Source organism: Legionella antarctica, assembly GCF_011764505.1.
GTDB classification, from domain to species: Bacteria; Pseudomonadota; Gammaproteobacteria; order Legionellales; family Legionellaceae; genus Legionella; species Legionella antarctica.
Genome location: NZ_AP022839.1, coordinates 3,558,015 through 3,615,685 on the forward strand (window position 1 = coordinate 3,558,015; position 57,671 = coordinate 3,615,685).

The following is a 57,671-nucleotide window of genomic DNA, read 5'->3' on the forward strand; positions in this document are numbered from 1 at the left end:
GGTGCCTGCTTTGTTTTTGACGATCGAGTAGCAGTGGATCACCAGTTAGAGCGCGTTTATCCTCAATTACCTCAGGATTATAAAGACGAGCGGTTTCCGAAATAACGTTCCTTTCTCTATCACTGACCGGTTATAAACGTATTGTTCACTCTAACGATACGTTTATCCTTTACATCAAGACATCTTGACCGGATAAAGAGGGGGTTAGAAGAAAAACTAAAAGTCCTCAATTTTCTGTACATCAGTTATAATATCTTTTTTCTATAGTTCAGGTGTCTCATGGCTACCAAAAAAAATTCAGATTCAAGTATCGCGCTGAATAGAAAAGCCGGGTTTGATTATTTCATTGAGGAACAGTTTGAAGCAGGTCTTGTTCTTGATGGATGGGAAGTAAAAAGCTTACGTGCAGGAAAAATTAATTTATCTGATGCTCATGTGATAATCAAATATGGAGAGGCTTTTTTATTGGGAGCACAAATCCAACCACTTTCTACGGCATCTACTCACTCCATTCCGGATCCAATTCGCACCCGTAAATTATTACTGAATAGAAAGGAGTTAAATCATCTGATTGGTAGTGTTGAACGTCAAGGATATACTATTATTCCACTCTCTTTATATTGGAAAAAAAATAAAATTAAAATTAAAGTGGCTTTGGCTAAAGGTAAAAAAGAACATGATAAACGGGATACTATCAAAGATAGAGAATGGCAAAGAGATAAATCACGAATAATGAAAAAAAATAATTAAAACAGGAGATACTCAATGAATATGGATCAAACGGCACCTGATTTTGAATTTAATGCCACCAACAATCTGAAAGCTCATCTCAGTGATTATAACGGAGAAAATGTAATCCTCTATTTTTATCCTAAAGACGCTACACCAGGATGCACTACTGAAGGACAAGATTTCAGGGATGCATATCCTCAATTCAGAGCCTTAAATGCGCAAATATTCGGTATTTCCAGAGACAGCTTAAAGTCACACGAAAATTTTAAAGCCAAACAAAATTTCCCTTTTGAATTAATCAGTGATAGTGAAGAGCATTTATGCCAATTATTCGATGTGATCAAAATGAAATCAATGTATGGGAAACAGGTCCGCGGCATTGAGCGCAGTACGTTTTTAATCGATGCAAAAGGAGTCTTAAAAAATGAATGGCGTAAAGTAAATGTCAAAGGACACGTAGACGAGGTATTAGCTGCTTTGAGATCATAAGCTTAACCGGCTTTAATTCATTTCCACCTGTTTAAACCCGTAGCCTCAGGCTACTGGTTTCTCCTGGTCTGCTGGCTACAGAATGGCGCACCAAGGACAGATGAAAATGGCTCAAATAGAATAAACCTAAATCAAACCACCTCTCATCGCCTTGGGACAACTGAATGACCGGTAGCACGAAATATATTGTTGAGCTAAAAAAAATACTTTTCATAGAATAATTAGTATCCTGTCAGAATCGCCGGGTAAGTGTCTGCCACTGAGTCCGGATTAATCCGAGCCGCGCGCGTCAGCAAGCGGAATTCTTTAAAAATATTCAAAATACCTATTGACACGGTTTTTCTGTAAAACTGATGTTTTTCCATATCAAACGTAAGTCATGCAATATGCATGCCCTAAGATCCCCAAGATCACAATGTAGCCCCTTTCACTAATAAAACATCTCCCTCCTGAGGTCAGATTTTTTCTTAGCCCTTAGTGGCGTTAAAACTCGAAAAATGCGTTCAAAAAAAGTCATGTTATGATTGCCGTATCAGCATTAGTAACGCAGTGGTAGATGATGAAACGCCAAGAAATCAAACAAGTTTTAGATGAGTTAACAAAAGATATCGATAGTCTTGCCGACAAAAAGGCCGTGACTATCATTAAGGTATTGGTTAATTTGGTCGAAATGCTTGCCGAAGAAAATGCTTTGCTCAGAGAGGAAAACCAAGTATTACGTGATGAGATAAACCGCCTTAAGGGTGAACAGGGCAAACCTAATATTCGCGGTCAATCCAAAGGTAGCAATGGCGATAATACAGGCAATTCCAATCATTCATCTGAAGGAGATCGCAATAAACGTGGTAAAGGGAACAATAAAAACACAGGCAAAGACAAAAAAAACGTACGTATTGATAGACGTGTTACGATTGCTCTGGACAAAGCAACGCTGCCAGATGACGCCAAGTTCAAGGGTTTTGAGATTCGAATCATCCAGGATCTAAAAATCATCACGGATAATGTTGAATTCAAGCTGGAAACGTATTACTCACCATCTTTGAAAAAAACCTTTATTGCGCCGATTCCTGGCGAATATAAGGGCAGTGAATTTGGTCCTGGGGTTAAAGCGCTGGTCATCACATTATACCGTGATGCAGGGATGACGGAGAGCGCCATTGAGCGCTTTTTAAAAACATGTGGTATTCAAATATCACATGGTAAAATTGCTTCCATGCTGACAGAAGGCAATGATATTTTTCATCAGGAAAAAGAAGATATTGTCGATGCCGGTAGCAACGCAGGCTTGTACCAGCAGATGGATGACACAGGCAGTCGTGTTAACGGCAAAAATCACTACACCCATGTTTTATGTAATGACTTTTTTACAGCATACTTCACTCGTCGTAAAAAAGATCGCTTGACCTTATTGGAGTTGCTGTGTCGAGACCAATTAAAGTTTATGTTTAATCAGGAGGCTTATGAGTTAATGGATGAGTTTGGTCTCGCAAAAAAATGGTTGGATCAAATTAAACCAATGCTGCATGCACAACCCCTCACACGTGAATCAATCGATAGTTTGATGGGAACACTTTTTCCAAATCCAAAAAAACACAGCACGAATCGACGCATAATTCTTGAGTCAGCAGCTCTTGCCTATTATCAGCACTCGAAATACTTCATCCATTATTTAATGACAGATGATGCGCCTCAGTTTAATAAATTGGCCCTACATCATGCGCTGTGCTGGATCCATGAAGGTCGTCATTATAAAAAACTCACTCCATTCTCAGATATGAATCAGAATATATTGGCTGTATTTCTTGAGCAATTATGGGATTTCTACCATGCATTATTGACTTACAAGACGGCTCCATCTCAATCAATGGCCCAACAACTATCAATGCAATTTGATACTTTGTTCGCAACCACGACAGGCTATGATGTTTTAGATCAACGCATTGCAAAGACACGTGCTAAAAAACAAGCGTTATTATTGGTGTTAGACCATCCATTTCTGCCATTGCACAACAATGCCTCTGAATTAGGGACACGGTTTCAAGCAAGGATACGCGACATCAATCTCCAAACGGTCTCCCAAAATGGCACCAAATCAAAGGATACGTTTGCCACGATTGTACAGACGGCCAGAAAACTGAAAGTTAACGTTTATCAGTATATTTACGATAGGGTGACTAAAAAATTTGAAATGCCATCATTGGCTGAATTAATCTTACTTAAAGTGCGGCAGGTTCCATGCACCACATAAGCATCTCGAGATAATTCCGCTTGCTGACGCGCGCGGCTCGGATTAGTCCGGGCTCAGTGGCAGACACTTACCCGGCGATTCTGACAGGATACAATAATTAATTAAATATTGTTACAATCAGTACTATTCTTTGCCTAAAAATTCCATCTTTAACAAGAGTGAACTATGTTTAACCGCAATATTCAGCTAATCATTGTGATTGCCAGCTGTGTACTGACCTTGATTTCCACGGATATTCTGTTGCCCAGTATGCCGCAAATCGCTCATTATTTCGCTGTTCCTCCAAGCGATGTCAAAATGCTTATTTCTATTTTTATGACAGGACAATTTGCTACAGTCCTTTTTTGGGGAGTTATTGCGGATCAATTAGGCAGAAGCAGAACCTTGCTAATAGGCATGCTGATTTTTTTTATTGGCTCTGTTCTTAGCGTTATCGCTCCTACGATTAATCTTCTTTTGGCCTGTCGTTTCATCCAGGGCGCGGGGGCAGTTGTGGTTCCGGTAGCAGGATGGGCCTTGATACAAGATCTTTTTCCCAAAGATGATGGCGCACGTATTATGTCCTGGGTTGGAACTCTCACGGCCGTTATTCCATTGTTCGCACCTGCAATTGGTGGAAAAATTGATGTTTTATACGGCTGGCATACTAATCTGTATTGCATTACCGTGTTTTCTGCGTTTGTATGCGTGACTATGATGTGTTCACCAAAACAACAAACCGCTCCAAACGCTGTAATTCCTACCCTAAAAGAACGAATGGGTATCTACAGTCGTATAATGAAGAATAAAACGTTTGTCTCTTATATCGCTCTTTTTGGCCTGTTAAACTGTGGGGAATGGTGTTTTCTCACCATGGCACCATTTTATTATGCCCATAAACAGATTGCTGCCGATCAGATGGGGCTTTTGTTAATGCTTACCTCCATGGGTTTCGTCTTCGGTTCATTATTAGCATCTCACTTGTTCAAACGAATAGGAATAGATAAAACCATTAATACAGGCATTCAGTTAGCAATAATCAGTAGTTTGCTTCTTATTACAGGTGAATACATGCAATGGAATGGGCACCAAATTTATAATGCGGTTGGTATTGGTATCTATATACTCAGTTCAGCACTTCTTTGGGGGGGTACCACCTCCAGAGCCTTGCAATGTTTTGATGATTATAGAGGTTCTGCCTCTGCTATTCGCAGTCTTATTTTACTTTGTTTTGCAGCTTTTGGTACTTACTCAGGCCGATTGGTCAGCCACGAAAAAATTTATCACGTAGGCTTCTTTCTATTTTTTATGGCCTTGAGTGCCTTGATTGTTTTTCATAACAAGGAGCTTAAAGGGGAACGTCTTGAAGTCGATGCAGTCTTTTAATTATAGGTCATAAAAGCTCTAATCAATCCATTCTATTAAAAAATATAATTCTTGACGTAACACCATATCCCTAAGCACAATGAAGATAGATCTTGAGGCTCAAGAGATCAATAACCAGCTCCCTTGAAAAACAAAAATATCAAGGCGGAGCAGAGCAACTTGAATCTTAAGAAATATTATTTTTAGATGATGGGGTGACTTATGGATACTGGCAAAACTGGACTTAAGCTGTTCGTGCTTGATACAAATATTTTAATGCATGATCCCACGGCTATCTATCATTTTGACGAGCACGATATTTATTTACCCATGGTGGTTCTGGAAGAATTAGATAGCCATAAAACAGGTACTTCAGAGGTAGCCCGTAACGTGAGGCAAACCAACAGGATGTTGGTGGAGCTAATGAGTAATTCATCTCATGAACAAGTAGTGTCGGGGCTTCCAATACCCAGTTTCGTTAATTCCCACAAAGAAAACAGCAGCGGCAGACTATTTTTTCAAACTGATGAGTTCGATCAAGTAATTCCCTCTACACTTCCTGGACATAAAGTAGATAATACAATCCTTGCTACTGCTTTAGGACTGCAGAAAAAATTCATGGGCAAAAAGCAAGTTGTGATCATTTCTAAAGATATTAACTTACGTATAAAAGCAGGGATACTTGGAATTCCTGCGGAAGATTATTACAACGATCAGGTGTTGGATGATGTTAATCTTCTTCATCGCGGACTACATATACTGGATAACAATTTTTGGGATACTCACGCCCAGGATATGGGTTCATGGCAGGAGAGTGGTAAAACTTTTTATCGTGTTTCAGGACCATTAGTACATCAATGGAATCCCAATGATTGCATTAGCACCGAAGATAATGAATTCCAGGCATTAGTAAAAAAACTGGATGGAGACAATGCAGTCGTTCAACTCGTTCGTGATTATACTCAGGCAAAACATTCCGTCTGGGGGATTAACGCCAGAAATCGAGAACAAAATTTTTCTTTAAATTTACTCCTCGATCCGGAGATTGATTTTGTTACCTTGCAAGGGTCAGCTGGAACAGGTAAAACTTTATTAACCATCGCTGCAGGTTTAACTCAGGTTCTGGATCAAAACCGTTACAACGAAATTTTAATGACTCGCGTTACTATACCCGTGGGTGAGGATATTGGCTTCTTACCTGGTACTGAAGAAGAAAAAATGACTCCTTGGATGGGTGCACTGATGGATAACCTGGAGGTATTGCATGGATCACAGGTAGGCGGAAGTTTTGGTCGAGGAGCCACACAGGATCTGTTACAAAACAAAATTAAAATTCGCTCATTAAATTTCATGCGAGGGCGTACCTTTTTAAATCGATATATCATTATTGATGAAGCTCAAAATCTGACCTCCAAGCAAATTAAAACTTTAGTTACCCGGGCAGGGCCGGGAAGTAAAATCGTTTGTCTGGGAGATATAAAACAGATAGATACCCCATATTTGACTGAAACCACCTCAGGTTTAACTTTTGCAGTAGATCGGTTTAAAAACTGGGAGCATAGTGCGCATATGACGTTAACTCGCGGTGAGCGCTCAAGACTTGCATTTTATGCCGCTGAGCATTTATAGTACGCGTTTTATGAGGATTAAAAATGACCGACCAAGCCATCACTTTTGATGACGTGCTACTTGTGCCTTCATACAACCACCATGAGTCAAGAAGGGTAGTTGAAACGACAAGCATCGACAGGTTAAGTAAATTGAGCCTGGATCTTCCAGTAATCAGTTCCAATATGGATACCATTACCGAAAGTACTATGGCTAACTTCATGAACAGTAAAGGAGCTATGGGGGCTTTACACCGTTTTATGAGTATTGAGGAAAATATTCAGGACTTTAAAAAATGTAAGGGGAGTGTTTTTGTATCGATTGGATGTACTGATACAGAATTACAAAGAGCCGAGGCATTACGTGACGCCGGAGCTGATTTTTTTTGTGTTGATGTGGCTCATGCCCATGCCAAGTATGTGGGTAAGACCTTAAAAAATTTACGCCGCATACTCGGTGACCGTTGTATCATGGCAGGGAATGTAGCCACATATGCCGGTGCAGATTATCTTGCTTCTTGCGGTGCTGACATTATTAAGGCAGGTATTGGAGGAGGCTCGGTGTGCAGTACTCGCATTAAAACCGGTTTTGGTGTACCTATGCTCACGTGCATCCAGGATTGCTCGCGCGCCGATCGTTCTATTGTAGCAGATGGAGGAATAAAAACCTCGGGCGATATAGTAAAAGCCTTAGCTTTTGGAGCAGACTTTGTCATGATAGGCGGCATGTTAGCGGGTACTGCTCCAACCCCAGGTGAAGTAATCCAAAAAGAAGATGGATCTAAAGTGAAGCGTTATCGTGGTATGGCATCCAGAGAAGCACAAGAAGCATTTCTCGGTCAAATTCATGAATGGAAAACAGCTGAAGGTGTAGCTGCAGAGGTTCCTTTTAAAGAGAACGCCGATGCAATCATTGCAGATATAGTTGGTGGATTAAGATCCGGACTAACGTATGCAGGAGCCGATACAATAAGCGAATTACAGCGTAAGTTAAATTACCTTGTTGTGACCCAAGCCGGGCGTATTGAAAGCATGCCGCATAAACTATTGGAACGGTAATTTTTTTTTCCTGTGTCGTATCTCTGAGGCGATGTCGTCCATCACTCAGAGATAAACTGCAAGGATAATCAACATCATGGACCGCTTGGACCAATATCACTTTCAAGACTCTCAGAGGGCTCTGGAGTTGTCTGTGTTTGCTCTGGTTTACTCTCTGGGAACTCTTCCTTACCTGTTGATTGCAGAGGTTCTTTCGGATCTGTTTCCGTATTAGGTAAAGCACTCATCGGAGTTGTAGGAGTTGCAGTCTCTTCCGGCGTAGGTGTTGGTGGGGTCATCGTATCACTTGTTGTATCCTGAGGGTCCTGTGGGATACTTGGCGCATCCTGGGGAATGCTTGGTGTATCCTGAGTATCCTGGGTATCCTGTGGCGTGCTAAGCTTATCCTGGGTATCCTCTGGAATTCCTGGTGTAGTCTGTTTAGAACTTGGCGGAGTCTGTGTATTGCCTGGCGTAGCCTGATTAGGATCATTATTCCCAGGATCAACAGGCTCATTGTCATTATCTGACTTATTACCTTTAACCTTCGCTACAATTTTATCGAATCCCTTTTGGATGGCTTTACCTAAAAAACTATTTATCGATTTATTTATACCGCTTATAGTTTCTTGCAGACCATCCACCAACCTCATCAAATCTTCGGGTTTTTTATCGTCCTTTTTTTTATCTCCAGACTGACCAGTATTTTTGGTTAATTGATCGGCAATATTACTCCCAACCGCCTTTGCAGCTCTTTTTAGCAGGCCAGGACGTTTCGGTTTACTTTCCGGTGCTGGACTTGTTGATCCTGGAGTTGGAGCTGAGCCTGTGTCAGTAGGCGTTGAAGAGCTACTGGTGTCAGGACCACTATCTTCTGGAGGATTGCTAGACATGAAATAAACCTCAAAATCTTATTCTATTAATTTAAAGATAGCACAACACGGCCAATTTGATGGCTGGAACTCATAAAAACAGATGCGCGCTCTTTACCCGATACATAAAACAGTGCAACAATAAAAAATATAACAGATTCATCATACCAAAATTTATCCTATAATGAGTGAAGGAATTAAGTAATTTACCTTAATTTTGCAAATAAATTCCGCGATTTTAGTATCCGAATTTGTTTCGTTTCGCTATATTAGATTTAAGCATTTAGCGATCGATAAAGGGTTACCATGAATAATGACGATTTTCGCTATATACGTCGAGGAAAACAGCTGTCTGGTCTAACCCAAGAAGAAATGTCCCTTCTTGAACCTATAGATAAACGGGGATCAGGATCTGAGCGGGCGTTACTTCTCCTGCACGGATTTTCTTCCTCCCCCGCAGTTTACCGCAAACTTATTTCACAAATAGAATATTATGACGCCATTGTCTGCCCCGTCTTACAGGGACATGCTGAGAGTATTGAAACATTCTCTCGATCTACTGCCAAAGATTGGCTTTCCACTGCCAATAAAGCCTGTGAGATATTATTCGATAACTACAAAAAAATTGATGTTTTGGGCTTATCCCTAGGTGGTTTATTAGCTTGCGAATTAAGCCAGCGATTTGCCTTAAATCACCTCTTTCTCCTGGCCCCCGCTCTCAAATTAAAGATGAATACCACCCTCATGTTAAAACTAGTCAAAACGCTCAGGTTTTTTGGCTTTTGTCAATTGCGAAACAACGCGGGTAACCTGATTTCCAATGAGCAGGCTGAAATAGCTTATCGAAAACTCCCTCTTACTGCCATCATTGAAATGCTTACTTTATCCAAAGAGTATCGCTGGATAGCACCAGTCTGTCCGACTGATCTCTTTTTGGGAGAGTACGATGACGTTGTTTCCTCAAACGAAGTAGCACAACTTTTCACCTCACTCCCTAATGCAACCATTCACTGGTTAAAGAATTCTGCTCATCTTTTACCGCTGGATAATGATTTTAAAGAAATTGTTCAATGCATTAATAAGGTCACTTCCAAACACTAAGAGTGTAGTCCGAGTTGTATAAAGCATAGCTGTGCTAAGGGGGTTAGTCTTTTATCTATCCTCGATCCGTTCGGGCTGAGGAAGCGCTTTAGCGCTGTCTCGAAGCCTTGCTGGTCTTGGTGTAGAGGCTTCGAGACAACGTAAACGTCTCCTCAGCCCGAACGGAACTTTAATAATCATTAATCTTATTATGAGCAAAATTGCTTAGACTGACGTGCTATTGGCTGTAAGGTCGCCTGGCATGTTATTCATAGGATAGTTGTGGGAAATTGGATTCGATAAAACCAATACTACCGAATCCAAACCAATTAAAATCTAGGGAAATTGTTTATTATAGCGATTGAATTCCTGCAACTCAAACAAACTCCATTCACGCATATTCAATACTGAACCATTAAAAGCCATGAAGTCAGCACGTGTATCAGGAATATTGTAATAGTAAATATCACTGGCATCGGTGGCCAGAGTGCTCTGATGATTAACAGCAGAAATTTCAGCGACTGATTTATCATGTGTCCTTACAAAACTGCGCTGAGCACGTAAATACCGGCCTTTAAATCGCGCGGCACCCCACAAATCCACTTCAAGTCGATTAACGATACCTGCCAATTGAATTTTTGCTGCTTTTTTAGCCACGACCTTTAAATGATAGCTTTTTACCCAGTATAAACTTAGCCAACCCTCACCATCTACATTCAGTTTAGAGAGCGTAACAAAGCCCGTAAGCTGTACCTTAGGCTTTTCTTTTAAACGAATTTGCAAGTCATGGCTGGTTATACCGCTAATTTTAGTAAGTCCTCCGCCAACTACTTCTAATTTTTGCAAACCAATAGTTCCCCCTAATTGCGTAGTACCCTGGTTGGCTAAATAGAGTTCAAGAAAACTGGTGTGCAACTGGCGTCCTGTAATTAGACCGGAGCCTTTATAACTCAGACGATTAAGAAATCGTCCTCGAATATCGGCATTTACAGCACCATACCGCGGATATCCGTTCCCGACTATCAGATAGAGAGTAGTTCCGCTTACTTCAGTCTTCACTTGCGCCAAATCCCTGGGATCCCCTGTTAAAAGAATTTGTGGCGTTTTATAACCAGTATGTAAATGTATATTAACTCGTCCTTGAACATCAACCTGAGTAAATGCATTGGTTTGTCGGTATTGCTTCGTACTTTTACCCGATTCTTCTGTTGATACAGGAGAAGTTTTTTGCCCATGATGGGTGCAACCCACTAATACACAAACACTTAAAATCAAAAAATAGTACCGCTTGAGCATGTTCTTCATTCCCGTATCAATAATCTCTCTACATTAGAGTAAGTTCTACCAATGTGCAACAACACAGCATGTTTAAAACCAGGACTCCTTGGTAAAATTAGAAAGAACTACCGTATGGGGACAAGAATCTCGAGCTGGATAAGCAGATGCTTTACTTATTAATGACTTTAAGGTTTCATCTAGAGGAATTAAGGATGGCAGCTTAATAAAGACATCAACCAATACTCCATTGTTGCACCCCAGATAAACTTTCTCTGCATTATTTTTACCAAACGATGTTGCAATTAACTCGCGTAAAGTCGCTAACCTTACGGTTTCACCTTTATTTTTAGTGATGTATTATAGTGGACCCCAAAAATGAGACAGTGGTGTAAAATAGAAACCATTGTTAAACGGGGTACCAAGTGGCTAAAAAAAAATTTACATCTGACTTCAAAGCAAAGGTAGCAATTGAGGCATTAAAAAGTCACAAGACGACCAATGAATTGGCATCTGAATTTGAGGTGCATGCAACACAAATCAATCTGTGGAAAAAACAATTACTGGATGGAAGCAAGCAATTGTTTAGCGGCAAGCATGACAAAGACATGGACTCCATCATACAAGAACGAGATCGATTATACACGCAAATAGGCCAGCTAGCGGTTGAGTTAGACTGGCTTAAAAAAAAGACCGGTCATCTAAGTTGAGCGTGCGGGAGAAGCGAGCCATGATTGATGTCAATCACCCTACACTCAGCATCGTACGCCAATGTGCATTGGTTAATTTGTCACGCGCTAGCTACTATCGCACTGCTGGCGAAGGAATATGTACCGAGAGCCCAGAGAATCTGGCTTTGATGGTCTTGATTGATGAGGAATACATGCGCCATCCTTTCTATGGAAGCAGAAAGATGCGTTCTTATTTACGTCGCCTTGGCCATGACGTTAACCGTAAGAGAGTGCAGCGTTTGATGCGGATCATGGGTCTGGTTTCAGTGGCACCAAAGCCGAATACGAGTAAAAAGAACAAGGAACAAAAGGTTTATCCCTACTTGCTACGTGGTTTAGTGATTGATCGACCCAATCAGGTTTGGTGCACCGATATTACCTACGTTAGGATGCAAGGAGGCTTTGTATATTTGGTGGCAATAATGGACTGGTATAGCCGCAAGGTGCTCTCTTGGAAGGTATCAAACAGCATGGATGATGACTTTTGTGTAAGCGCGTTGGAGAGCGCCATCAGGCTCCACGGCAGGCCTGATATTTTTAATACGGATCAAGGCTCCCAGTTTACCAGTAAGGCGTTTACCGATGTTTTAAAAGACCATGACATCAAAATTAGCATGGACGGGAAAGGTCGATGGATGGATAATGTGTTCATTGAACGGCTATGGCGTTCAGTCAAATATGAAGATATTTACATAAAAGAATACGGAACAGTTTTAGCACTACGAAATGGTTTAAGGGTGTATTTCAAGTTTTATAACGACGAAAGACCTCATCAATCATTTGGAATATACACGCCGTCAGAGGTTTATGCTGGCCTATATGAGGCTGCAGCGTAATGGAATGCCTGTGGATATGTGGACGCGTCCTGCGGATCAGCCATCGCCCTTCGGGACATGTGGACAAGCCATGGATAACAAAAAGACGTTATCCACCGCTTGACCACACTCGATGGCTTCGCGCCCACATACCCACAGGCTCAATAACAGGTGTTTCATTAACTGCTATTGTGGTTGACTCGTGTGCTACGCACCCTCGTCAACGAAAGAAAGTAGAATTAAAGTTATATCTTAAATTAAACGGATCGCTGTCTTGACAATGGGGTCCACTGTAGTATTGCCCCAGAGCTGTTTGATCTGCTTCTGTGGCTAACCGCATTGCCAAGGTAAAATAATCATTGGCAGTTAAAATCTGACAAGTACCGTGCTTATTCCATTCATGTCGTTCCAGACAACTTCCATAATGGTAACTGGGCATTATTTTTTTTAGTTTTTCCGCTACAGAAGAATTTAAATCCAGAGGAAAATAAGCGCAATGATTAGAGCGGGGATTTACGCCACAAAATCCATAGCGTTGGCCACAAGCATCCTGGTTGGGCCACAAGCCATGCAGGGTTAGGTGGCTGGCTTGGTAAGAATCTCTCGCCAGGTTCATACATTCGGGTTTTCCTGCTTCATAACCATAAGTTTGACAAAATCCTGACTGAGAACTCAGAGCCAAAACATAAGAGTCAGCCATTCCAACATCCGAAGTACATCGATTGGTATCTCGCTCATGATATTCTGAAACGCCACAATTGCCTCTAACCCAACGTAAGCTGTTATGTTCTTCAGGCAACTCTATTCGTAACCAATCTGGCGGGGTTTTGTTTATTTCTCTGAGAGGATAATGATAGCTTGGTTGTACCATTAAATGACCAGGATTGGATTTACTGTTTTTAGATTTATATGCAGGGCACACTTGTATGGCTTCAAAAGTACCACTAACTGGCATAGAAGCATTGACATTAAAGGTACAGAAAAGCAAAAACAGGGTAATGATTTTTATCATTGCGTCATCCTGACCAAATCTGATATGAACTATTATACATAAGAGAAAAACGAAAGCCAGCACTAGAATTTTAGAGAATAATTTTGGCTTGACGCATTCCTATGTGAAGAGCTCTATAAAAAAAACTCCAATTTATGGAGTTTAATGAGGCTGTCGCTAATTATGTGCTGGGAAACTTTCAAAATTCGAGCCAAGAGCAAATTTGTGGGGATAAGAAGGTCATCGTCAATTCTTGATAAGATTTAGTGAAGATCATTTGCCAGAAGAAAATCTTAATTATCTCAAACTGATTTGCGCTCTAATAACCAGATTCTCTATCTCATTGCTTAGTCATCGCCTACGCGAAAAACCAGGGTTCACTTTTCCTTTTTTTTGGTACATTCTATGATCAGCCACACGGATAATGTCATCAATTATCATCCCGTCTTGAGGAACGCAGGCTATACCTATACTGACACTGCCCTCAATTTTATTCCCCGATAAATTATAGGTCACGTTTAATGCCTTATAAATTTTTTCTGTAGCTAACTCTGCGTTACTGTAGTTCTCAATCTCCGAAATGATAACAATAAACTCATCACCACCGATACGAGCCGCAAAATCTTCTTCCCGGATAGAATTAGATAACCGCTCTGCTAATTTTATTAAAAACAAATCACCAATTTTATGCCCATAGGTATCATTAACTGTTTTAAAAAGATTAACGTCGATAAATAACACTGCAAATTGACGGTTATGGCGTTGCGCTCTGGCCAGTTCATGCTCAAAATGAGTTTCAAATTGGCGTCGATTTGGAAGATTTGTTAATAAATCATAATGCGCTAGATGCTCTAATTGTTTCTGGGCTTTTCTTTGCTCTGTAATACTACGAATGATAACAAGATAGGATTTTTCTTCCTCTTCCAAACCAAAGCGTCTCACGGAAATTCGAAAAAAATGTTCCTCCTCCTGATCAATCAGATAAAATTCGAACTCCGTCCATCCATCGACATGTAAATTAAATAATTGCTAATTTTCATAGCTTGAGTCGGAAGGCCGAATCTTCATCAGCTCGAATATTTCAAGAATATTTTTACCTATCAGAGTAATGTGAGGCACACCAATCAGCTCATCAAATGCTCTATTACACCATTGAATAGTACCTTTTTTATTAGCCCAAATTACCGCCTCATCAATCGCATTAAATACAAGCTCCATTTTTGTAATGGTATTACGCAGGTGGCCTATTTGTTGATTATTTAGTTCTGTCATTTTGCTGATTCCAGGGGTTAAATTAGTGCACCAAATGCCCATTTCCCCTCTTTTTTTTCAGCATAAATAGTATGCTCTGCAGACAGCGACCCACCTGAAGCGTGACAAATTGAAAGTGCTAAAGGTTTACCGAGTAATGTTGGTTTCTCCGTTTTTAAGAACCGTGAAAAACCAATGTCGTGGGCAGTATGAAATGCTTCTGGAATAATCATAAAAAGAGGGTTGCCGACAAGACTATGCTTTTCCCAACCGTACACCTTGTGAAACGTATTATTAATCTGGGTTACTATTTTCCTTCTTCATCTACTAAAATAGCAGGAATATCTTCTTGAGCAATCATTTCTGACAATTGTGTAGGCATATCTTAAATCCTTTTAATTTTATACAAGTGTAGCATGTGTTTTTACTATCGTAATGCTGTTCCTAACAATAAAAACAAGGATACTCTTCTCCCAAAGCATTCCTCAAGATGAACCTGCTTACTCGAAACAAGAATTAATAATACTCCGCGGTAAACTCAATGATCGTGAAGACTAATTGGTAATCAAATCAATGCTCATTTCAAGGTTGCAGAAAAAACATAATGGCACACAAGGTTAAAATATGCCGAAAATTCAATTAGCAAGTTATGCATGAAGAGCAGAAATTATAAGCTTAAAAAGGATTAATTGGAGGTAATATTTGCGGTTTTCGTTTTGTTCTGACCCGAGTTCGCTTTACCGAATAAACAGCTCTCAATAACTCATCTCCACGCCATAAATTTTTATCTTCACTGCCATACAAAACCTGTGAAAGTATCTGCAGTTGTTTTTTTAAATACGCATCTCGAACCAATCTGGTCAAGTCAGTCAGATTTAATAAGGGAGCATCTGGCCAATGCAGGGCAGCCCATTTTAGTAAAGCATCACGTGCATTTTGTGGGTTACCTTGCGAACAGGCTTTATCTAACTCTTCTAAAGCTCTTTTATACTGACCTTTACCTAAATTTCTTGAGCGTCGCTGCCATCCCCATAATCCCAAGGTAACAATCCAGGCCAGGGCAAAAAGAGCCGCTACAATCCAGGCCCAATTATCAGATGTTGAAGAAGAGGATCGGGAGGCAGAAGGGGATTGTTGGGTTACATTATCCCTGTTGACTGTTGGATAAGCAGTATTTTTCACTGCTTCTGAACTTGATGGAGTAATCTCCAGACTTCTTGGAGCTAAAATTGCCGTTTCTTCCTTTCCGGTCTCTGTGTTAAACCAGGGGAGACTTAATTCAGGAATCGTTACTTTGCCTGCTTTGTTAAATAAATAAGTCACCTTAATTTCGGTGGTACCAACCAATTCGCCATGTTTTACCTGGTTATGATCAGCACCTTTTTCAGGATAAACGCTAAATGTATCTGTTTCGCTAAAATCAAGAGTAGGTAGTAATTGAGCAGGGATAGCAACACCTTCCAAGGTAATTGTTCTCGTCAACGTACTTCCTTGGCTAATATTTTGACTGGAGTTTTCATAGTGCTCACTTAACCTGACCTGTTTAGCTGGTAACCATGTTTTCCCTTTATATTGATCCGGAACTGATTGTACTTTCAAATTGACAGGTTTGTCTTTTGCCTGGATGCGTTGAGGGTCAATATCATAAACCAGTGCAGTAAAGATAGGGGAAGTTATTTTTAAAGGGCCGCTTTTTTGCGGAAAAATAGCATAGCTTTGTTCCTCAACCATGTAATTAGTATTGTTTTGCATTTTTTGATAGCGCTTTTGTTCACCTAATGGGATCAGCAATGCATCTTCCACCTGGGGACCTTGATAATCTGCATTTAATAGCTGTTTGCTGTTATATAATCTAACCGTATATATAATTTGCTGGTTAATATAAGGTTTTTTTTCATCAACCTCTGCAGTCAGGATCACGTCCTGCGATTGTGATGAATCAATTTGCACGTCTTGAGTTTTGGAGCCAGCCTCCACATTAATGGTGATTGGGGTACTTTGCTCCAACCCGATTTTTATCGCAGGTATCGTTAATGTACCCATCTTCCTTGCTCTTAAAGCAACCACCCACTGGCTGGATGATTGGGCTTGTCCATTGATAATCGAATAATTAACATTTCTTTCTGTACCCAAAATAACAAAATCTTTTTGTAGAGCAGTTAGATCAGGCACCCCCCCATTCTGCGTATCCGTTTGAATTAAGGTTAATTTAAATGCTTCCCCCATAGTAACCTGAGAAGGATCAACCTGCACTTGAATATCGGCTTGTGCCAACACGCTGAATAAACTTAAAAAAGCCCATATGATTAATTTGTTCATCGATACCACCCACGCTCTCTTCTTAAATGATCACGTAAAAATTTCTCTCTCATCAATCCACCCGGATCATCCGGGATTAAGCGTAACCATTGTTCTTTTGCTTTCTGTTTCTCTTTATCCGCCTGGGATTGCTCTTTCCCTTCTTTTTTTTCTTTATCTTTTTTATTTTGATCTTGTTTTGGATTCTGCTGCTGCTCGTTAGTTTGATCTTTGTTTTGTTGATCTTTGTTTTGTTGATCTTTGTTTTGTTGATCTTTGTTTTGTTGATCTTTGTTTTGCTGATCTTTGTTTTGTTGATCTTTGTTTTGCTTATCTTTGTTCTGCTGATCTTTGTTTTGTTGATCTTTGTTTTGCTGATCTTTGTTTTGTTTTTTTTCTTTATCTTTCTTTAAAAGATCTTTAATTAAGTTACGATTATAAATGGCATCCTGATTATTGGGATTTAATGCTAAAGCTTTCTCATAAGCTTTTATAGCCTGTTCATATTGGCCTAAATGAGCTAATGCATTACCTTGATTATAATAGCCTTCCTCATTATTAAGGTCTTTAAACAACTCTAAAGCATGCTGATAATCTCCAGATTTGTATGCAGCTGCTGCAGCCCAATCTTTGCGTTCAAAGGTATCCTTTGCTTGAGCAAACTGTCCTTTTTCCATTAAAAATTGTGCCTGTTGATCTGGGGTATACCACAAGTCCTGCCAGCTCCATGCCAAAGCCTGAGAGGATAATAATGAGGTTATTAGAAAGATCAAACAACGCATCATGCTGCCACCCTCTGTAACCAGCCACGCTGAAATACGGGTAATAAAAAAAGTAATGCACCGATTAAAAACCAACGCCCTTCATCACGCCAAAGTGGAACATCATCTTCCAGACTAAGAGCAAAAAATTTGTTTTTATTGCTTGCATTTATCCATTGATCTAAATCGCTTGAATCAGGCGAATACTGTATTAATTGCCCATGACCAGATGCCGCAAATTGCTGAAACAATGGATTTAAATTTCTATCTGCTTTCACTGGCATGATTGAGGATGTAATACCTTGCTGAGCTAATTTTTTTGCTGTTTCCATAGCTTTAGAAGAAGGGGTATCCGCAGTTAAAACCAGGATCTGTCCCTGTTTATAACCCGCTTGCTCAATCAAGTGACTCGCTTCCTTCAATGCAAAATCCAGTTTATGCCCGCCTACAGGCATAATATCGGGGGTCAATGTAGATAATAGTGAAGAAATCGTTTGCCCATCGTCTGTTAATGGAGAGACTACAAAAGGTTCTGCTGTAAATACGACTAGCCCTATTTGCCCTATATCTTTACGTTCAAATAAATCATGCAATTTAAATTTAGCACGACTCAAACGGTTGGGGGTTAAATCAGAAATCATCATATTAGAGGACATATCTAATACCAAAACTCTTGGCAATATGGGTTTATAAGTTGGCACCGATAGTTTATACCAGGTAGGGCCTGCCATACTAAAAATCATACACAAAGCACTCAAAAATAAAAAGGATAAAGAGGTCATGCGCTTACCCTGCCCTTTTTTCTGCAATAGATGCGCAAGCAAATGACTATCACATACCTCACTCCACGCATGTAATTTGGGAGTTTGCCGCCATAGAATTACAGCAAGTCCTAGTAAAGGGATTATGACCATGAGCCACCAGGGTCTTAAAAAATGAAATTCAGCTATCATGATTTAAACCCCTCCCTTCGCTGAATAAACGAATTCATTTCTGAAGCTAAATGAGCTTTGTCCCCCATCCAATAAAAACATAGGAGCAAAGCAAATCCAACAAACCAGGGATAATAGTCTTTTTGAGGACGAATAGTTGCTTGTTCCTGACTGGTTGTTTCCAGCGCATTAATCGTTTTATAGATTGCTTGTAACGTTTCTGTATCTGTGGCCCGGAAATAACGACCGCCCGTCATATCTGCCATTTCCTTTAAGGTTTCTTCATCCAGATCCGCAGACGCATTGAGGATTAAAAAATCATTGGACAGGGCTCTGGGATCAGCTTCGGAGCCTAAGCCTATGGTATATATTTTAATTCCATCGTCTTTAGCTAACTCTGCTGCTTTTAAGGGTGCCAATACTCCAGAATTGTTAGCTCCGTCTGTTAACAGAATAATAATTCGTCCTGTGTCTGGTACATTCTCCAAGCGTTTCACCGCCAATCCGACAGCATCACCAATTGAGGTTGTTTTACCAGCAAGACCGGCTGTTGCGTCTTCAATACGCATTAAAACACTATGCCGATCGTAAGTTAGAGGTGTCTGCAAATACGCACGGGTACCAAACAAAATTAAGCCGATTCTATCGCCAATTCTATCCTGAACAAATTGTTCAGCAGCACGCTTAACAACGGTCAAACGGCTTGTTGCGCGCCCATGCAATAACATATCATTTATTTCCATGCTACCTGATAAATCAAGAGCCATCATAATATTATAACCTTCCCGAACCATCGGTCTTGGTTCACCAACCCAACGAGGCCCCGCTAAAGCAAAAACTAATAATAACCAAATTAGAGCCGGAATTAACAAGAGTGATTGAGCTGAAGCAGAGCGCTTCTCCTGCTCTACAATCCCTAACATCGCCTCAAAAAAAGGAACTTTTAACGCAGCTGGAAGCTTTACCCGGGCACGAGGTAATAAATACCAGCATAGCAAAGGCAGGGGAAGAAGCAGCAATAACCATGGAGAGGCTAATTCGAACATGGAGCTCCTCTTTGTTTTATCCAACGCTGTGCACGCGTGATGAGTGGTTTGAGATTCACTGTCTCAGATGTTTTAAAAGGCGAATCCAAGAGCATCGATTTAACCGGTTTAAAATCAATTCCCTTAGAGGTTTGATTTAAAAACTCCACCCATGCATCGCCAATAATACTGGCAACTTCGGACCGCGGATAATATACCAGGGCCACTCGTCTCAACAACTCAGAAATCCGGGCACTGGCTAATGGTGCATTTTGATCTTTTTCATATTGCTCTTTGTAGCTTTTGAGTAATTGAAGCGCTTGTTTTTTTGCTAAAGCATTAGCATGTCTTTTATAAGTAACATAAATCAGGGTTATTATTAAAAACAAAATAAAGAAAATTAGTACGTAATAACCGGAGGCTAAGGGCCACCAGCCAATCGATTCTGGAAGATGAATGTCTTTTAATTGCGCTAACGCATCTGCTTTAGCCACGAGTCCTCCTGGGAAAAGTCTGACGAACCAATGGTGCTAAATCCGTATCGGACATGACTTGTACATATTGAATTTTTAAGCGTTTAAATTGCTCTTTTAATTGTTCTATTCTTTGCTGACAATAGAGTTCATATGCTGTATTCACCGCTTCCAGAGAGGTATCGAGGATTAGTTCCTGCTGTCCGTTGGTAATGGCATATTGCTGAGGTTTGGGGGGGGCAAGCTCCACAGGATCACAAATATGGTAAGCCAAGATATCATTATGGGCACGCAATCGATTCAAGTGTTGCTCACACTCGCTATCCATGGAATAAAAATCACTGATTAAGACTAAAACACTCCCCGGTCTGATTACCCGTCGTAATCTGACCAAGGCATCACTTAGCATTCGAGGCTTTTCAGCGCGTTGCTCATCAGTCTGTGCAGTATATTGGCTCAGAGATGCGAGTAAAGGAAGCACTCCCGAATCACGCCCTCGTGGAGTAAATTCACTATGCTGAGTAGCTGAGAAAAAAAACCCGCCAATCCGATCACCTTGCTTCATTACTGTCCAGGCTAATATGGACGCTAATCGTGCTGCTATCACTGATTTAAATGCGATTTTAGTACCAAAAATCATGGAAGGATTGAAATCAGCTAAAATCACTACCGGACGCTCTCGTTCCTCTTGATAAATTTTGACGTGAGGTCTTCCGGTGCGAGCCGTGACTCGCCACTCCATATGGCGAATTTCATCACCCGCCTGATAATTTCTTACTTCGGCAAAATCCATACCCCGACCACGTAATTTAGACAAATGAGTTCCAGAGCGTAGAGCCCTCATTTCAGGTTGATATTGAACCGATTGAGCATAGCGTCTGAGACTTATTAATTCGTTTAATTCTGCGGTAACACCATCAGCCATAAAAACCTCTAAGGGATAGCAACCAAACGTAATAAGGCATCGATAAAATCATCGCTGCTTACACCTTCAGCTTCGGCCTCAAAACTTAACAAGACCCTATGACGCAACACATCATGGGCAATAGCATGAAGGTCATCTGGGGTCACATAATCTCGACCAGCAAGCCAGGCATGGGCTTTAGAGCATCGATCCAAGGCAATAGTGGCCCGTGGACTGGCTCCAAAACGTAACCATCGACCTAACTCCTCACTGTAGACAGCTGGATTACGTGTTGCAATCACCAACTGTACCAGATAATTTTCTAAAGCTTCGCTGGTGTGCACCTGAAGTACTTGCTTTCGCGCCTCAAAAAGAGTTTTCTGGGATAGTTTTGCTGTTTTTGTTGTTTTTGCTGCAGAAGTTCCCAATGCTTCTTTTCTGGCTAAGGATAAAATTTCATGTTCAACTTTAGCATCAGGGTAACCAATCTTCACATACATTAAAAATCGATCTAGTTGTGCTTCCGGTAGAGGATACGTGCCTTCTTGTTCAATGGGGTTTTGCGTTGCCATAACTAAAAATAATTCAGGCAAAGGATATGTTTTACCACCAATAGTCACTTGTCTTTCTGCCATCGCCTCAAGTAAAGCAGATTGAACTTTAGCTGGAGCCCGATTAATTTCATCTGCAAGGATAAGGTGATGAAAAATAGGGCCTGGTTGAAATACAAACGAACCATTTTGCGGATGGTATACATCCGTTCCTGTCAAATCACCGGGCAATAAGTCTGGTGTAAATTGAATTCTATGGGAGTCTCCCTCAACCCCGTCCGACAACTCTTTAACCGCTCGTGTTTTCGCTAAACCAGGAGCACCCTCTACTAACAAGTGGCCGTCAGCAAGCAAGGCAATTAACAGTCGGGAGATCAAACCCTTTTGACCTAAAATCTGCGAATTAAGATGGCTACTTAGCTGCAACACCTGCTGTTGCACAGAAGCCACGATTTTATCGTCTAACTGCTCCATTACATTCACCCTTTTAAAAAAATATAATCCTAACGTGAATCGAGTCAGATGCCAAGTATGGTAAATTATCTTATAGTCCCTTACTCGGTGTTATATAAAAACTCTTACATAGACTGCAAAGCCATGCAATAAAACGCGGCTAACAATTAACTGTTGTATTCAAACTTTGGCGCCACATACCAAGAATCTCTTTCATGTTAAATAATCATTTTGTAATTCTAAAGGCATCATTTCCTGCACGCGCTCATACAAGGAAATAATTTCTTCACAAAATACGTGCAATTGCTGCTGATTTTCCCACAAATCATAATCAATCCCTTTATTAAATACCTGTTGGCGCGATAATGTCTTTAGAAGTATCAATTCCTGGCTGGAAAAACCGAGATGACTATTTAACTCAACCAGCTCCATTAAATTTTTGTATTCTTTTATCGGTCTATGCTCGTGCAGACAGTATGCCTTGAAAGTAAGTTGAAATGCGGCATACATCAATGAAGTAACTGGGGATAACTCATCAATGGCTTCTGTGCTTCTAATTATCCCGCTGCTTCTCTGCTGCAGTAAATAATCTGCAGAATAGGCATGTTGTGTCGCTATACTAAGTAATTCCAAAGGAGATAAGTACCGCTTGTCCATAATAGAGTGTTTCCTATAACGTACTCATTCATACTGGATGTATGGTAAAATGAAATGCAATTATATCCTTGAATTCTTTCCATGCACACCTTTATTAACACCCCCTGGAAAATAGGCTCATTAACCCTCCCCCACAGGCTGATTCAAGGTCCTTTGGCGGGTTACAGCTGCGCTCCATTCCGGGAGTTGTTCTCTCATTTTCTCCCTCCTGCTTTTTGCGTCACAGAAATGAGTTCGGCAATTGACATACTCCACAAACACGCTCCTCAATCCCGTTACCTATATCGCTCCCCCAAAGAAAAAATTCTGGCGTATCAAATTTCTGGTAACGACATGCACATCATGGCACAGGCAGCCCTGCTCCTGGAAACCCAAGGCGCAGATTTAATTGATATCAATTGTGGTTGCCCCAAAACAAAAATTCGAAAAAAAGGAGCAGGAAGTGCCTTGTTGGAAGAGCCGAAAAAATTAGTCGACATCATTAAAAAAGTACGGGAAACAATCTCCATCCCCTTGACGATTAAAATTCGCATCCAAGGCAATGAAAACGATATGGTACTGGCAAAAAAAATAGCAGAGGCAGGAGCCGATGCGCTCATCGTTCATGGCCGACGCTGGATGGATGATTATGATATTGAGTGTGACTTACACCAAATCGCCCAAATCAAACAACACATTCATATTCCGGTGATTGCCAATGGAGATATAAGTAATTCAGTTACGCTTAAAAAGGCTTTAGAAATCAGTGATTGCGATGCATTTATGATAGCCCGGGCTGGAAGCGGCTGTCCCTGGCTCTACCAGGAACTGCTGGAACAACAACCAATAAAATTAAACCAATCTGAAAAAATAAAACTTTTTATCCAACATCTGGAAGGCTTGGCTCACCTTGAAGATGAATTTAAAGCGGTGCTACAGAGTAGGTCTCTGGTACGTTATTATTTCAAAAAACAGCTGGATCTCCAGCAATTAGCGCAATTTTATAAACTTCGTTCTTTGGAAGAGATAACTCTTTATCTGCAACAAGCTACGTTTGAATAGTATTTTCGCCTGGATAATCTGATAAATCACCTCAAGTCCTGGTAGCAAAAACAACCTCTCCATTTATTCCAAAACCCAAGCTACACAGTTTGGTCATGGTGGCTATGTAGCTTGGCTCCGTTGCTTACCAAAACCCTAAAACATCTCCCTTCCTGCCGTATGTGACGATATGGCATAGATTTTCTTATTGAATAAGCTACAGAAATTAGCAAAAAAAACCTTTGCTACTACCATTGACTTGGATAAATGTAGTTTGGTCTCTGTGTAAACGGCTTTAATATCTTCTGGTTGTAGATGGCGATGCAGGTGCTCTAAATAGTCTGGATGTTGGAGCCAGCGCTGAATCAAATTGGTATCAATTTCCAAATGAAATTGGAGCCCGATACTATTATAATTATAACAAAATGCTTGCACACATTGACTGTTGTCTAAAATAACATCAATACCTGGAGCAGTCTTATTTGCAAATTGATGCCATTGAAAAACATGTATTGGCTGATCAAATGACCCAAATAAATTATGCTCACCACATTTGTCTATTCTTGTCCATCCGAACTCAGGCTTGTCTAAAGCATAACAGCTCCCCCCCAAGGCCATGTTCAACAATTGTGATCCCAAACAAATTCCTAATATTGGCACTCCTTTAAGAATTGCTATCTGCAATAACTCTATTTCGTGAGTTAGGTGTGGATACAAATCAATCTCGCTGGGATGCATAGCACCACCTAATATGACAACTCCATGATAGCGATTCATATCCACTCGTTGATGTGGCGATCTGGCAAAATTGACATAGCGAACACGCAGCTTCATTCTCTTTAAGGTATGAATAATTATACCCAATGGCTCATATGGAGAATGTTGTAGGACCAGAATTCGAACCATTATCAATAGTACTTATTTTCAGCATGTGATTTAAAAAGTATAGAATAATTTTTAATTAACAATCAGCAAAAATGTTCAAATGGATTTTCTTATGAAAAAATGGCTTGAATTTATTCATCTCTGTCCTTAGCCAACTCTTTTAAATCAAAACGAAATCTTTTAAAAGTCCTTATTGTAATGTAATACCCTCGAATGTTACCCCATCAAACTCCTACCTCCATCCACTTTTAATGTCTGACCGGTGATAAACGGATTTTGGGCCAAGGCTAAAATTGCCTGAGCAATATACTCTGGTTTGCCATGAGTTTTTAGAGGAGTATTGGCGATAATTTTTTCTTTTTCAGCCTCGTTCAATGCATTCGCATCCTCTGGCCAAATCGTTGCACCTGGAGCAACTGCATTAACCCTGACTTCTGGAGCAAACTCACGAGCCAAGGTTTCTGTTTGCATTTTTAAGGCCGCTTTACTCTGGCAATATACTGAATATCCTTTAAGCGGTTTTTCAGCGTGGATATCCGTTATATTAACAATAGCTCCTTGCTGAGCCTTTAAGAAAGGATATGCCGCAAGACTAAGTAAATAGGGTGCTTTTACATTAGTATCGAAAAGAGTCTGCCAATCTTTTGGATTAAGGGAATGATCCTCTGTACGCATAAAAACTGCTGCGTTATTAACTAATAAATCCAGGCGACCAGCCCAGTCAATAATGGTGGTCATCATTACCTGAGAGGCCTCATGTTCAGTGAGTTCTCCAGGTAAAATAAAGGCACTGTCTACTCGCAAATTGTTCAACTGAACAGCAAGAGCATGGGCATCATCCAAGGTGCGGCGACAGTGAATCACTACCTTGTATCCTGATTCATGTAGCTTTTTTACTATGGCAGCACCTATGCGCCGCGCTCCACCAGTTACCAAAGCCACCTTCGCTTCTTGTTTGTTTGCTTGATTCAAGGTATGTTCCCCATTTTAAATCATTTAATCAATTATGAGTCTAATACAAACGCTGCACACACATCTGGTCGAACAGCAGGAAATGCCCTTTATGGAGTTCATGCAATTGGCACTCTATGCTCCTGGTGAAGGCTATTATAGTTCGGGCTTGCAAAAACTGGGCAAGCAGGGAGATTTTATTACGGCCCCTGAATTAACCCCTTTATTTGGCCAGACCCTTGCTAACCAATGCCAACAAATACTGTCTACTTTGGTGTCGCCGGTTTTATTTGAATTTGGTGCGGGTTCCGGCACACTTTGTGTCGATATCTTAAGCCACTTGGAACAACTCCGTTGCTTGCCCGAATCTTATTATATTCTCGAAGTAAGTGCCAATCTACGTCACCGTCAGCAGGAGCTGATCCAGCAAAAAATACCGCATCTTGCTGCTAAAGTACAATGGCTGGAACGTTGGCCAGAAACCCCTTTCAATGGAGTGATTATCGCCAACGAAGTATTAGACGCCATGCCAGTAAACCGATTTATGTTATCCGACAGTGGCATTCTGGAAAGCTATATTACCCTTAATGAGCAAAAGCAATTACGAGAAATTTTTAAACCCAGCCTGAATCAACGCTTACTGGCCTATATAAACCGTCATCTATCCCTGCTTCCTACACCTTATCTTTCAGAAATGAATCTGTTTCTTGATGACTGGTTAGTAAACCTTTATCACATGTTGCACCAGGGCGTTGTACTGTTAATTGACTATGGTTTTCCCAGACATGAGTACTATCACCCCGATCGCAACCAGGGGACTTTAATGTGCCATTACCAACATCATAGCCACCCGGACCCCTTGATGCATCCCGGTGAACAAGACATTACAGCTCATGTCGATTTTACTCATGTCGCAGAAGCAGGACAGCAGGCTGGATTTCATATTGCAGGGTATACTAATCAAGCCTCTTTTTTGCTGGCAAACGGTTTGTTAAGCTTAGTCCATAGCCAGAAGAATGAGCGCGAACAATTTCGGGCAAAACAGGCAATAAAACAATTAACCCAACCCAGCGAGATGGGTGAGTTATTCAAGGTAATGGCCCTGACCCGTGATATAGAAATCGATTTGTACGGGTTTCAATTACACGATAAACGAGTGAGTTTATAACGATGAAAAAATATCTGACTACAGTGGAATTACAAAAAGAGTCTATGAAGTTTTCCGCAGGCCATACCACTATTTTCTCTGCAACAGAAAGAGAGCCACTTCATGGTCATATGTACGGTGTCTACCTGGCGTTAACTACCTGGGTGGAAGAAAACGGTATGACTTTCGATTACCGTTACTATAAAGAGCGCATTCATAAATTATGTCGCCAGCTAAATCAGACTTTTCTGATGCCTCAATTTTCTCCCTTTTTAGAATATGGTGAAGACCCAGAGTATTATTATTTTACCTTTAATCATAAAAAAATCCCCTTTCTTAAAGAAGATGTAACTCTAATGCCTTTGACCAACATTACTGTTGAAGAGTTATCACGCTGGTTTGTAAACGAACTTGTTAAAGAACATGAAGAGCTGGATAGGCATCGTATCGAAAAAGTAGTCGTAAAAATTTTTTCTGCCCCAGGCCAATCAGCAAGTCACGAATGGCATAGAAATTAAATGGGCGGGGCGTACCAAATATGTATTCCCCATACCAGCCGAGATTATTTCGACTATGAAGCACCGGGATTAGCTCCGTGCACAGGCGCCCGAGTATGGGTGCCTTTTCGCAATCAAACACGGCTGGGAATAGTCATTGGTGCAGCATCAACCCAACATACAGGGATTACCTTAAAAAGCATCAGCACCATTATTGATGACCAGCCTTTAATTACAACTGATTTATTAGCCCTTTGTCTATGGGTTAGCAGTTATTACCAGTCACCCTTGTCTGAAGTCTTGCCTCTTGCTCTACCTAAAAAATACCGTTTGGGTCAACCCTGTCAGTTGCCGATGGACGATTTTTATCAATTAAAAATGCCAGTGGAAGAAGCCAAAACACTTATCTCCAACCGCGCTCGTAAACAGAGGGAGCTTATTGATTTTTTAAGTTCACAACCAGACAAAGTTTCCAAACAACGACTGTCCAGGAATGGTTTTAATTCAAGCCAATTAATGGCATTACTTTCAGCCCAGATTGTTTCTTTATCGCAACAAATTATTATTCCAGAAAGAGTTGATCTGGAGCTCACCCCGCCCCTAACGCTTAATCCTGAGCAAGCAGTGGCCGTAACCGCAATAGCCGATCATCTCCAGCACTACCAAAGTTTCTTGTTACAAGGAGTTACTGGCAGCGGCAAGACAGAAGTATATTTGCAAGTAATTGCCCAGGTTCTTAATCGGGGGAAACAAGTACTGGTATTAGTACCTGAAATTGGTTTAACTCCTCAATTATTATCACGTTTTACGGCTCGCTTTAATCAACCCATTGCGGTGATTCATTCCAGTTTAAACGAATCAGAACGACAAATTGCCTGGCAACTGGCTAAAGAAACCCGGGTCAAAATGATAATTGGTACTCGTTCTTCTGTTTTTACTCCGATGCCTGACTTGGGTTTGATCATTATTGATGAAGAACATGATGCGTCTTTAAAACAAATGGAAGGAGTGCGTTACTCTGCTCGAGATACCGCACTCATGCGCGCCCATCATGCCAATATCCCCATTATTTTGGGCTCAGCAACGCCAAGCCTGGAAAGCGTACATAATTGCAAACAAAATAAACACATTTTATTAAAACTTAACCATAAAGCTTTATCAACAACCCCTCTTCATTACCAGCTAATCGACTTACGCTCTCAGGTACTACAAAATGGCCTGGCAGCCCCAACCTTAAAAGTAATAGAAGAACACTTACACAAACAGAATCAGGTATTGGTTTTTATTAACCGCCGTGGCTATGCTCCTGTGATACTGTGCCATCAATGCGGGTGGATGGCTGATTGTCGTGCATGTGATAGCCACTTAACCCTGCACAGGCAACGTGGCCAGATGATTTGCCACCATTGTGGATTAACCCAAAGAGTTCCCGTTTGCTGTCAACAGTGTAACAGTACGGAGTTAATTCCAGTAGGGGCTGGTACGCAGCGTGTACACGAATTTTTAAGCGCTCGATTTCCTGATACCAATGTACTGCGTATCGATCGTGATGAAGTACGTAAAAAAAATTCTCTGGATGCTCATCTCGACAAAATAAACAAGGGCGAAGCGCAACTTATTGTTGGCACACAAATGCTGGCCAAAGGTCACCATTTTCCCTGCTTGTCTTTAGTCGTCGTTCTGGATGCTGATGCCGGTCTATATAATCAGGACTTCAGAGCAGTTGAACATTTAGGACAACTGTTAACCCAGGTTTCAGGGCGGGCAGGACGAGCAGAACAGGCAGGTGAGGTCCTCATCCAGACCCATTTACCCAATCATCCTTTACTTAATCTGTTAATTCAGCAAGGTTATGATGAATTTGCCGATGCCTTACTGACCACTCGCCAACAGGCAGAATTGCCTCCGTATCATTTTTTGGCCGTGATTAGAGCTCAGGGTAAAACTATAGGGCAGGTATTAAAATTTTTACATGCAACTAAAGATCAAATCAAGACACATCGCCTTACTGTTATGGGTCCGGCGCCAGCTCCCATGCCTCGCAAAGCAAATCAACATCGCATGCAATTATTAATTAAGTCGCCCTCCAGAAAAGTGCTTAAAGGCTCATTGACCCAGCTAAGAGAGTGGTTAACAATAACCAAATTAAGTAACGGCATTCGCTGGAATGTGGATGTTGATCCTATGGACCTATCATGACTGATCATAAAATTTCGCTCCATGAAAAAACTTTTGCCATTGCCTGGGGGGATATGGACGCCCTGGGGCATGTGAATAATGCTCGTTATTTTGATTATTTTCAGGAAGCGCGGATTGAATGGTTAAGAGAGACTAATATTCACCTGACAGGAGACATAGGCCCTGTAGTGGTTCATGTGGCCTGTACTTTTTTAAAACCTGTCATTTATCCAGCCACTGTAACGATACGCAGTAATTTAAACACCCTTGGTAATTCCAGCATGATCATGGATCATGATTTGTATCAAGGAGAGCTTCTGATGGCGCAAGGAATCAGTAAAATAGTATGGGTAGATTATAATCAAAACAAATCAGTGCCCTTACCAGAGAGCATCCGTAAACTGTTTGGATAACTTGCGCCAAAAGAGCAGTTGGTCCTACCGCTCATCACAAACGGTAAAGTACCCATGCCGGTAGGGGTTGGAACGGGCACGAAATTCGTAGTCCCGACAGCGTTGCCCGTGATCATCACTGTAACGTTTTTGCAAACGAAAGACGAAATCAGCAAAATTCATATCCTGCTGCCACTCCTGAGCATTCCTTTGCTTTTGTTCATCATCCATTTTATTTAAGAATTTACTTAGTTTACTGGTATACCCTGTACCCATAGCACACAAAGATACCAAAAGGATTGCCATTATTTTCTGAATCATATTGAACACCATAAAAACATTTGAGACAATATTAAACCACATGAGCACATATAAATCTATAAATACCCATTTTGAAAAAAAGATAAAATATTATAATAGATAAAAGAGTGATTTAGGTTTTGAAAAATAGAGCAATTACTTCCTTTTTCTTAACAATACCCATTCATACCCCTGATGCCTCAATGAAAGGTGTTGCCGAAGGACAAAAAAAGTACTGAGTCGTTGCCTCAGAATAGGTGTTGCTTTTGAAAGATTTTATTCCAGTTAAAAAATATTTGTTATTGAGCCTGGTGGGTATGTGGGCGAGAAGCCTGTGAGAGTGAACAACAGCTGTGGGTAACGTATTTTCGTTATCCATAGCTTTGTTCATACGTCCCGTAGGGCACAGGCTGATCCGAAGGACTCGTCCATCATTTCCACAGGCTTTATTTTTACTTTCTTCCAAGTTTTTCATTAAATGGCCTTTCTCTGTTTTGTATTTTGAACATTCACTAGCTTAAATAGTAATTTTAGCTTCTTTTGGATGGTTTTTTGTAAATCGAATGGGTCAAGTGTAATAAATTTATCCTGCAGCGTTTTTTTCTGCTCTAAAGTAAGGTCGCTTGATGTCATTAATCGTTGATAGGGAGTTTGCGCTTTGTCGTATTTTTTCTTAATGTTTGATTCAATACGTACTTTATCAACGAGTTTAATACAAGGGTAGAAAAAATTAAAAAGATGAGATATTTCATTAGCATATAAATCATTCATCAGTTTGACTAACTTAGGATTATCAAAGCGATGATAACCAAAGACTTGCCGTACGTGAGTCCAGTTTTTTTGTTCAACATGTGCATTATCGTTACTATGATAAGGTCTTGAGCGTGTAAATTGAATCGACCGTAGTTTTTCTGGGCGCTCAGTAAAATAACGAACAAGATGCCAATTGAGAAACTCTGAGCCGTTATCACAATCAAAACCTTTTATTTCAAAAGGTAAATGGGCTTCTATATCTTGAATCCCTACCATGATGATCCCAGTCGCTCCTTTGTTCCAAGCTGCACGCATCTCTGTCCAACCGCTGAAAATATCCGTTAACGTAATTGACCAGACAAAATCACCCATCAGTGAAGTACCACAGTGTGCGACAGTATCTGCCTCCATAAAATCAACTTGTTTGGAGTCCCACTGATTTGTACTAATCGGAATTTTTTTCCTTAGAAGGCTCCCGGGTTTAGTTCCACTTAAACCTTTCCCATATCGAATTTTAATGGGTTTTAGTAAGCGATCAATAGTAGCAGCACTCATTGATAGTAGTTGAGTCGATACATCTTCCGGTAAGGTCTCATGATGCTTCTCATAATGTGGTAACCACAAAGGCAGTGCCCTGTTTAAGCGCTTACCACACATCTGATCTGTAGCAAGCCATATCTTTTTAAGCGGCTCCAATAAGACATCAGGATTATAAGTTTTCTTTTTACCTGGTTTTTTAGGTTTTTTATCTGAAATGGGCGCCTGTCTTAGTAACCGCGCTGCTGCTTTACGATGATAACCATGGGTTTCGCAAAACTCATCCAATAGACGTTTTTTCACCGCACGATTACCACGACGATAACGACAACGCTGTGTTTTTAAATATAAATCCATGCAAACTGCTCCCATTTTGATTCTCCCTTCGGCAACAGGTAATTTGAGGCAATTCGACCTAAATATTTATAAGTCCTTGTTAATATTTTGTTAAGTAATAAGGTCTATACTCAATACTGTCCCTCGCCTTGGAAGTTAATATGAAAATAGTTATATCAGCGTTACATTTTACAACCCGAAATAAAGTTTCCCTTAAATACTTTGAAAAATTGGATGAGTATAGGCTATGTACGTATGATAATACTGAAAGTCCTTTAAAAGGCGAAGGCGAAGCTGCATGTTTAACTGTTCAAAATTTCATAACAAACGAACTTAACAAATTTGGTAAAAATGAAGTAACTGAAGTGATTATTCTCACTGATTTTAATTTAGGATTCTCATCGACTCTTATATGCAGCAACATACCTCTTTTAAATGATTTCATGAACTCGTTTCAAGACGAGCATGGTCAGCAATATAAGGCACAAAATAAACGCACGAGAGACTTCAATTCACCGGCAGCTGCAAGTGCGGCATCACCTTCTTTCATTCCTGTTAGCTTCTATTTTGAAGGTGCAGCAAGTGATAGAGATCCTCACTCACAAAAGCCACAGAATACTATAGAAGAAATTATTGAACAATTTGGAAATGAAAAGCAACTGAAACTCACAACCTATTTTTCTACGATTAGAAACCTGGCCAAAGGGACACCCACCCCAAATCGAACTCCTGATAGCTCTAAGGGAATTTTATCTTCCCCCCCAAGCAGAAAAACCCTAAGCATTTCATCTTTTAAAACCGATGACGCACAGAGTTCAAGTACTCCTGCTTTTAGCTCATCTGCGACACCAGCACGCTTCTCAGCCTCTGCATCGCCTCCGTGTCGAGCCAGCTCAGCTTTGGGCAGTGGTTTCGTACCTTCACTTCCCTTTTTCTCTGCCATAACTCCCCAAGATAGAACTAATTCCCATTATGAGTTTCCAAAGTCAGACACCCTACCAACAGAAAATGGTAGACGCACGCTAACTAATGTTAATGAAGAATTGCACCCGTTAAATGATGGGGAGCTAGGAGAAACTATTGTTAATTTTACACAAGCTTTACACATTGGTGAGCACACGGTGAACCCCTTAGCGATTCCAGCAAGACCTAATTCATTTTTTGATTCAGGTGCAGAGCAAGAACGTACCTCACCTCCTCCGTCACAATTACATCGCTTTAATCTCCTGATGAAACCTGTTCCCACTCGACATGCTTTGAGCATTGAAATAAATGACAGTAGATCAGCTTTGTCCAATTCCTAATTCAATTAAAGTAATTTATTTTTGATAACCGATTTCCATAAATTGGTTATCAAAAAGATTAAACCGCTATAGGTGCTTTAATAGCTGGATGACATTGATAATTTTCGAATTCAAAATCATTATAATTGTATTCAAATAAAGAGCTGGGCTTTGATTTTATCCGTAAAGAAGGTAAAGGTAGCGTTTGCCTGGTTAATTGAGTTCTTGTTTGTTCCAAATGATTAAGATATAAATGGCAGTCTCCTCCCGTCCAGATAAAATCCCCTGCATCAAGATTGCATTGCTGAGCCACCATATGGGTTAGTAAAGAATAAGAAGCAATATTAAACGGCACCCCAAGAAACACATCTGCAGAACGCTGATAAAGTTGACAGGAAAGCGTGTTATTGGCTACATAAAATTGAAATAGTGCATGACAGGGCATTAAGGCCATTTGATCTAACTCACCGACATTCCACGCGCTGATAATTAAACGACGCGAATCAGGATTGGTTTTAATCTGTTGCACAATCTCGGACAATTGATCTATAGTGCGGCCATCAGTCGTTGGCCAGCTCCTCCATTGACGACCATAAACAGGACCCAAATCACCATTTTTATCAGCCCATTCATCCCAAATAGTCACGCCATTTTCTTTTAAATAAGCGATATTGGTATCCCCGCGTAAAAACCACAATAGCTCATGGACTATACTGCGCATATGCAATTTCTTGGTGGTGAGTAAGGGGAACCCATCATTCAAATCAAAACGCATTTGATAACCAAAAACGGATAAGGTCCCCGTACCTGTTCTATCGGTTTTTTTCGTGCCGTGCTGTAAAATATGCTCTAACAACTGCAAGTAAGTTTTCATTTATTAACCCGCCATAACCAAAATCCAAAGATAAGCATGGGAACAGACAAGATCTGCCCCATGGTCAACCAGCCAAAAGCGATAAAGCCTAATTGAGGATCCGGTTGTCGAAAACATTCAGCAATCAGGCGACAAACCGCATAACCCATTAAAAATACGGCCGATACTCTTCCTGTAGGTCTTGGTTTGGCAGCATAGCACCAAACCAGAATAAACAAACCAATGCCCTCGAGTCCAAACTCATAAATTTGTGACGGGTGGCGTGGCTGTTCGTCGACATGACTAAAAACCATGGCCCAGGGAACATCAGTCACTCTTCCCCATAGCTCCCCATTAATAAAATTCCCCACCCGGCCAGCAGCTAATCCCAAAGGAACCAAGGGGGCAACAAAATCACCGACTTCCCAGAATTTTTTACCAAACCTGCGCGCAAATATCCATACAGCGACAATCACTCCTATTAACCCACCATGGAAGGACATTCCACCTTCCCAAATTTTAAATAATACCCAAGGCTGATGGAGCAATGCCTGAGTGTTATAAAACAACATATAACCAATACGCCCACCCAGGATTATTCCTAGAGCCGCATAAAAGATCAAATCACTAATCTGCTCGGTAGTCCAATTCAGTTTATAATGTTTCATCCGCCAGTAAGCCATTAACCAGGCACCGACAAAACCTATCAGATACATCAAACCATACCAATGAACTTTTATCGGCCCCAACGATATGGCCACAGGATTTATATAGGGAAAAGTAAACATATGAATTCAAATTCCTTTTAAAAAAACATTTTAATTGCTGTCAAAAATAATATGGCAATAAAGCCATACTTTAATTGTTGTACAGGTAAAAGATAATTCAATTTAGTTCCATAAGGAGCAATTAAACAACTGGGGATTGCTACCCAAAGTACCGCTGGCCAATAGATATATCCAGTAGAATAAGCTATTGCAGCCATTTCATGTCGGCCAGTTACCATAAAAACAACAGTTCCTACGATCGCAACAGTAAAGGTACATAAATTAGATACTGCCGGGATTTTCCGCACGACTACCCCACAATAGCCAAGATAGGGAATGATTAAAACACCCCCCCCAATCCCTAAAAGACCAGATTTTAATCCAATAAAATAACTAACCAGCCCATTCAGCCAAGGTCTTGGAAATCTCTCTGCGCGTTCTACACGCAAATCAGACAACATCTTAACAACCACAAGCAATAAAAAAACTGCAAATATAATTTTCAACCAGTAAGTCGATACAAACCCGGCAACTACAGCCCCTGAAATACTCCCCACAACCAACCCTGGCCATAATTTATTAAAAACTGACCAAAGAATTTCTCCCATTTTATAATGGGCCCTCAAGGAGGCTTGTGCCGTAAAAATCATTATTGCTAATGAAGTACCTGCAGCAACGTGCATTATTATATGTTCTGGAATGATGTGGTTCAGCTGAAAAATAAAGGCCAATCCAGGTACAACGATTATTCCACCGCCAACCCCCAGAATTCCGGCCATTAATCCAGCAAAAATACCAATTATTGCATAAATATAACCATGCATGAGCAAGTCAATGAACATTATGATTTTCCTGCCCTGATTAAGCCACCCAAACCTTCATCTTCTAATGCTTTTTGCAGATGGAAACGTATTTCAGCAGGATGCTCGTATTCAAGAACTTCAGCGAGGATTTTCCTGGCATTGGCTATAGCAAAATTGCGAATCACCCATTTTACTCTGGGCAAGCTGGATGAGTTCATGCTTAGGGTATCAAAACCCATAGCAATTAACAAAATAACTGCTAAAGGATCACTGGCCATCTCACCACATATACTGACCTCAACCCCAGCTGCGTGTCCTCCTTCTACTACTTTAAGCAAAACGCGCAACATGGCAGGATGCAGGGCATCATAAAGGCCTGCAACCCGAGCATTATTCCTGTCTACAGCTAATAAATACTGGGTCAAGTCATTACTTCCTACGGAAATAAAATCAACTCGTTTTGCTATTTCACGAGCTAAATAGGCCGCTGCAGGTACTTCTATCATGACCCCAATTTTCGGTTTTTCTAAAGTGCAGCCTTCCTCTAAAAGCTCTTCAAATGCCTGCTCGATTAGATAGGTTGCCTCTTCTACTTCACTCAGATTGGTTACCATGGGTAACATAATTCGCAAATTATTTAACTCTTCACTGGCGCGCATCATGGCCCGAACCTGTACCAAAAATACATCGGGATGATCCAAAGTGACTCTGATCCCTCTCCACCCCAGATAAGGGTTATCTTCTGCTATTGGAAAATAAGGCAAAATTTTATCGCCACCAATATCTAAAGTTCGCATCGTAACAAAACGAGGAGCAAAGGCCTTAAGAGTTTGTCGATAAATAATTGTCTGTTCGTCTTCAGAGGGGAATCGATCACGGCTCATGAAGGGAACTTCTGAACGATATAAACCCACCCCCTCGGCACCCACACTCATCGATAAACCGGCATCCATAGCCAGACCAGTATTGACTTGCAACGAGACTCTGTAGCTGTCTGTGGTTTCTGCAGGCTTATCTCGCAAACTGACGAGGCTTTGATTTAAGTCCTGTTCTTCCTGGGCTAATAATTTAAACTCGGCCAGCATTGCTTTTGAGGGAGAAACATACACATGGCCATAATAACCATCAACAATTAACGCCCGTCGAGATACAGATTCAACCTTTAGCCCACGTAAGCCCATAACGGTTGGAACACCCAACGCACGGGCTAAAATGGCCACATGAGAATTATTGGAGCCTTTAACTGAAACAACCCCTGCCAATTGACCTTCAGGAACTTCTGCGAGTGCTGCAGCAGTTACTTCTTCTCCGATGAGAATAGTTCTTTTTGGATACGCAATTTCTTCGCGTTGTGACCATTGTAACTCCGCTAAAACTCGTCTGCCCAAATCACGGAAATCACTTGCTCGTTCACGTAAATAATCATCTTCCATACTTTCAAATTGCGAAACGTGCTTTTTAATTACGGTCGCTAAAGCAGCCTGCGCACTAATATGCTCTTCACGAATTACATACTCCACCTCCGCGCCTAAACTGTCTTTATCAAGAATCCGTAAATAGACGTCAAATAAAGCGTGTTCTTCCTCGGCCACTGTTGCCTTCATGCGCCTGCTCAAGCGGCGCATATCATCTCTGGCTGCTTCTAATGCCTCATAAAAATCGCTAATTTCATGGTCCAGATCTTCTACTGAATTACGCGGAACAGCATCAATATCGGACAAGGGATAAACAACTACCGCAGTACCAATACCAACTCCTGGAACACTGCCTATACCTGACAACGCGGCCTGAGCCACTTCAACTTTGGCAACGCCTAAAGCTTTGGGTTGCGTCAATTCAGCCAACTCCCCCGTTGCTTCTGCATGCGCAATAATACCGCCAAGTTGAGCAGCTAAAGTGATAAGAAAAGATTCTTCAGCATTATCAAAACAGCGTTGTTCTACTTGCTGAACAATTAAAACACCGTATAACTTCCTATGTTGAATAATTGGCACACCCAAAAAGGCATTCAGGTGCTCTTCTCCCAATAAAGTATTATGATAAAAATCCGGATGAGACGGTGCATTTTCTAAATTGATGGGCTCTTCCCTGCGCCCGATTAACCCGACAAGCCCGCTATCAAGAGCAATGCGTACTCTGAACTCTGCCTGTTTATTTAAACCTTCCGTAGCAATCAGAACGTATTCAGCATTTTTGTTATCGATAAGGTAAACGGATACAGCCTCAGCATTAATGGCTTTGTTGATATGCTGCACCAAAATGCCAAGAGCCTCTGTTAAATGCTTGGCAGCGGTGACATCTTGAACTATTCGCTTTAGTAGTTTAAGCATCTATGGCCTATGATTACCTCTTTTCCGTTTCATGCCGTAGGGGGTACGACGGGTTTTTAATAAAGGTTCCAACTCCTTCAAAGCTTGAACATAGACTTGTCGTTTAAAAAAGATAACCCGCTCTTCCGGATCATGAAAATCTATCCAACGCCAACTATCAAACTCAGGAGACTCACTTAGATCCAGTTTCACTTTTTGCTCATTGGAAATAAGCTTTAACAAATACCATTTTTGTTTCTGGCCGATGACTAATGGTTCACTGCCATGCCGTAAATATTGTTTAGGAAGCCTGTATTTAAGCCAGCGTTTCGTTGAGCCAATCACCTCAACATCGCTTTTATCCAAACCCACTTCCTCATGCAACTCTCTAAACATCGCTTGTAATGATGTTTCACCAGCAGCCAATCCACCCTGAGGGAATTGCCAGGCATCATGACCACTTCGTCTGCCCCAAAAAACTCTATCCGATTCGTTGACAAGGATAATCCCTACATTCAAACGATAACCGGCGCGATCAATCACCATGATGTCACTGCTTAGACTAAACCGTTAATACCTTGATTTTTCCACAAAGTGCGAGACCTTGGCAATTAAATCTGAAAATATTATTGGAATTGATGTCCTGGAGTGGTATTTTCGATGCAATTCTCACCATTCGGAGCGCGAAACTTACTCAAACAGAACATTAGTCCATAGATGTTTTGGCTGTAATTTGCTGTTGGTGGTTGCGCCAGTGTTATTGTATTTAACGCAGCATGGGCTTGAATCGTTTGAATCAAATGGTTAACTTTTCCGTTCGCCTCACCTAATAAGGCAAGCTTTAAGTGCTCCATTTTATCCTGCATGCTTAGAGAGAATTGCGCCAATTCTGTAGTTAAGGTAACAAAATAATCTGAATTGATGCCTACAGAGCCAACAACCCACCAGGAATAATTGTAATAACCGGCAAATAATTGATTAATTAAACTGACTATAAACGGACGCCAATCGCTACCCAACCAGCTATTATCGGAAAATTCCGTAGTAGCCTTAATTAATCTGCCTCCAGTTTTATGTAGCCATTCACAAATCACTGCCACCCCACGTTGCATCATCTCTGTGAAAGAGTCTTTCCACACATTAACTTCATTATGTTGAATCGCCATCTTTTTTTGGATGTCTACTGCCTTACCATGGCAATCGGATAAAAAATCACTTAATTCTTCATCGAGTTTTGGACCTGCTTCAAAATAGTCCGTTAGCTCTTCAATAGCGGGTAAATAGGTTTCATATGCTTGAGTTTGCACATGTTGATGGTGGAGAATGACATCATAAATTGCCCCGAGGCCACAACATGTTCTGTACGCATTTAACGCATGAGCAAGCTGTTTCATAAAGACAATACGGTCTTCTTTAAGACCTTGGGTATAAGAAAAGATAAAGAAATCATCCTGAAGTTCCAAACCGAGACCACTGTTCAATACTGTTGAAGTGAGCGCCTCAAGAGAATCAAAATTAGTTGATAATAAGCGACTCGCATCCACAGCTTGGACTGTATGGCCGGCCATAAAGCCCATAACCTCTAACAGTTTTGTTTCATTTTGCTTTGTAAAAAAATAATCAATTATCTTTTGACGTATTTCTGTCTGAGCACCCTTATACTGTTCAAACCTGAAATTAATAAGCTTTACCACTGCATTAATTTCCTGACTTAATTCAGCTACACTTTTAAATGGAATTTTCCGCATCATGCTCTCCCTATCCATCCATAACGCCCTATTTCTATAGCGCAACTGCCCTGATGTCAAGTAATCAAGCACCTTCTTCAACCGGTTTATATTTTTTCGCTATCCACTCTAAAGCAATATATAATCAACCCAAATATCATAAACCAAACACGCATGAAAAAACGCATTTTAATCATTAATACAGGTGGCACGATTAGTTGTGTCAAAACCAATCTGGGTTATGAGCCAGCACCAGACTATATTCAATTAGCCCTTGAGCAAATTTCAACTTTAAAACATCCGGACATGCCTGAGTATGTGGTCAAAGAATATAAACCACTACTTGACTCGTCAAATATGACGGTTAATGATTGGAATAGGATAGCCCGTGATATCGCCGATGAATACGCTCATTTCGATGGTTTTGTTGTCTTTCACGGTACTGATACTATGGCTTATACCGCCTCAGCCTTATCGTTTATGTTAGAGCATTTAAGTAAGCCTGTCATTGTTACCGGGTCTCAAATTCCTTTATCGGAGGTGAGAAACGATGCCATTGATAATGTCATTACCTCTTTGTGGCTTTGCACACATCAGCCCATTCATGAGGTCTGTATCTACTTTAATCAACATTTATTGCGGGGTAATCGAACTCAAAAAATAAGTGCGCAGCAATTTAATGCCTTTGATTCGCCCAATTATCCTCATCTGGCTTCCATCGGTATCGATATAGAGCTGCATCAGAATCTCTTGTTAAAACCGGCAAAACAAAATTTTCATTTACAAACCATCACCCCCCAATTCATTGCTAATTTCCGCCTATTTCCCGGTTTTGCTTCAGATGTACTTTCTTATATTTTAAACCAACCTTTACGGGGATTAATTCTGGAAACTTATGGGGCGGGGAACGCTCAAAATAACGACCCGCGTTTTTTAAAATTGATTAAAGATGCCTGTGACCGGGGAGTAATCATCGTTAACTGCACCCAATGCCAACAAGGTCGAGTAGAAATGGGACAATATGCTACAGGACATACTTTAAAAGAAGCAGGACTCATTAGTGGTCATGATATGACCCCGGAAGCAGCTCATTGTAAGCTATTGTATTTATTAAGTAAAAATCTGGATATAGTTCAAATCAAGAAATTAATGGAAACCAATTTATGTGGGGAACTGAATCATTAATCTTCGTTTTAACGATTAAATATAACTCCAGACAAGTCTTGAAAAGACCCGATGCTGTGTTCGGAACGACAGGCTGGGGAGTTACAAAATACACGTGGTACTATTAGAGGCACTGCCATTAAGTTAAGGATTTGATATCCCAAATCCGTTCGAGCGGAAGAGGCGTTTACGCTGTCTCGAAGCTTAGGCATCAAGGCTTCGAGACGGCGTAAACGCACCTCCTCAGCCCGAACGGGGATCAAGATAGTCCTTAACTTAATGACAGTGACTATTAGGGGGACTATAATTTGAAGGTGTCTCTCTTTGCGAGGGTCGTGCAAAGAGGAGCTTGAAGTTCACCTTAAAAAATTTGTTTACATTTGATTTTCAATCTGTGACACAACTGGAGGCTCAAACTTATCCTCACTCATGTCTCTAATCTTACGAGCCGCCAAATTAAACTGGACTCCCATCCGCCCTTCACTGGCAGAAAAATAGTCGGTTACTCCTGATAATGTTAAGGAGACGCCCCAAAATGACATTCCTGGAACAGTCACTGGAGCCTCATCTTTCTTGATTGCCAGTTTGTTATCGGAGGCAAGATCATCCAAGACCTGGATGCTTCGCTCTCTTTGTTCGTCCAGAGTATGGGTAGGTTTAATAAGTTCACTTAAGGATTGAAGTCTTTTTTCCAACTTGGCTTCCTTTTGCTCTCTGATTTTTATGTCCAGACCTTTCTTGGGAGCAAAAATTTCCTCACCAAAATAATAAGTAGCGTGATAATAACAAACATTTTCCGGGGTTTCAGAATATTCTTTATTTAACAAACTAAACTTAAATGATTCTAATTTTTTATGAAAATCGTTGGTATGTAATTTCAATTTGTTTAAACAGGTTATCGTGTCACCTTCATCACGAGATTCACCATATTTTTCTCTGATTATTTGTATTTTTTCCCGTGCTTTATCGATCAATTCACCAAATTTTGCTGCATCAGTCTCATCATTGCCGCTCCCTTCAAAGCGCAAGATGTCTGCTTCCAGCTTATCAATGACTTCCTTTTGATCTGTAGATAAATCCGTATTATAACCCACAGACTTAGCTTTTTTATCTAAGCCAATGGACAGAGGACTAAGTTGCTCTTTAATTAATTTTTTTAAAACCATTAGAAAAATTGTCATTGCTCTACTCCTTTATCTGCAATTTTTTATCATATCAGTATTTACATCATTCATAACATTGGGGCAGACTGTTTAAATTGAGCACCTGTTATGTAATTAACCTAGGAAATCACAAATCTCATGAATTTACAAATTATTATTTTAGCTGCAGGGCAAGGTAAACGAATGTACTCTCATACCCCAAAAGTGCTTCATCAAATAGCTGGCAAACCCATGCTTAATCGAGTCGTGGAAACCGCGCAGCAGTTAAATCCTGATGCAATACATGTTATTTATGGTCATGGCGGAGAACAAATTCAAAACTCCCTCCCTGATTTGCCAGTGCATTGGGTGCATCAGGCAGAGCAACTCGGTACTGGTCATGCCGTCATGCAAGCCCTATTCCATCTTCCGCCCCAAGCACAAGTACTGATCCTATCGGCCGATGTGCCCCTCATTCAAGAAAAAACCCTCCGGGCTTTAATCGAATGCAGTGCAACAAAATCTAACCATCAATCTGTATTAGCACTCCTGGTTGCGCACCCCGAAAACCCTGAGGGTCTGGGGCGTATTCTTAGAAACAACCAAGGTGAAGTTTCTTCCATTGTAGAAGAGAGGGATGCAAATGAGCAAGAAAAGAATATAAAAGAAATTTATACCGGCATTTGCTGTGCTCATGCTGCCGATTTAGCTCTTTGGTTACCCCAATTAAGTAATAAAAACGCCCAGGGCGAGTATTACCTGACTGAAATAATCGCTTTAGCTGTAAAAAATAAAACTCCTATTACCTCTATAAGGGTTGACGATCCCGTGGAAGTACAGGGAGTTAATAACCGTTTGCAATTACAACAACTGGAGCGCGTATGGCAACAAAGAACCGCAGAGAACCTGCTTGAAAACGGGGTCATGCTGGCTGATGCACGCCGCTTCGATTTACGTGGTGAATTAATTTGTGGTAAAGATGTATTCATAGATATTAATTGTGTCTTTACTGGCAAGGTAATCCTTGGTGATGGCTGTATTATTGGCCCTAACTGCAATTTAACTGATGTAGCTTTAGGAGCTGGCTGTGAGATTTATGCCAATAGTGTACTGGAAGGCTGTTCTATTGCCAATAATTGCCATATCGGACCTTTTGCCCGTTTACGAGCAGGAACCCAATTAGCTGCAAACTGTAAAATAGGTAATTTTGTAGAGACTAAAAAAGCGGTGTTTGGTGAAGACAGTAAGGCCAGTCATCTCAGTTATTTAGGGGATGTTCATTTAGGAAAAAAAGTGAATGTGGGTGCGGGCACTATTACCTGTAATTACGATGGCGTCAATAAACACCTGACAGTTATCGAAGACGGTGTGTTTATAGGATCCGACACCCAGTTAGTTGCTCCGGTAACCGTAGGTGCCAATGCCACCATAGGTGCAGGAAGCACCATCCGCAGAGATGTTCCTGCTGATGAACTGACCCTAACCGAGACAAAACAAAAAACACTGGTTGGATGGAAAAGACCCGTAAAAAAAGAAACAGGGCAATAAGAGTGCAGGGTTATATGTCATTTCTCATTAACCTTAGGAAAATCGAAAATCTCGACGTCCCGCGGACAAGCAGCGGGACGTAGGGTGTTTTTCCCCGACTTATTAGAAGGTTACGGTTATAACCAAGCGCCCACCCCAACCCGCGATTATTTTATAAATAAATAGATAAATATTACATATTTATTTGCAACCCGCTTATAACATTTCTTTGCAAGTGCTTACAAAGCCAGAGAACAAGAGGAAGAGAAATCATAGTCATCAGTAGTTTATATTGCCAGACATTAACGACTAAACTAATGATTTGCTCGTAGGGATAAATGCCACCAAATAATAAGCTGTAGTCTACTAGACATAATAAAGAGCTCGCACAAACATTGGCAATGAAGATACGCAGGGAACGATGCAGCTTCCATTTCGAATACTTTAAATAATGCAACAGCATAGCGTTGCTGATGAACGTTACGCATAAAGAAAGCGTTGCTGCCGGAAGCCGTCTTGGCACTATACAGCTATAAAAAGGATTTAAGTTAAAAAAAGGAGGGGAAGGAAGCGTAACAATACTCATTAAAAAGGCATCAAAAATTAATTGTGCACTGATTAAAACCAAAGCCAATTTCAAATTGGCATGATATCCCCATAATTCGCCAATTAGGGTACTGATAATCATGGTGATAGGAAAAAAAATACAACTGGCGGCTAATATACTGTCTTTATTAAATGCCACTATACGATACTCGCATGCGATACACATCAACATCACAGCCACAGCAAAGCATATAAGGTAATGATAAAGAGGAAAAATTCCATCCTCTGAAATGACTTTTAATCTTTTATTTTTATTCGCTTTGTTACCCAATAAAAAGGACAAGTAACTGACCCCGATAATGAGCAATAGAAGACATGCAATCAACAATGAATCGAAATAAACCTGCTTGAAACTGTGCGCATGGGGGTCAGAAAACAACAGAAAAAAATCCAGACAAAAAAAACTTAATCCTCCTAATAAGGCCAACAGCATGCATTGTTTTGGGGATGATAATATTTTGTCTGATTTAGTACAAAACAATAGATGCGGTAAATAAAAACTTAAAGTAAAAGAGATTGTAGTTGCAAAAAACTTTTTGGGGATATCTTCAAAAATGATCTGATAAACGGGATTATCAAGCATGTATTCCGCTGCGGGTAAATTAACCAGAACATAAATACCTATACAGAACGTATACAATGTGATTAAAGAAATATTCAGCACATGCCTCTGTTGTTTAAACGTACACGTTCTCAGTGTTATTAAATACAGCCCTGCAACTAATGGGCAGAGCAAACTACTAACAGCAAATACTAATCCCTGCAGAATAATAATTTTAAAAGATATGTTAATTAATAAAATAAGGCAGGTAATTAAACTCACTGTCACAAATAAGAAGCGAGATGATTGTTGCAAGGACAAGGATTGATTCATGTTAAACAAGTTTCCATAGTATAACAATTGATTTGAATGCAGGCGATACCGGATAGGGTGCTTTCAGTAATTTTCGGTGAATAATCCAAGTAATTAAACGTTCCCGTGTCTGTTGACTATTGGTCTTATCGATGTGGGAGCACGCGAGGAACTAAAGAACAATTGTCAACAGACCTCGGCATAAGCAAATTATTGTTCGATCATTGTTTTTATTAAGCTTATCTGGGCGTAAATATAACACCATCAACCTGATTAAGGCAAGTGGACAAAAAACGGATAAACGCGTCCATATAGAAACGACCAGCATCAGCTAAACTATCTTGCTTAAGCCTCCTAACACGAAAATCGAGATGCATCATTTTTTTTCAGGTACAAGAACAGCCAATAAACAGCACATTAAATACTGCTATTGGCATTTACTTTGGGAGTAATCATCAACATTTTTTTCCTCTGTAAGTACAGCTGTAGTATTATGTTGAATAGGTAGAGCTGCTGATTTCCTTCGTGTCGTAAATAGATTAGGGGAAGAAGTCACATACGGAGAAATGGAAGATCTCTTTTTTGGTACCAATTCCTCAGTACGTACAATCGCAGTCACGGAAGACCTTTTGCTGGAAACTAATTCTTCAGGGCTGATGACAAGCTTAGACCTTGAAGAGGTACGTCGCTCCGATTTTAATTCCTGAGAGGAAGCTAAAGGAACAGATTCCCGTAGTTTTGGAAGCGGCTCCATCCTTTTTTCTCCAAGTAAAGCAACATGCCTCCTATCGTCTAATTCTACGTCAAATGCTATGTTATGTCGTTCAAACCATGCTTTTAAGGCATCGGCCAAAGCCCAAAAATCCTCTTTTTTGCTTAATTTCAATGCAACCAAAGTTACTGTTTCAGATACTCCCCATTGATAATTCAATGCTTTGGCCGTAATATCCGGAGTCCATGTGGCGGTTAAAGCCACTGCCTGAATTAGTGTTTCCCCTCTGGATTTATAGAGAACATTCTTGATTATATCCTTTACCGCAGTTGTAGTTGCAACCGCATTGATTTTGCCTACTGACCCCATGATCTCTACAATAGTAATAACTTCCTCACGGATCACCGGCCAGTGAGCAGCAACAATCTTATCGTTAACAAAACTGTGGCTATCATGAAATATAGGAGGTACTACCCAAGGTTTAATCGCATGGGCTGAACGCTTAAAAAACCCTGGAGATCCAAGTGGTTGTTCACTCTCCAGATCGCTTCTTAATACCCTGGTAGCAAACTTCAAAGCAGTAGAAAGGGGAATCAACGGTTTTTCCCCCTCTTCCGGCTTAAAGTATTTGGGCACATTTTCTTTCAACCCCGCAAATATTATATCAGCTATAAAACGGGATAGTTGCTCATATATATTCAAGGGGTCCATGGATACAGTAGCGTCTTTTGGTAAAACCAGTGGCAAGGTCATATGTGCTGCCACATTAACGTGCAATAACAGCATTAAGTGACGCATGACCCGGTAATATAAAAAGGGTGGCATCCCGATAGTAGCCTCGAGAAACGCATCCATTATCATAGTTGTTACTTCATAGCCTAAACCCAAAGCCAATACCGATTCCTGCATCATTGCTTTATGCCGCTCACAACGCTCCGGGGTGGTCAGGCGAGTAATGTAACGACCGATAAAATAGATACTTAAAACACGGGAAACAGGTGGACCAACGTAGGGTATATAACTGATACCTGCGGTTAATAAATCATTTCCCCATAAGATCAATGGCTCTCTTAACATGCCTTTTGCCTTGCGCTGTATATTACAGTTTAATTCGGTGCACAAGGTGGGGGGAAGGATGGTTTTATTTGAATTGAACGCAGCAGGCCCTAATGAATCAAGGAGTAGTATACGGGCTGAAGCTTGAGCCCCTTGTCGCCAGGTTACCGCTACAACAGTGTACGAGACTAAAGTTAAACCCGTTAAAAACAGTGAATAGGCACCTAACCCAGTTACCTCTTCTTGATCATCATGAAAATAATTCTGAACCTGGTTATTTATTACATTAAGAGTTACCAGGGGGAGAACATCCCCCACAATCACATCAGCCATGCCACGTACAAGTTTGAGTGCCTCAGGATTTTTAACCAGTGTAGGAACCGCGGTACGTAAAGCCTGGACTTGCTCTAAAAGTTGAAACGCCGTGTTGGCAGTATAGGTAAGTGCCCCTACAATCGCTTTATTCCAAATCCACCTGGCGCCGGCACTAAACTTGGCGCCAACCCCATATCCTTCCGATTCTTGGTCAGCATTCGATGTATCGTCCTTTTCGTTTTCGTCTGAAGTAAACCAGCCCATAGTGCTCTCCTTGCAACAACAGAATTTTATTCTATGAGTAAAAAAAAAGAAATACCAGCCTTTTTATTAAGCTTTTTGCGGCTCAAACTGCAAAAATGCCACAGTGCACCATTTATTAGAATCAATCAATATGACGGAAGGCTTGTTTGGGAAATACAACGTAAATGAAAGAAGTAATAATTTACTTAACAATGTTCTGCAGATTTTTATCTTTAAACTCACACAGATCTGCGATCAAACAGGAGTAACAATGAGGGTTTCGGGCGGTACAAACATAACGACCGTGGAGAATTAGCCAATGATGAGCATCGTGCAAGAACTCAGGTTCAATATTTTTTAACAATCCCGTTTCAACTGCCAAAGGAGTCTTGCCCTTGGCCAGGCCAGTTCGGTTAGCGACCCTGAATATATGAGTATCTACTGCCATTGTTGGTTGGCCAAAGGCTGTATTAAGCACCACATTTGCAGTCTTTCGTCCCACTCCGGGCAATGCTTCCAAATCTTCCCGGTTATTAGGGACTTGTCCCTGGAACCGGGTCATCAGCATCTCACAGGTTTTAATGACATTCTGAGCTTTACTGTTGTATAAACCGATGGACTTAACATACTCTTTTAATTGTTCCAATCCCAAATCAAGAATAGCTTGCGGCGTGTTAGCGACCGGAAATAACTTTGCTGTCGCTTTATTCACACTGACATCAGTTGCTTGAGCTGACAAAATTACAGCAATTAATAATTCAAAAGGCGAATGATAATTTAACTCGGTTGTTGGGTATGGATTTTGTTCACGCAAACGGGCAAAAATTTCATGCCTTTTTTGTTTGTTCATAAGATTTTTTTGGCTTTAACCCGAGCCAAAGCCTGCTGAATATAATCCTGTTTGGCTTGAGTATCCTCAACATGATCCGATGATTTCAGGGCCAATTGACGCTGTTCACGATAAATTTGTTGTTTTTCGTGTTCATCTCGCAACGCTCGGGTTTGCTTTATGTTAAACCGCTCACGTGCCAAATCGGGGTTGTATTCCGACACAGACAAAGGCAGCATTTCGATACAATCTACAGGACAAGGATCAACACACAAACCACAACCAGTACATTCATGAGTAATTACGGCATGCATTAATTTCCCACTGCCAATAATTGCATCTACTGGACATGCCTTTATACATTTGGTGCAGCCAATACACTCAGCCTCACTTATGGCAGCTGTGGATGGAGACCGAGTATGTTCACTAGCCTCTTGTAAATAGGGAGTCGGATCCAGGTGCAGTAACGCTGCTAAAGCCTTTACTGTCACAACCCCTCCAGGCGGACATTTATTGATTGGTGCGGCCCCTTGAGCCAAGGCCTCGGCATAAGGCAAACACCCTGAATAATCGCACTCCCCACATTGAGTTTGCGGCAAAAGTGCATCTAGTTCCTTAACTGACGCCATTACTTCACCTTCATGCCTGGAAGTGCTCCTGAATCAGGTTGTAATAAATAGATCCCTTTTCCATCACCAGCCGCCAATACCATACCTTCCGAAACGCCAAAACGCATGGTCCGTGGAGCCAGATTAGCCACCATAACCGTAAGCCTGCCAATCAAATCTTCTGGTGCGTAAGCATTCTTGATACCAGCAAAAACCTGCTTTTGACAATCACCTAAATCAAGAGTCAATCGCAATAATTTATCAGCACCCTCTACAGCTTCTGCTCCTGCTATTTTTGCAATACGTAAATCAATCTTGGCAAAGTCCTCAATGCTGATCGGATGATTATCCAGTTCTGGCTTATTTTCCAGGGTAGTGGCAGCAGTAGTCATCAATGATTCCTTGGTTTGTGCAAACATGGCTTCTATTTTTTCTTGTTCCACCCGAAGCATCAAGGGCTGAAATACACGAATACTATGATTTAATAATGGCGTATCGATAGAGTGCCACATTAAGGGCTCACAATTTAAAAATTGTTCAGATGCTTTAGCCATCATAGGTAATACTGGTTTTAAATAAGTGATTAGAACGCGGAACAAGTTAATGCCCATGGAACAAATAGCATGGACCTCGGGCAGGCGCTCTGCTTCCCTGGCTAATACCCACGGCTTATTTGCATCAATGTATTGATTGACTTGATCCGCACAATCCATAATCTGGCGAATGGCACGCGCATAATCACGGGCCACAAAAGACGCGATAATGGACTCACGAACTTTAATTAAATCCGCGTATAATTGCGGCTCCCTTAAGGTATTACTTAAACGATTATCAAAGCGTTTATTAATAAATCCTGCACATCTGCTGGCGATATTGACTACTTTACCGACGAGATCGGCATTGACCCTATTCGTAAAATCATCAAAATTTAAATCCAAATCGTCAACACGCCCGTTTAACTTGGCAGCAAAATAATAACGCAGGTATTCAGGATGCAAATGGGCCAGATAAGTACGCGCTTCTATAAACGTCCCGCGCGATTTAGACATTTTTTGGCCATCAACGGTTAAAAAACCATGTGTGTATACAGCCGTAGGCATTCTATGACCACTAGCAGCAAGCATTGCCGGCCAAAACAAAGCATGAAAATAAACAATGTCCTTGCCCACAAAATGGTATAATTCAGTTTTGGAGTCCTTATTCCAAAACTCGGCAAAAGAAACCTCATGCTCCTCGCAATATTTTTTAAAACTGGCCATATAGCCTATTGGCGCATCCAGCCAAACATAAAAATATTTATCTGTTGTTCCGGGTATTAGAAAGCCAAAGTAAGGTGCATCACGAGAAATATCCCATTGTTTTAGTCCTGCCGCAAACCATTCACTTAATTTGTTGGTGACCTCACTTTGCAGATGACCATTATTGGTCCATTTTTTTAATAACGCTTCATAACGTGGCAAATCAAAGAAGTAGTGCTCCGAATCTTTCTCTATAGGCTTGGCACCTGAAATAGCGGATACGGCGTCAAGAAGATCAGTTGGAGAGTACGTAGCGCCACAAACTTCACAATTATCACCATATTGATCCGGGGCAGCACATTTAGGGCAGGTACCCTTAACGTAACGATCAGGCAAAAACATTTGTTTTACCGGATCAAAGGCCTGACGGATCGTTCTTTTGATAATATCTCCGCCTGCTTGCAGCTGTTCATAGATGGCTGAGGCCATGCCTTGATTTTCTGGAGAGTGCGTGGTGTGGTAACAATCATAATTTATAGCAAAGGCCTGGAAATCACGTTCATGGCTTAATTTGATTTCAGCAATTAAAGCCTCTGGAGTAATTCCCATTTGTTCTGCTTTAAGCATAATCGGGGTTCCATGGGCGTCATCGCCACAAACGCTGATGCACTGAATACCCAACATTTTATGGGTACGGACCCAAACGTCGGTTTGAATATGCTCCACCAAATGCCCAAGATGTAAATGGCCGTTAGCATAGGGTAGCGCGCTGGTCACCAGCATTTTACGTTCTGTAGCCATAAATATAGAATACTCAAAAGGATGAAAACGGCTAATTATAACGCAAAGATAAAATAAATGCTGTAGTCTCTTTTTCTTTAGCGTCTTTTACCTCTCGCAGACTCTTAGCCTCATTAGCGCAGGGTCCAGGGCTCTAAGATGGCATCATTATCCTGTACCGCCTTTTTGTAATCACCCCTGGGGCATATGCAGCTGATAAATTGAGCAAGGTTTGGGTTATTGTCGAGAGTGGATGGGTCAAATGATAATAAGAAAAAAAACGCGACCGAAGTCGCGTTTTGACATACTTGTAAAAACGTATTATTTGGGTGTAGCTTCTGCAGCAACAAGATGCTCTTCTGAACTTTCGCTTGATTCGCTATTAACTGGAGTTGAAAGTTTTGGAAATAAAGTTCCTGTGTTGGCAGGAGCATTTGTTGCTTGGGTGAAAGCAGTTGCTACGCCTCCTTGGGGAGCGCCGAATCCGCTCATTGTTTCATATCCATTAGGAATGCCTTGTTCATCAATGAAAGAATCATTTGCAGGACGTGGTGTAGATCTTCTGCTAGCAAAGAAGGTAGCACACGCACCGAGTCCGTTAACAACAGTAGAAGCAGCATAAACAGCAAGACTGGTTGCAACAGCAGTAAGAGCAGCAACAGCACCGATTTGAGCAATGGTGCTAGTACCAACTACAGCAGCAATAGAAAGACCAGCAATAGTGAAGGTAGTAACAGCAGCTAAAGCAGCAGGCCACAGGAATACAGTTAAGGCAGCACCACCAGCTAACAGTAAAGAAGCCCAGAATGCGATGGCGATTGCTGTTTTGTGATTATGAACAAAATTAGAAACAGCTCTTCCTACGTATTTGACACCATCAAGAACCGTACCTAATAAACCGCGGTTGGTTACTTCTGTTGTACCGTCTACAGTGCGTTTTGTTATTATTGAGCCATCTTCTTTACGCTGGTAAGAACCCAGAACCAGGTTAGTTAAACCACTAAAAACGGTCGCTGGTAGAAGAGCAGCTTTTGTTACAAAATCTCTAAATGTCATTATTGTACTCCAAGGTTATAAATCGAAGCGGATTATAGCAAGCAAATTGCAAAATGTGAACCAAAAATGGTCAATATGTTGTAACAAAAGTGTAAATTCAGCGGGTATATCCGGAAAAATGGTTCAAGCACCAGGCGCATATTACTGTTCAAAAACAATCTGTTTTTTATGCCATCCACATAAAAAATTGCTTACGAGCAAAAAAACCCATTATATAAATTAGTACTCATACATGCAAACTACTCAGGAATAAATTAGGTAAAGGACTAATTTGTAGCTGAAACCCGGTAACTTACAAAATAAGAGTTCACCTGATCAACTAGCTCAGAGATGGGTAGGATGCATAAGGTATACTGTTATCAAAGCTATAATACTGTTCGGTAGTACTGTTATATGAGCATGTTGAGCTCTCTTGAGCTTCTTCAATACTGGAGCTTATCTCAATAAATTCATCATCAATCTCAACTTGGGGGGTATAGGAGTCTCTTTTTTGCAGATGAGCATTAAGATAACTATAGGTATCGTCGATTAAAGGGGCATCTTGCTGCGGTTTTTCTTCACTACATAACCCCCATACATGTCTGCCAATATGGATGAGTTGCTTCATTACCAAGACACCGACTGTTATTGCACCAAACGTGACTCCGGTCATAATCGTTGCAACTGTTAGCACAGCAAGAGGTAAATTCATAGTGGTCAAAAAAAATAAAGGGGTTACGCCCAGAAATGTTAAAGCAGAAAGGGCAAATAAGGCTGAGGGGAAAAATAAGCAAGTGGATGCACTAATAACGCCCATACCTATCGAGGCACCCACAACAATCCCTAAAGAGACTTGATTTGTTTTATACCATTCTTGTATCAAACGCCACATGCAGTTGCTCCAAAATCAAAAAAATGAATGTTATCATTTTGCTCATCAATCAATGAGGAAATTTCTGGTATAAAGTAGGATCTTTTATCCCGGATCCAGAAAAACCTTGCTTCCTAAATGTACAACTATCGCAAGTTCCACATGCTTCTCCGGCCTCATTTGCCTGATAACATGAAACAGTCAAACCATAATTAACCCCTAATCCAATACCCAATTCAATGGTCTCTACCTTACTTAAATATTGCAAGGGAGCATGAACAGTAAAAGAGTCCCCCTCGACACCGGCTTTAGTTGCTAAATTAGTCAGGGCCTCAAAAGATTGGATATATTCCGGTCTACAGTCAGGATAATGAGAGTAATCAACAGAACTTACTCCTATAAACAGATCCCTGGCACCAATGGATTCAGCCAGCCCAAGAGCCATAGATAAAAAAATAGTATTCCTGGCCGGCACATAGGTAACAGGAATTTTCTTACTTTCTTGAAAATCAGGAACCCGCAGGTTTTTATCCGTCAAAGCAGAACCGCCAAACAAAGCAACATCCAGGTTGACGATGCGATGCTCTATCTCCATATGCTGAGCAATTCGTGAGGCCGCCAATAATTCCGCAGAATGTCTCTGACCATAAGCAAAACTCAGTGCATAACAAGCATAACCCTGTGATTTGGCAAGGGCCAGACAGGTAGTCGAATCCAGCCCCCCCGAGAGTAACACCACTGCCTTTTTCATTTTATATACCTCTAAATTTTGAGCATTGCTCGCTCATAAAAAACCCTGTTACAATGGCGGGCAATTATGCCACAATTTGGAATGTGATGACGAATAATCTCTATCCTGTAATTCTTGCCGGAGGCTCCGGAACTCGTTTATGGCCACTATCTCGCCAAAATTTTCCTAAACAATTTTTAGCATTGAATGGTACGCAGTCCTTGCTCCAACAAACCATGCAAAGGGCAAAAAACGTACAGAGTAATCAAACCCTGATTGTAAGTAATGATGCCCATTATTTTCTTTGTCAGGAGCAATTACAAGATTTTAATACGCCAACAACTTATTTACTGGAGCCTTGCGCGCGCAATACGGCACCAGCAATTGCTTGTGCCGCCCGTCATTTAGTCAATATGGCCGGTAGCGATTCAGTAATGCTGGTCTTACCTTCCGATCATTGGATAGCCGATGATGACGCCTGGAAAAAAGCCATGATCGATGGAGCGCACTTTGCAGCGGAAAACAAAGCTATAGTTACCTTTGGTATTAAACCAGACAGCCCTAAAACTGGATATGGTTATATAGAAGCAGGTGGAAACTTAACCCATGAAGTAAAAGCTGTGTTGGGTTTCAGGGAAAAACCACGTGCAGAAAAGGCTGCACAATTTATAACCCAGGGTAATTATTTCTGGAATAGCGGGATGTTTGTATGTACTGCAGGAGTTTATCTTGATGAATTACAAAAATACGAACCTGACATTCATCAACTCAGTGAACAAGCTTTAACCCAGGCCTACCATCATCATGACTTTTTACGTCTTAATGTGGATTATTTTTCTCAATGTACAGATAAATCCATTGACTATGCCATCATGGAAAAAACAGACAAAGCAGTGGTGATACCTGTCTCGATGAAATGGAGCGATCTGGGTTGTTGGTCAGCAGTTGCTGATGCGAATCAACCTGACGAGCAGGGCAATACCATCACCGGTAAAGTAGTAGCCCAAGACAGCCATAATTGTTTGATTAATAGCGAGGATATTTTAGTAACGACAGTAGGCATCCATGATCAAATAATAGTTGCTACCAGTGATGCCATACTGGTTGCGGATAAACAATATTCACAACAGGTTAAAGAATTGGTGAACGCGTTACGTAAAGATCACCATCAATTAACTCAAGATCACCAGCGGGTCTCTCGTCCCTGGGGATTTTACGAAATTTTAGCCGAAGGGCCTGCCTTCAAAGTAAAGCGTCTTATGGTTAAACCCGGAGCTAAATTATCCCTTCAAATGCACCAAAATCGTGCAGAACATTGGGTTGTAGTGGGAGGCGAAGCAGAAGTAATTAATGACGTTCAAAATTTCCGCTTATCAATCAATCAATCGACCTATATTCCGCAAAACACTCTTCATCGCTTAAGTAACCCGGGAGATAAGCCGCTTTATGTCATAGAAGTACAAAGTGGTACCTACCTGGGTGAGGATGACATTAAACGTTTTGATGATATCTATTCCAGAATTGACGTTGAGCCAACAGCGTTATGACTGCGAGAGAAAGGGGCTTGATGAGCCCCTGATTCGGAAAAGAATTATGCTGGAGAATGGCACGGCATAAGAGGAGTAACCGCCGTTTTAAGTGCAATAAACCCACTGACAATGGCATACCCCATCCCTTCTAAAATTGCTAAAAAACCTCCTTGTTTGTAGCCATATATTTTAAAATAAAGATCAACTTTTTCTCGATCCAGATGCTCATCAAAAAGGGTAAAATTGTCCCTGATTTGTTGTGCCTCGCTAACAAACTCTTCTTCTACACGGTCATCGATAAAATCACGTAATTGCTGTGAACTTGTTAATGGTGCCAGGGTGGCTATCATCTCTTTAATAGCGGGATGATTCTTAATATCAACACGACTGCTCTGTTCCGAATCAACCTCTCCTAATGTCCATACACAACTTTTTGATAGATTTTCCAATGCGTTGATGTATTGTGCATAAGCGTGTTGTCTTCGACCCAACTGATAGGCACCATACGCAAGACCTGCGGTTGCAACTAGAGAAAAGGGTAAAATATAAGACAAGCAAAGGGCGGCCGTTCCCAAGGCAAAACCAGCAGTCATTTTTATATCAATAGTCTGCAAATTTTTTAATTTTTCCTTTACTGATTGGGCACAGTCAGTCACTAATTGGGTATGCTGGACATCGCGAGGATCGAATTCAACTTTCTTCGTTTGGTAGTTTACTAGAGTCAACTCATGTTCCACTAGACTATCTGATGGTCTTGAAAAAAAGGCAAGCATTATTACTCTCTCTTGTTATACATTCCATAAATCGGAACATTTATGTATGCATTTAATTTAAAAACAACTGAATCGATGCCAGGCATCATGAGATGCCAAAGGTACTCCACAAATCTAGCCAAATCATCTCTTTTTATGCAAATTTTAGTATCAATAACGTAAATCTACAAATATCCAGCTTGTTTTCAAAATAATTATTATGTTATAAAAAAGAACATATTTATTTTTTTTACTATCATATATATAGACACAACTGATCAATAAAAAGGGGCGTTGTATTAATGTTTGTTTACAAGGGTTTTTTTTACACTCAAATAAACAGATCATTAAAACATAAAGATTTTTTTCAGAAGTTCTATGTGAGTCACCAAAAACTCAAAATATAGAGGCAATGTTATGGCAACAAGCAGCTTGATTGTTCAAACCTACCTTAAAACGTTTGCTGATGGTAAGACGAATAAGCTGCGCTATAAACAAAAAGTTAAAGAACTGCTCAAATACAACAAAGACAACGAAGGAAACGGTTTTCTTTCCCCTCTCAATTATTACCTTTCTATCGTGGAAAGGATTGATTCCGTGCAATTTCCTTACATGAATGAAGAACAAAAAAATGAGACCTTACGAAATTTGCAGGTTACTTATTTGCTTTTAATGACCCAAAAGCAATATGAGTTAGAGTATCAAAAAGCTGAAAATTCAAAGTCTTATACAAGCGCTATCAGCAAATGTCATCAGTTGATCGATGCGTTGCAGTACGGAAAACGGTGCAAAGAGAAAAAAATCAGAGAGTCGCCAGACCAAGGTTATGCTACTGAAGGAAACCCGGTTAAATACCTGGCCATTTTCTTTGGCCAATGGTTTGCAGAAAAAATGGTTGAATTTATCGATCGCAAAACCAAAGCCATTAAAGAGCAGATGGGATCGGTTAATGAAATACGCCTCTATTGGGTATGGGGCAGTGGACTGATAAAAACCTTCATAGAGATGATTCCTTCCGATTTTTGGAACGTGGATCAGGGCAAACAAACTATTAAAATGCCAGATCCTTATATGGGGACTCTCAGTTGGTCCTTGTACTATTTCCGCTTCGCCCTCAATGCTAGTTTATTGCTAAAACACACCATTGAAGGTCCGTGGATGACCAGTGTTGCAGAAAAAAGCACTCCGTGGCAAAAACGTTTCCTTACCCAGTGGGATCAAAGAAAATTTTCTTTACTCAACGATTTTGTTTGGGCCACAGGAAATGCACTTTGTTTTTTTTGGCTTTATGGCCCAGGAGCGATGGGTACATGGGGCGATGCGTTGACTTTAGCGCTTTTAGTTTTTGATATCACGTTGAGTGTATGGGAATATGCAGAAGAACAAACGAATTACAACAAAGAGATGCTGGATTATGAGAATAATATTAAGCAATTGGAGTTAAAGCTTGAGGGAATAAAAAAAACCAATGAAACAAATGACGGTCTCATGAAGAGAATTGAAGAATATCAAAGCCGATTACTTACTCTGGAACAGGCTAAAGAACAATGTCAGAGTAAAGAGCCAACAGAAAACGGTGAAGAAATCCAAAGTTATGAGAATAGCATTAGGATGTTAAAACTGCAGCTTGAAGCAATTAAAAAAGAAGCTGAAGAAGAGGAACGATATGGACGGAGAGTTAGAGAGTATCAAACCCAATTAAATGCATTAAAAAAAGCACAAAAAAACTGTCAACGGGAATGGGAGCATAAGGAAAGGATTTTAATAGTTAATGTCTCTTATGCAGTGGGTTTAATGCTGGCTTTTTTCATGTTAGCAACCCCTTTCCTTCCTGCCTTAGCTGCTGCAGGGCCTGCAGGAGTTGTTATCTGCTTTGCTTTGACGGTAATTTGTAACGCAATCAAGGGTGGTATGGAGATCCATAAATCCAGGCAGTCGGTAAAAGAAACAAAAGAGGACATTAAACAAAAAATTGATGAGTTCAGGATCTTAATGCAAAAAAATCCTGACCTGAACGACAACGAAATGAAATTCCTTTATTTAGAAATCAAAAAATTGATGGCCGAATCAAGGGACCAGCAGCAAAAAGTGAACATGCAAACCGCACACCTTGTTCGCTCCATCATATTTGAAACACTGGTTCCTGCTATTATTTTGGCAAATTTAGTCTTTTTACCGATGGGGCCAGTTTTTTTTGGGGCGCTGGCTGTGGTCATTGGGCTGGCACTTCTCACCAATCTTATTATTGATAAGGTGTTTACACATGAAAAAGAGGCACTAAAACCATTTAATGACATGGAATACCAGGCTTTTAGTCAAAATCCAGAGCAGTGGGTTGAAAAAGCATCTAAATCGCCAAGCTTTTTTAAATCCAGTGAAAAAAAATCCATAACCAAGCAACCTCAACAGGACGAAA

52 protein-coding genes and 2 pseudogenes (2 of these 54 cut by a window edge) are annotated in these 57,671 nt (G+C 40.7%); 19 read left to right on the forward strand and 35 right to left on the reverse strand.

What is annotated here, in order from left to right; translation table 11 throughout:
• The 7 genes from trhO to HRS36_RS16755 all read left to right on the forward strand — a co-directional run.
• A protein-coding gene (gene trhO / locus HRS36_RS16725) for an oxygen-dependent tRNA uridine(34) hydroxylase TrhO (RefSeq protein ID WP_173238219.1) crosses the window boundary here: on the forward strand, window positions 1–105 show its 3' portion. Its footprint begins 660 nt before the window's first position; only the last 105 of its 765 coding nucleotides appear in the window; its start codon lies beyond the left edge, outside the window; the stop codon is at window positions 103–105.
• A gap of 174 nt (window positions 106–279) precedes the next feature.
• Window positions 280–750, forward strand: coding sequence for an SsrA-binding protein SmpB (gene smpB / locus HRS36_RS16730; RefSeq protein WP_173238220.1), 471 nt, complete (start codon window positions 280–282; stop codon window positions 748–750).
• Window positions 751–765: 15 nt separating this feature from the next.
• Window positions 766–1,221: a peroxiredoxin gene (locus HRS36_RS16735; RefSeq protein ID WP_173238221.1), complete on the forward strand. Its 456-nt coding sequence runs from the start codon at window positions 766–768 to the stop codon at window positions 1,219–1,221.
• 556 nt (window positions 1,222–1,777) lie between these two features.
• A complete protein-coding gene (locus HRS36_RS16740; RefSeq protein ID WP_173235423.1) occupies window positions 1,778–3,469 on the forward strand; it encodes an IS66 family transposase in 1,692 nt (563 codons plus the stop codon).
• 165 nt (window positions 3,470–3,634) lie between these two features.
• Complete coding sequence (locus tag HRS36_RS16745) at window positions 3,635–4,834, forward strand: MFS transporter (protein ID WP_173238222.1); 1,200 nt, start codon at window positions 3,635–3,637, stop codon at window positions 4,832–4,834.
• Between the two features lie 201 nt (window positions 4,835–5,035).
• The gene (locus HRS36_RS16750; protein WP_173238223.1) at window positions 5,036–6,442 is read left to right on the forward strand and encodes a PhoH family protein; all 1,407 of its coding nucleotides are present in this window, start codon (window positions 5,036–5,038) and stop codon (window positions 6,440–6,442) included.
• 23 nt (window positions 6,443–6,465) lie between these two features.
• Window positions 6,466–7,479 carry a guanosine monophosphate reductase gene (locus HRS36_RS16755; RefSeq protein ID WP_173238224.1) on the forward strand — a complete coding sequence of 338 codons (1,014 nt, stop codon included), beginning with the start codon at window positions 6,466–6,468 and terminating at the stop codon, window positions 7,477–7,479.
• A 74-nt stretch (window positions 7,480–7,553) separates the two neighbouring features.
• Here HRS36_RS16755 and HRS36_RS16760 read toward each other — a convergent pair whose 3' ends face one another.
• Window positions 7,554–8,351, reverse strand: a complete 798-nt coding sequence (locus HRS36_RS16760; protein ID WP_173238225.1) for a hypothetical protein — start codon at window positions 8,349–8,351, stop codon at window positions 7,554–7,556.
• Window positions 8,352–8,636: 285 nt separating this feature from the next.
• Between HRS36_RS16760 and HRS36_RS16765 the strand changes: the two genes are divergently transcribed.
• Window positions 8,637–9,431, forward strand: coding sequence for an alpha/beta hydrolase (locus tag HRS36_RS16765; protein WP_173238226.1), 795 nt, complete (start codon window positions 8,637–8,639; stop codon window positions 9,429–9,431).
• A gap of 315 nt (window positions 9,432–9,746) precedes the next feature.
• On the opposite strand, the gene HRS36_RS16770 is transcribed toward HRS36_RS16765, so the two are convergent.
• Complete coding sequence (locus HRS36_RS16770; protein ID WP_173238227.1) at window positions 9,747–10,706, reverse strand: GIN domain-containing protein; 960 nt, start codon at window positions 10,704–10,706, stop codon at window positions 9,747–9,749.
• 404 nt (window positions 10,707–11,110) lie between these two features.
• Between HRS36_RS16770 and HRS36_RS16775 the strand changes: the two are divergent.
• Window positions 11,111–12,252 (forward strand): annotated as a pseudogene (locus HRS36_RS16775) (IS3 family transposase).
• Between the two features lie 274 nt (window positions 12,253–12,526).
• Here the strand turns inward: HRS36_RS16775 and HRS36_RS16780 are convergent.
• From HRS36_RS16780 to HRS36_RS16835, 12 genes and pseudogenes are all read right to left on the reverse strand, one after another.
• A pseudogene (locus HRS36_RS16780) lies at window positions 12,527–13,243 on the reverse strand (ribonuclease T2 family protein); the annotation flags it as partial.
• A 330-nt stretch (window positions 13,244–13,573) separates the two neighbouring features.
• The gene (locus tag HRS36_RS16785; RefSeq protein WP_173238229.1) at window positions 13,574–14,164 is read right to left on the reverse strand and encodes a GGDEF domain-containing protein; all 591 of its coding nucleotides are present in this window, start codon (window positions 14,162–14,164) and stop codon (window positions 13,574–13,576) included.
• Between the two features lie 87 nt (window positions 14,165–14,251).
• Window positions 14,252–14,494 carry a PAS domain-containing protein gene (locus HRS36_RS16790; RefSeq protein ID WP_173238230.1) on the reverse strand — a complete coding sequence of 81 codons (243 nt, stop codon included), beginning with the start codon at window positions 14,492–14,494 and terminating at the stop codon, window positions 14,252–14,254.
• Window positions 14,495–14,511: 17 nt separating this feature from the next.
• Window positions 14,512–14,706: a hypothetical protein gene (locus tag HRS36_RS16795; RefSeq protein WP_173238231.1), complete on the reverse strand. Its 195-nt coding sequence runs from the start codon at window positions 14,704–14,706 to the stop codon at window positions 14,512–14,514.
• Between the two features lie 442 nt (window positions 14,707–15,148).
• Window positions 15,149–16,792, reverse strand: a complete 1,644-nt coding sequence (locus tag HRS36_RS16800) for a protein BatD (protein WP_173238232.1) — start codon at window positions 16,790–16,792, stop codon at window positions 15,149–15,151.
• On the reverse strand, window positions 16,789–17,556 hold the full coding sequence (locus HRS36_RS16805; protein ID WP_173238233.1) for a tetratricopeptide repeat protein: 768 nt from the start codon (window positions 17,554–17,556) through the stop codon (window positions 16,789–16,791). Before HRS36_RS16805 ends, HRS36_RS16800 begins: the two co-directional genes overlap by 4 nt.
• Window positions 17,553–18,485, reverse strand: a complete 933-nt coding sequence (locus tag HRS36_RS16810) for a vWA domain-containing protein (RefSeq protein WP_173238234.1) — start codon at window positions 18,483–18,485, stop codon at window positions 17,553–17,555. Before HRS36_RS16810 ends, HRS36_RS16805 begins: the two co-directional genes overlap by 4 nt.
• On the reverse strand, window positions 18,482–19,510 hold the full coding sequence (locus HRS36_RS16815) for a VWA domain-containing protein (RefSeq protein WP_173238235.1): 1,029 nt from the start codon (window positions 19,508–19,510) through the stop codon (window positions 18,482–18,484). Before HRS36_RS16815 ends, HRS36_RS16810 begins: the two co-directional genes overlap by 4 nt.
• A complete protein-coding gene (locus HRS36_RS16820; RefSeq protein WP_173238236.1) occupies window positions 19,498–19,983 on the reverse strand; it encodes a DUF4381 domain-containing protein in 486 nt (161 codons plus the stop codon). The genes HRS36_RS16815 and HRS36_RS16820 overlap by 13 nt, the downstream gene beginning before the upstream one ends.
• The gene (locus tag HRS36_RS16825) at window positions 19,976–20,887 is read right to left on the reverse strand and encodes a DUF58 domain-containing protein (protein WP_173238237.1); all 912 of its coding nucleotides are present in this window, start codon (window positions 20,885–20,887) and stop codon (window positions 19,976–19,978) included. Before HRS36_RS16825 ends, HRS36_RS16820 begins: the two co-directional genes overlap by 8 nt.
• Window positions 20,888–20,895: 8 nt before the next feature.
• Window positions 20,896–21,891 (reverse strand): AAA family ATPase, encoded by a 996-nt coding sequence (locus HRS36_RS16830; protein WP_173238238.1) that lies wholly within the window; start codon window positions 21,889–21,891, stop codon window positions 20,896–20,898.
• Window positions 21,892–22,083: 192 nt separating this feature from the next.
• Complete coding sequence (locus HRS36_RS16835) at window positions 22,084–22,527, reverse strand: hypothetical protein (protein WP_173238239.1); 444 nt, start codon at window positions 22,525–22,527, stop codon at window positions 22,084–22,086.
• Window positions 22,528–22,608: 81 nt separating this feature from the next.
• On the opposite strand from HRS36_RS16835, the gene HRS36_RS16840 reads away from it, so the two are divergent.
• Window positions 22,609–23,568 carry a tRNA dihydrouridine synthase gene (locus HRS36_RS16840; RefSeq protein ID WP_173238240.1) on the forward strand — a complete coding sequence of 320 codons (960 nt, stop codon included), beginning with the start codon at window positions 22,609–22,611 and terminating at the stop codon, window positions 23,566–23,568.
• A 135-nt stretch (window positions 23,569–23,703) separates the two neighbouring features.
• Here HRS36_RS16840 and HRS36_RS16845 read toward each other — a convergent pair whose 3' ends face one another.
• Together HRS36_RS16845 and HRS36_RS16850 are read right to left on the reverse strand one after the other, a co-directional pair.
• Window positions 23,704–24,453, reverse strand: a complete 750-nt coding sequence (locus HRS36_RS16845) for a type 1 glutamine amidotransferase (protein WP_173238241.1) — start codon at window positions 24,451–24,453, stop codon at window positions 23,704–23,706.
• Window positions 24,454–24,648: 195 nt separating this feature from the next.
• Complete coding sequence (locus HRS36_RS16850; protein ID WP_173238242.1) at window positions 24,649–25,404, reverse strand: pteridine reductase; 756 nt, start codon at window positions 25,402–25,404, stop codon at window positions 24,649–24,651.
• Between the two features lie 34 nt (window positions 25,405–25,438).
• Here HRS36_RS16850 and HRS36_RS16855 point away from each other — a divergent pair, with 34 nt between their 5' ends.
• Genes HRS36_RS16855 through HRS36_RS16870 form a run of 4 tightly spaced genes read left to right on the forward strand, consistent with a single transcriptional unit; the run spans window position 25,439 to window position 29,618 of the window.
• Window positions 25,439–26,551 (forward strand): class I SAM-dependent methyltransferase, encoded by a 1,113-nt coding sequence (locus tag HRS36_RS16855; RefSeq protein WP_173238243.1) that lies wholly within the window; start codon window positions 25,439–25,441, stop codon window positions 26,549–26,551.
• Window positions 26,552–26,553: 2 nt separating this feature from the next.
• Window positions 26,554–27,048, forward strand: coding sequence for a 6-pyruvoyl trahydropterin synthase family protein (locus tag HRS36_RS16860; protein ID WP_173238244.1), 495 nt, complete (start codon window positions 26,554–26,556; stop codon window positions 27,046–27,048).
• On the forward strand, window positions 27,049–29,226 hold the full coding sequence (locus HRS36_RS16865) for a primosomal protein N' (protein WP_173238245.1): 2,178 nt from the start codon (window positions 27,049–27,051) through the stop codon (window positions 29,224–29,226). It begins immediately after the preceding gene.
• Window positions 29,223–29,618 carry an acyl-CoA thioesterase gene (locus HRS36_RS16870; protein ID WP_173238246.1) on the forward strand — a complete coding sequence of 132 codons (396 nt, stop codon included), beginning with the start codon at window positions 29,223–29,225 and terminating at the stop codon, window positions 29,616–29,618. Before HRS36_RS16865 ends, HRS36_RS16870 begins: the two co-directional genes overlap by 4 nt.
• 24 nt (window positions 29,619–29,642) lie before the next feature.
• Here the strand turns inward: HRS36_RS16870 and HRS36_RS16875 are convergent, their stop codons facing one another.
• From HRS36_RS16875 to HRS36_RS16885, 3 genes are all read right to left on the reverse strand, one after another.
• On the reverse strand, window positions 29,643–29,918 hold the full coding sequence (locus tag HRS36_RS16875; RefSeq protein ID WP_420814311.1) for a hypothetical protein: 276 nt from the start codon (window positions 29,916–29,918) through the stop codon (window positions 29,643–29,645).
• Window positions 29,919–30,081: 163 nt separating this feature from the next.
• The gene (locus tag HRS36_RS16880) at window positions 30,082–30,372 is read right to left on the reverse strand and encodes a hypothetical protein (RefSeq protein ID WP_173238247.1); all 291 of its coding nucleotides are present in this window, start codon (window positions 30,370–30,372) and stop codon (window positions 30,082–30,084) included.
• Complete coding sequence (locus HRS36_RS16885) at window positions 30,372–31,559, reverse strand: integrase (RefSeq protein ID WP_173237137.1); 1,188 nt, start codon at window positions 31,557–31,559, stop codon at window positions 30,372–30,374. The genes HRS36_RS16880 and HRS36_RS16885 overlap by 1 nt, the downstream gene beginning before the upstream one ends.
• Before the next feature lie 125 nt (window positions 31,560–31,684).
• Between HRS36_RS16885 and HRS36_RS16890 the strand changes: the two genes are divergently transcribed.
• Entirely contained in the window at window positions 31,685–32,827 is a 1,143-nt protein-coding gene (locus HRS36_RS16890; protein WP_173238248.1) for a hypothetical protein, read from the forward strand.
• A gap of 58 nt (window positions 32,828–32,885) precedes the next feature.
• Here the strand turns inward: HRS36_RS16890 and thyA are convergent, their stop codons facing one another.
• The 6 genes from thyA to HRS36_RS16920 form a co-directional block, all read right to left on the reverse strand.
• The gene (thyA, locus tag HRS36_RS16895; RefSeq protein WP_173238249.1) at window positions 32,886–33,680 is read right to left on the reverse strand and encodes a thymidylate synthase; all 795 of its coding nucleotides are present in this window, start codon (window positions 33,678–33,680) and stop codon (window positions 32,886–32,888) included.
• Window positions 33,677–34,447, reverse strand: coding sequence for a prolipoprotein diacylglyceryl transferase (gene lgt / locus HRS36_RS16900; RefSeq protein ID WP_173238250.1), 771 nt, complete (start codon window positions 34,445–34,447; stop codon window positions 33,677–33,679). The genes thyA and lgt overlap by 4 nt, the downstream gene beginning before the upstream one ends.
• A gap of 17 nt (window positions 34,448–34,464) precedes the next feature.
• On the reverse strand, window positions 34,465–35,268 hold the full coding sequence (locus HRS36_RS16905; RefSeq protein WP_226905513.1) for a sulfite exporter TauE/SafE family protein: 804 nt from the start codon (window positions 35,266–35,268) through the stop codon (window positions 34,465–34,467).
• Complete coding sequence (gene ptsP / locus HRS36_RS16910; protein WP_173238251.1) at window positions 35,268–37,559, reverse strand: phosphoenolpyruvate--protein phosphotransferase; 2,292 nt, start codon at window positions 37,557–37,559, stop codon at window positions 35,268–35,270. Before ptsP ends, HRS36_RS16905 begins: the two co-directional genes overlap by 1 nt.
• Window positions 37,560–38,084 carry an RNA pyrophosphohydrolase gene (locus HRS36_RS16915; RefSeq protein WP_173238252.1) on the reverse strand — a complete coding sequence of 175 codons (525 nt, stop codon included), beginning with the start codon at window positions 38,082–38,084 and terminating at the stop codon, window positions 37,560–37,562.
• 80 nt (window positions 38,085–38,164) lie between these two features.
• Complete coding sequence (locus HRS36_RS16920; RefSeq protein WP_173238253.1) at window positions 38,165–39,232, reverse strand: hypothetical protein; 1,068 nt, start codon at window positions 39,230–39,232, stop codon at window positions 38,165–38,167.
• A 207-nt stretch (window positions 39,233–39,439) separates the two neighbouring features.
• Here HRS36_RS16920 and ansA point away from each other — a divergent pair, with 207 nt between their 5' ends.
• Window positions 39,440–40,450, forward strand: a complete 1,011-nt coding sequence (gene ansA / locus HRS36_RS16925; RefSeq protein ID WP_173238254.1) for an asparaginase — start codon at window positions 39,440–39,442, stop codon at window positions 40,448–40,450.
• 353 nt (window positions 40,451–40,803) lie between these two features.
• On the opposite strand, the gene HRS36_RS16930 is transcribed toward ansA, so the two are convergent.
• A complete protein-coding gene (locus HRS36_RS16930; RefSeq protein ID WP_173238255.1) occupies window positions 40,804–41,610 on the reverse strand; it encodes a hypothetical protein in 807 nt (268 codons plus the stop codon).
• A 120-nt stretch (window positions 41,611–41,730) separates the two neighbouring features.
• Between HRS36_RS16930 and glmU the strand changes: the two genes are divergently transcribed.
• On the forward strand, window positions 41,731–43,119 hold the full coding sequence (gene glmU, locus HRS36_RS16935) for a bifunctional UDP-N-acetylglucosamine diphosphorylase/glucosamine-1-phosphate N-acetyltransferase GlmU (RefSeq protein WP_173238256.1): 1,389 nt from the start codon (window positions 41,731–41,733) through the stop codon (window positions 43,117–43,119).
• 172 nt (window positions 43,120–43,291) lie between these two features.
• On the opposite strand, the gene HRS36_RS16940 is transcribed toward glmU, so the two are convergent.
• The 8 genes from HRS36_RS16940 to queC all read right to left on the reverse strand — a co-directional run bounded on the left by HRS36_RS16940 (window position 43,292) and on the right by queC (window position 52,995).
• Complete coding sequence (locus HRS36_RS16940; RefSeq protein ID WP_173238257.1) at window positions 43,292–44,578, reverse strand: VUT family protein; 1,287 nt, start codon at window positions 44,576–44,578, stop codon at window positions 43,292–43,294.
• Window positions 44,579–44,984: 406 nt separating this feature from the next.
• Window positions 44,985–46,904 (reverse strand): hypothetical protein, encoded by a 1,920-nt coding sequence (locus HRS36_RS16945; RefSeq protein ID WP_173238258.1) that lies wholly within the window; start codon window positions 46,902–46,904, stop codon window positions 44,985–44,987.
• A gap of 181 nt (window positions 46,905–47,085) precedes the next feature.
• The gene (nth, locus tag HRS36_RS16950; RefSeq protein ID WP_173238259.1) at window positions 47,086–47,733 is read right to left on the reverse strand and encodes an endonuclease III; all 648 of its coding nucleotides are present in this window, start codon (window positions 47,731–47,733) and stop codon (window positions 47,086–47,088) included.
• Window positions 47,730–48,341, reverse strand: a complete 612-nt coding sequence (locus tag HRS36_RS16955) for an RnfABCDGE type electron transport complex subunit B (RefSeq protein WP_173238260.1) — start codon at window positions 48,339–48,341, stop codon at window positions 47,730–47,732. Before HRS36_RS16955 ends, nth begins: the two co-directional genes overlap by 4 nt.
• Complete coding sequence (metG, locus tag HRS36_RS16960) at window positions 48,341–50,359, reverse strand: methionine--tRNA ligase (protein WP_173238261.1); 2,019 nt, start codon at window positions 50,357–50,359, stop codon at window positions 48,341–48,343. The genes HRS36_RS16955 and metG overlap by 1 nt, the downstream gene beginning before the upstream one ends.
• Window positions 50,360–50,659: 300 nt before the next feature.
• Window positions 50,660–51,394: a hypothetical protein gene (locus HRS36_RS16965; RefSeq protein WP_173238262.1), complete on the reverse strand. Its 735-nt coding sequence runs from the start codon at window positions 51,392–51,394 to the stop codon at window positions 50,660–50,662.
• A 319-nt stretch (window positions 51,395–51,713) separates the two neighbouring features.
• Window positions 51,714–52,265, reverse strand: a complete 552-nt coding sequence (locus tag HRS36_RS16970; protein ID WP_173238263.1) for a Bax inhibitor 1 family protein — start codon at window positions 52,263–52,265, stop codon at window positions 51,714–51,716.
• 49 nt (window positions 52,266–52,314) lie between these two features.
• Window positions 52,315–52,995, reverse strand: coding sequence for a 7-cyano-7-deazaguanine synthase QueC (gene queC, locus HRS36_RS16975; RefSeq protein ID WP_173238264.1), 681 nt, complete (start codon window positions 52,993–52,995; stop codon window positions 52,315–52,317).
• An 86-nt stretch (window positions 52,996–53,081) separates the two neighbouring features.
• Between queC and HRS36_RS16980 the strand changes: the two genes are divergently transcribed.
• On the forward strand, window positions 53,082–54,521 hold the full coding sequence (locus HRS36_RS16980; protein WP_173238265.1) for a mannose-1-phosphate guanylyltransferase/mannose-6-phosphate isomerase: 1,440 nt from the start codon (window positions 53,082–53,084) through the stop codon (window positions 54,519–54,521).
• Between the two features lie 44 nt (window positions 54,522–54,565).
• On the opposite strand, the gene HRS36_RS16985 is transcribed toward HRS36_RS16980, so the two are convergent.
• Window positions 54,566–55,276: a hypothetical protein gene (locus HRS36_RS16985; RefSeq protein WP_173238266.1), complete on the reverse strand. Its 711-nt coding sequence runs from the start codon at window positions 55,274–55,276 to the stop codon at window positions 54,566–54,568.
• A gap of 396 nt (window positions 55,277–55,672) precedes the next feature.
• On the opposite strand from HRS36_RS16985, the gene HRS36_RS16990 reads away from it, so the two are divergent.
• A protein-coding gene (locus tag HRS36_RS16990) for a hypothetical protein (protein ID WP_173238267.1) crosses the window boundary here: on the forward strand, window positions 55,673–57,671 show its 5' portion. The gene runs 50 nt beyond the window's last position; 1,999 of the gene's 2,049 nt are visible here — the first part of the coding sequence; the start codon lies at window positions 55,673–55,675; its stop codon lies off the right edge, out of view.

Excerpts from the sequence above, each read along its gene's own strand:
- smpB (WP_173238220.1), top strand. The coding sequence starts at position 280 with ATGGCTACCAAAAAAAATTCAGATTCAAGTATCGCGCTGAATAGAAAA.
- HRS36_RS16735 (WP_173238221.1), top strand. The coding sequence starts at position 766 with ATGAATATGGATCAAACGGCACCTGATTTTGAATTTAATGCCACCAAC.
- HRS36_RS16740 (WP_173235423.1), top strand. The coding sequence starts at position 1,778 with ATGATGAAACGCCAAGAAATCAAACAAGTTTTAGATGAGTTAACAAAA.
- HRS36_RS16745 (WP_173238222.1), top strand. The coding sequence starts at position 3,635 with ATGTTTAACCGCAATATTCAGCTAATCATTGTGATTGCCAGCTGTGTA.
- HRS36_RS16750 (WP_173238223.1), top strand. The coding sequence starts at position 5,036 with ATGGATACTGGCAAAACTGGACTTAAGCTGTTCGTGCTTGATACAAAT.
- HRS36_RS16755 (WP_173238224.1), top strand. The coding sequence starts at position 6,466 with ATGACCGACCAAGCCATCACTTTTGATGACGTGCTACTTGTGCCTTCA.
- HRS36_RS16760 (WP_173238225.1), bottom strand. The coding sequence starts at position 8,351 with ATGTCTAGCAATCCTCCAGAAGATAGTGGTCCTGACACCAGTAGCTCT.
- HRS36_RS16765 (WP_173238226.1), top strand. The coding sequence starts at position 8,637 with ATGAATAATGACGATTTTCGCTATATACGTCGAGGAAAACAGCTGTCT.
- HRS36_RS16770 (WP_173238227.1), bottom strand. The coding sequence starts at position 10,706 with ATGCTCAAGCGGTACTATTTTTTGATTTTAAGTGTTTGTGTATTAGTG.
- HRS36_RS16790 (WP_173238230.1), bottom strand. The coding sequence starts at position 14,494 with ATGACAGAACTAAATAATCAACAAATAGGCCACCTGCGTAATACCATT.
- HRS36_RS16795 (WP_173238231.1), bottom strand. The coding sequence starts at position 14,706 with ATGATTATTCCAGAAGCATTTCATACTGCCCACGACATTGGTTTTTCA.
- HRS36_RS16800 (WP_173238232.1), bottom strand. The coding sequence starts at position 16,792 with ATGAACAAATTAATCATATGGGCTTTTTTAAGTTTATTCAGCGTGTTG.
- HRS36_RS16805 (WP_173238233.1), bottom strand. The coding sequence starts at position 17,556 with ATGATGCGTTGTTTGATCTTTCTAATAACCTCATTATTATCCTCTCAG.
- HRS36_RS16810 (WP_173238234.1), bottom strand. The coding sequence starts at position 18,485 with ATGATAGCTGAATTTCATTTTTTAAGACCCTGGTGGCTCATGGTCATA.
- HRS36_RS16815 (WP_173238235.1), bottom strand. The coding sequence starts at position 19,510 with ATGTTCGAATTAGCCTCTCCATGGTTATTGCTGCTTCTTCCCCTGCCT.
- HRS36_RS16825 (WP_173238237.1), bottom strand. The coding sequence starts at position 20,887 with ATGGCTGATGGTGTTACCGCAGAATTAAACGAATTAATAAGTCTCAGA.
- HRS36_RS16830 (WP_173238238.1), bottom strand. The coding sequence starts at position 21,891 with ATGGAGCAGTTAGACGATAAAATCGTGGCTTCTGTGCAACAGCAGGTG.
- HRS36_RS16835 (WP_173238239.1), bottom strand. The coding sequence starts at position 22,527 with ATGGACAAGCGGTACTTATCTCCTTTGGAATTACTTAGTATAGCGACA.
- HRS36_RS16840 (WP_173238240.1), top strand. The coding sequence starts at position 22,609 with ATGCACACCTTTATTAACACCCCCTGGAAAATAGGCTCATTAACCCTC.
- HRS36_RS16845 (WP_173238241.1), bottom strand. The coding sequence starts at position 24,453 with ATGGTTCGAATTCTGGTCCTACAACATTCTCCATATGAGCCATTGGGT.
- HRS36_RS16855 (WP_173238243.1), top strand. The coding sequence starts at position 25,439 with ATGAGTCTAATACAAACGCTGCACACACATCTGGTCGAACAGCAGGAA.
- HRS36_RS16860 (WP_173238244.1), top strand. The coding sequence starts at position 26,554 with ATGAAAAAATATCTGACTACAGTGGAATTACAAAAAGAGTCTATGAAG.
- HRS36_RS16865 (WP_173238245.1), top strand. The coding sequence starts at position 27,049 with ATGGGCGGGGCGTACCAAATATGTATTCCCCATACCAGCCGAGATTAT.
- HRS36_RS16870 (WP_173238246.1), top strand. The coding sequence starts at position 29,223 with ATGACTGATCATAAAATTTCGCTCCATGAAAAAACTTTTGCCATTGCC.
- HRS36_RS16875 (WP_420814311.1), bottom strand. The coding sequence starts at position 29,918 with ATGATTCAGAAAATAATGGCAATCCTTTTGGTATCTTTGTGTGCTATG.
- HRS36_RS16880 (WP_173238247.1), bottom strand. The coding sequence starts at position 30,372 with ATGAAAAACTTGGAAGAAAGTAAAAATAAAGCCTGTGGAAATGATGGA.
- HRS36_RS16885 (WP_173237137.1), bottom strand. The coding sequence starts at position 31,559 with ATGGGAGCAGTTTGCATGGATTTATATTTAAAAACACAGCGTTGTCGT.
- HRS36_RS16890 (WP_173238248.1), top strand. The coding sequence starts at position 31,685 with ATGAAAATAGTTATATCAGCGTTACATTTTACAACCCGAAATAAAGTT.
- thyA (WP_173238249.1), bottom strand. The coding sequence starts at position 33,680 with ATGAAAACTTACTTGCAGTTGTTAGAGCATATTTTACAGCACGGCACG.
- lgt (WP_173238250.1), bottom strand. The coding sequence starts at position 34,447 with ATGTTTACTTTTCCCTATATAAATCCTGTGGCCATATCGTTGGGGCCG.
- HRS36_RS16905 (WP_226905513.1), bottom strand. The coding sequence starts at position 35,268 with ATGTTCATTGACTTGCTCATGCATGGTTATATTTATGCAATAATTGGT.
- ptsP (WP_173238251.1), bottom strand. The coding sequence starts at position 37,559 with ATGCTTAAACTACTAAAGCGAATAGTTCAAGATGTCACCGCTGCCAAG.
- HRS36_RS16915 (WP_173238252.1), bottom strand. The coding sequence starts at position 38,084 with ATGGTGATTGATCGCGCCGGTTATCGTTTGAATGTAGGGATTATCCTT.
- ansA (WP_173238254.1), top strand. The coding sequence starts at position 39,440 with ATGAAAAAACGCATTTTAATCATTAATACAGGTGGCACGATTAGTTGT.
- HRS36_RS16930 (WP_173238255.1), bottom strand. The coding sequence starts at position 41,610 with ATGACAATTTTTCTAATGGTTTTAAAAAAATTAATTAAAGAGCAACTT.
- glmU (WP_173238256.1), top strand. The coding sequence starts at position 41,731 with ATGAATTTACAAATTATTATTTTAGCTGCAGGGCAAGGTAAACGAATG.
- HRS36_RS16940 (WP_173238257.1), bottom strand. The coding sequence starts at position 44,578 with ATGAATCAATCCTTGTCCTTGCAACAATCATCTCGCTTCTTATTTGTG.
- HRS36_RS16945 (WP_173238258.1), bottom strand. The coding sequence starts at position 46,904 with ATGGGCTGGTTTACTTCAGACGAAAACGAAAAGGACGATACATCGAAT.
- nth (WP_173238259.1), bottom strand. The coding sequence starts at position 47,733 with ATGAACAAACAAAAAAGGCATGAAATTTTTGCCCGTTTGCGTGAACAA.
- HRS36_RS16955 (WP_173238260.1), bottom strand. The coding sequence starts at position 48,341 with ATGGCGTCAGTTAAGGAACTAGATGCACTTTTGCCGCAAACTCAATGT.
- metG (WP_173238261.1), bottom strand. The coding sequence starts at position 50,359 with ATGGCTACAGAACGTAAAATGCTGGTGACCAGCGCGCTACCCTATGCT.
- HRS36_RS16965 (WP_173238262.1), bottom strand. The coding sequence starts at position 51,394 with ATGACATTTAGAGATTTTGTAACAAAAGCTGCTCTTCTACCAGCGACC.
- HRS36_RS16970 (WP_173238263.1), bottom strand. The coding sequence starts at position 52,265 with ATGTGGCGTTTGATACAAGAATGGTATAAAACAAATCAAGTCTCTTTA.
- queC (WP_173238264.1), bottom strand. The coding sequence starts at position 52,995 with ATGAAAAAGGCAGTGGTGTTACTCTCGGGGGGGCTGGATTCGACTACC.
- HRS36_RS16980 (WP_173238265.1), top strand. The coding sequence starts at position 53,082 with ATGACGAATAATCTCTATCCTGTAATTCTTGCCGGAGGCTCCGGAACT.
- HRS36_RS16985 (WP_173238266.1), bottom strand. The coding sequence starts at position 55,276 with ATGCTTGCCTTTTTTTCAAGACCATCAGATAGTCTAGTGGAACATGAG.